Raw genomic sequence first — 56,743 nt, 5'->3', positions numbered from 1 at the left:
GGCGATCTTCACGCCGGCCTTGACCGCGCGCTGGAAACTTTCGCGCTGGATGCGGCCGACCTTGCGCTCCTTCTCGATCATGCTTTCCGGATACTTCAGGCGCGCGAATTCCGACAGGATGTAGTCGTCGTTGTAGATGTCGGCGACGAGCCAGGTGCCGTGCTTGTTCATCAGCGCGATCGCCTCGTCGTCGAGGAAGCTGCCGTGTTCGACCGAATCGACGCCGGCGCGCACGGCCATCTTGATCGCCTCGGTGCCGTGCGCGTGCGCGGCGACCTTGCGGTGCCAGCGGTGCGCCTCGTCGACGAGTGCATTCATTTCTTCCTGCGAATATTGCGGCTCGCCGACCGATTCCTCTTCGCTGAGCACTCCCGCGCTGGCCATGAACTTGATGACGTCCGCGCCATACTTCACGTCGAAGCGCACTTTCGCGCGGATCGCGTCGACACCGTCGGCGATGCCGCTGTAGCCTTCGAAACGCAGATACGGCGAGAAGCCGGTGCCGCCGTCGGCGTGTCCGCCGGTCGCGCCGAGCGCGACGCCGCTCGCGAGGATGCGCGGTCCCTGCACTTCGCCGCGGTTGATCGCATTGCGCAGCGCGACGTCGATGAATTCCGCCGAGCCGACGTTGCGCACTGTCGTGAAGCCCGCGAGCAGCGTGCGGCGCGCGTAGAGATGCGCCTTGACCGCATTGTCGATCGGGCTGCGACGGAAAGCCTCGGTGTAGAAGTCGCCGGACTGGCCGTCGATGTGCACGTGGCAGTCGATGAGGCCCGGCATCAGGGTCACGTCGCCGAGATCGATGCGGCGCGCGTCGGCCGGCACCTGTCCGTCGGTGCGCACCTCGACGATGCGTTCGCCGTCGACGACGACGACGGCCTTCTCGCGCAGCGCGCCGCTGTCGACATCGACGAGACGGTCGGCGGTGACGGCAATGCGCTCGGCGAACGCGGCCGGCGAGACGGCGAGGGCGGCGACGGCAGCCAGCAGCGACTGGCGCAGAACGGACGAACGCGACATGGCGGATTCCGGCAGGGAAAGCCCGAGACTACGCAAACACCCGGCGCGCTCACCAGTCCTGTCCGCCACGCGATCGACTGCGACTTTGGTCGCGTAGGGGGCGGCGCTATTCGGCGCGCTCGTGCAGATAGTCGCGGCCGCGCTGCATCAGCGCGACGAAGCCCGGTTCGTCGCCGTTGCGCACGGCAGCGAGCAGCGCGTGCACGGCCTCGTCGAGCGCGGTCAGCGCCGGGCCGTTGTGCTGATTCAGCGACTGGATCTCGAAATACAGATGCGGGTTCTCGCGCGCGACGCCTTCGGCGATCTGCAGCTGCGCGCCGAACGTCGTCGACGACACGGCCTTGAGCCGTTCCGGCTCGATGCCGCTGCCGGCGAGCGCCGCGGTGAACGCGATGTTGAGCGCATGCGACAGGCCGAGCACGAGCGCGATCAGCCGGTCGTGTTCATCGAGATCCATCTCGACCGTGATCGCGGTCGTCGACGCGAACAGGCCGCGCGCGGTCTCCAGCGCCTCGCGGTCGCCGGTATCGATGAGCACGACGTGGCGGCCGGCAAGCACGTTCGCCGAGGGGCCGAACATCGGATGGATCGAGGTCGCGCGCACGCCGGCCGCGGCGAGGCTCTGCAGCGCGTCGCGCAGCGGCGTCTTGATCGAGCCGAGATCGAACACGATGCCCGGCGGCTTGCGCAGCGCGAGCTCGCCGAGAATCCGCGCGGCCGCACGCAGCGGCGTCGCGACGACGATGAGGTCGTGATCGATCGCGCCGTCGTCCCAGTGCTCGCGCCGGGCGAATCCGGCCGCGTTGGGCGCCGGGTCGGCGATGTCGACGGCGTAGCCCTGCGCGTCGAGGAACCGCGCGAACCACGCGCCCATGCGGCCGCTGCCGCCGATCACGAGCGCGCGCTTGCCGTCGCCCTGCGACAGCGCGCGCACGGTGTCCTGTTCCTGCCGCGTCAGCGACGCGGCGATCAGCAGTTCCATGAGCCCGGCGGCGAGTTCCGGATCGATGCCGGCGTCGCGCGCGTGGCCGCGCACGTTGTCGAGGACTTCCTTCTCGCGGCGGAAGTCGCGCAGCGGCCGGCCCGTGCCGCGCTTGCTGCGGCCGATCTCGGCGACGATGCGCTGCCGCTCGGCCGCGAGTCGCACGAGATCGCGATCGATGCGATCAAGTTCCGCGCGCAATTCCGTAATGTCCATGTGTTCAGTCCGCAACGATCGGCGGCCAGCTTAGCGGCCGGCAGGCGAGGGTGTGCGAACCAAAGAGAATATGCGCCGGCGCGTGCTGGGTTGTCCGCTCTATCCGCTCTGGTACAGGCATGGCTTCGTCGCCACAATAGCCGCCTTGCCCGAAATCTGCCGCCTGGGAGGGCGTATGTCACAAGAAGTGAAGGTTCCCGACATCGGCAATTACGCCAACGTGCCGGTTATCGAGATCCTCGTCGCGCCCGGCGATACCGTGAAGAAAGACCAGGGCCTGCTGACGCTCGAATCCGACAAGGCGACGATGGAAGTGCCGGCGCCGTTCGCGGGCGTGGTCAAGGAAATCCGCGTGAAGGTCGGCGACGAAGTCTCGGAAGGCTCGGTCGTTGCGGTCGTCGACGCCGCCGACGGCGCTGCCGATGCCAAATCGGCAGCCGCGCCCGCCAAGGCCGACGCGCCGGCGAAGGCCGCCGCTCCGGCCAAGGCCGAACCGGCTCCGGCCAAGCCCGAAACGCCGGCCGCGGCACCCGCGGTCGCCGAAGCGGCCCGGCCCGGCATCGACGCCGAGATCGCCGGTCCGCGCACGCCGCCCGTGCCGTTCGACGCGAGCGTCGTGATGCCCGACAAGGTGCCGCATGCGAGCCCGGCCGTGCGCCTGTTCGCGCGCGAACTCGGCGTCGATCTCGCCGCGGTCAGCGGCAGCGGCCGCAAGGCGCGCATCACGCGCGAAGACGTGCAGAACTACGTGAAGCAGGCGCTCGCCGGCGGCGCAACCCGTGCCGCGGCGGCGCCGGTCGCGGCCGGCGGCGGTCTGAACCTGCTGCCGTGGCCGCAGGTCGATTTCTCGAAATTCGGCGAAACCGAGACACGCGCGCTGTCGCGCATCAAGAAGATCTCCGGCGCGAACCTCGCGCGCAACTGGGTCATGATTCCGCACGTGACGCAGCACGACGAGGCCGACATCACCGACCTCGAGGCGCTGCGCGTCGCACTGAACAAGGAAAACGAGAAGGCCGGCCTGAAGCTGACCATGCTCGCGTTCCTCATGAAGGCCGTGGTGTCGGCGCTGAAGAAATTCCCCGACTTCAACGCCTCGCTCGACGCCTCGGGCGAAAACCTGATCCTCAAGAAATATTTCCACATCGGCTTTGCCGCCGACACGCCGAACGGCCTCGTCGTTCCGGTGCTGCGCGACGCGGACAGGAAGGGCGTGTTCGAGATCGCGAAGGAAACCGGCGAACTCGCGGCGAAGGCGCGCGACGGCAAGCTCGGCCCGGCCGACATGTCCGGCGGCTGCTTCTCCATCTCCTCGCTCGGCGGCATCGGCGGCACCGCGTTCACGCCGATCGTCAACGCGCCGGAGGTCGCGATCCTCGGCGTGTCCAGGTCGGCGACGAAACCCGTCTGGGACGGCAAGGCGTTCCAGCCGCGCCTGATGCTGCCGCTGAGCCTGAGCTACGACCACCGCGTCATCGACGGTGCGTCGGCGGCGCGGTTCACGAGCTATCTCGGCCAGCTGCTCGCCGACATGCGTCGCACGCTGCTTTGATCGTTGCGCGGCGCATGGACGTCATGGACGCGGACTTCGAGGACATCCGCATCGTCGATCTGGATCTCAGCCGGACGACCTGGTCGCGCGTGCACGATTCGCTGCGCGTGATGTTCCTGCGCCTGGACCGCGTGCCTCCGGACAACGACTGGCCGCGCCTGTTCTTCGAGGAACGCGAAAGCCGCATCGTCGCGCGCCGCCGCGGGCTGTGGATCGAGGACGACTACATCAGCTTCGATTCGCTCCCCGAAGAAGTGGAAAAGATCCACCTGCCGGACATCCGGCAGTCGCTGAACTATGCGAACCGCAAGTATCGCGAACTCGCCGCGCAGCGGCAGCGCAAGCGTCTGGACACGCTCGCCGAACAGCGCAGCGAACGCGACGAGATGCTCGCGCTGCAGGCGCGTCTGCGCGGCATGTTCGATGGTGCGCAGGCTCCGGCGGAAGCGCCGGCAACGCGCGCGGAAATCGCGCCCGTCGTCGTTCCCGAGAGCGTTCCCGATGCCGTCGCCGAAGCGGCGGCGGAACCGGTCGCGCCGCCGCCGGCCGATGCGCGCGACGTGCTCGACGAATTCGAAGTGCGCCGCAATGCGCTGAAGCAGGCCTTCCGCAACGCGGCTTCCCAGGACAAGGAGCAGAAATAATGGCAACGACAGAAGTCAAAGTGCCGGATATCGGCGGCGTTTCGGTGCCGGTGATCGAAGTCCTGGTCAAGGTCGGCGACACGATCAAGAAAGAACAGGGACTCGTCACGCTCGAATCCGACAAGGCGACGATGGAAGTGCCGTCCACGGTCGCCGGCGTCGTCAAGGAGATCAAGGTCAAGCTCGGCGACGAACTCGCCGAAGGCGCGGTCGTCGCGCTGATCGAAACGGAAGGCGCGGCTGCGGCGACGTCCGCGCCGGCGGCCGCAGCGGCCGCGCCGGCAGCGAAGGAAGCCCCAGCGCCGAAGGACGCGCCGAAAGCCGCCGCGCCGGCACCTTCGGCACCGGCACCGGCCGCTGCGGCGCCGGGTCCGAACGCTGCGCCCGCAACCGGCCGCAAGGCCGATGTCGAGGCGCAGGTCGTCGTCATCGGCGCCGGTCCCGGCGGCTACACCGCGGCGTTCCGCGCGGCCGATCTCGGCCAGAAAGTCGTGCTCGTCGAGCGCTATCCCGTGCTCGGCGGCGTCTGCCTCAACGTCGGGTGCATTCCGTCGAAGGCGCTGCTGCACGCCGCGCGCGTCGTCGACGAAGCGCGCCAGTTCGGCCATCACGGCATCACGTTCGGCGAACCCGTCGTCGATCTCGACAAGCTGCGCGCGCACAAGTCGTCCGTCGTCGCGCAGCTGACCGGCGGGCTCGCCGGCATGGCCAAGCAGCGCAAGGTCACGGTCGTCACCGGCACTGCGAAATTCGTGTCGCCGAACGAACTCGAAGTGGAAGGCGAGAACGGCAAGCAGCTCGTGCGCTTCGACAACGCGATCATCGCCGCGGGTTCCCAGGCCGTGAAGCTGCCGGGCTTTCCGTGGGACGACACGCGCATGATGGATTCGACCGATGCGCTCGATCTCGCCGACGTGCCCAAGAGCCTGCTCGTCGTCGGCGGCGGCATCATCGGTCTCGAAATGGCCTGCGTGTACGAGGCGCTCGGCGCGAAGGTCACCGTCGTGGAACTCCTCGACCAGCTCATGCCCGGCGCCGATCCGGATCTCGTGCGCCCGCTGCAGCAGCGCCTGCAGAAGCGCTACGCCGGCATTCACCTGAAGACCAAGGTGACCAAGATCGAAGCGAAGCCCGACGGTCTGCTCGCGACGTTCGAAGGCGAAAAGGCGCCGGCGCCGACGCTGTACGACCGCGTGCTCGTGGCCGTCGGCCGCTCGCCGAACGGCGGCAAGCTCGACGCGCACAAGGCCGGCGTCACCGTGACCGAGCGCGGCTTCATTCCGGTCGACAAGCAGATGCGCACGAATGTGCCGCATATCTTTGCGATCGGCGATCTCGTCGGCAATCCGATGCTCGCGCACAAGGCGACGCACGAAGGCAAGGTCGCCGCCGAAGTCGCTGCCGGCCACAAGAGCGAATTCGTCGCGCGCGTGATTCCAAGCGTCGCCTACACCGATCCGGAAGTGTCCTGGGTCGGCGTCACCGAGGCCGAAGCGAAGAAGGCCGGCATCGCCTACGGCGTCGGCAAGTTCCCGCATGCGGCTTCGGGCCGCGCGATCGGCATCGGCCGCACCGAAGGCTTCACGAAGCTGATCTTCGACGAGGCGACCCACCGCGTGATCGGCGCGGGCATCATCGCGCCGAATGCGGGCGACCTCATCGCCGAAATCGCGCTCGCGATCGAGATGGGCGCCGAAGCGGCCGACATCGGCCTGACCATCCACCCGCACCCGACCCTGAGCGAATCCGTCGGCATGGCGGCAGAAGTGTACGAAGGGACGTGTACCGACATCGTCGCGCCGAAGAAGAAATAGGTCATGGCCACGATCGCGCTGCGCGTGGTGTTCGCACTGGCTGCACTGCTCGCCGCCGGGCAGGCGATGGCCTGTTCCTGCGTGCGTGCGACCCCGGCGGAGCGGCTGGCCGGCGTCGATGACATTGCGCTCGTGACCGTTCTCGGCGTGCAGCGCGTCGACGGTGACGATGTGCGAGCGCCGCAGCGCGCGACGTATGCGGTCGAGCGCACGCTCAAGGGCGACATGACCGCGCATGCCACGCTCGACGCCGGATACGGTTTCGGCGACTGCGGCGTGCCGCTGGTCGTGGACATGAGCTACGTCGTGCTGCTCGATCGCGCCTCCAATGTCGTCAACTACTGCAGCGGATTCTTTGGCCCGTTTTCGCTGCACCGCTCGCGCAGCGAGGTCTCGCGCTTTCTCGACGGACTGGCACAGCATGCGGCGAGCGGCGCGCCGCTGACGCAACCGCCGCGAACCGTCTGGGGCATCGAGGACGCGCGGTTGCTCTGGTTCGGCTTTCCCGGGCGCGACTGATCAGCCGGCAATGCCCTCGGCGCGCAGCAGCGCGACGACGCCCTGCCAGAAGTAGCTGTTCGGAAGCGCGCCTGCTGGGGCCAGTGAGAGTTCGTGTCGCAGGCGTTCGCGTTGATCCGGCGAGGCGCTCATGTAGCTGCGGTTCACGCGCGCCTCCCAGTCGTCTTCGAGCCCGCGCAGGAGCGTCGGCGTAATCATCGGTTGCCGGCGCAGTGCGAACAGCAGCGCGAGCCGCTCCCATTTGTCGGAGTGATAGCTCGCCGACACGAGCTGGCGAATGCGGCGTTCGCTGCCCGCCGATTCGATGAATCGCGCCAGCTCGCGCACCGTCGGCGACAAGGCGAGCTGGCGACACAGCTGTGCGGCGGTCTTGGCGACGGCAGGCGACGGATCGCCGAGTGCTGCAATCACGACGTCGCGCGCCTGCAGGCCGCGGATCCGGGCGTAAGCGACCAGTGCGGGGGCGTCGCAGCGACGGCAGTGCATCGAGCAGCGCAGCGGACAGCAGCGGCAGGTCCTGGGTCTGGCCGTAACTGCCGAGTGCCGCGATCGCGACGGCGCGGCGATGCGGTGATGCGTCGCTGTCGGCCGCGCGCCGGTAGATCGCAACGACGTCGGTGCCATTGTGCCGGAGCCGCTCGGCGACGATGCCGCGGACCGACGCGTGTCGGTCGAACAACAGGGTTGCGTCGACCTCCGACTCGCCGTTCTCGCGAAGCTTCAGAACGAGCGCGGCGCGGCGCAGCGGCGGGCAGGGATCGCGCAGCGCGCGTGCGATCAATTCGCGGCGCGCCTCGCCGTCGAGTCGTTCGAGCAGCGGCACGGCGCGGACGCGCACGCGCGCATCGGAGCAGGCGAGGACGGCACGAACGACGCTCGATGCATCGAGCGCGGGATTGGCCGCTGCGATCGGTACGCAGAACCAGGCGATGTCGGTTCGCGCACCGCGCAGTCCGGCCATGATGGCGTCGGCGGATGCGCGGGCCTGCAGAAAGCGCTCGATCGCGTCGATCAGGGCCGAATGATCCGCACGACGTCCCGTGCGCAAGGCCATGATCGACGGCAGCGCGTCGACGAAGGTCGTGGCGTTGCGCGGCACGAGCAGCCGCGTGATCGCGTCGGCCGCCGCCTCGCGCACCTGCGGCACCCAGTCATTGGCGCGCCCGATCAGCGCCGGCAGCGCGCGGATGTCTTCGCGGTCGGCGAGCATTCGCACGGCGCGCTCGCGCGCATGGCCGCTGTAGGACTTCATCGACTCCAGCAGGTCGTCGAGCGAATGCGGTGACGTTGTCGAAAACAGGCCCATGTCGGCTCGCTGGTCGGGCGCATGAGCATGAAGTCAGGCAATTGACGTGCGCAAGGCCCCACATTGCCCGCGCGGGCATGGAAAATGGTGCGCTCACTTGCGAAGGAACTCTCTATGAAAACCCTCGGCCTCCTCGGCGGCATGAGCTGGGAATCGACGATTCCCTACTACCGCATCATCAACGAACGCCTGCGCGAGCGGCTCGGCGGGCTGCATTCGGCGCGGCTCGTGCTCTACAGCGTCGATTTCGCCGGCATCGAGCAGTTGCAGCGGCAGGGCGACTGGGACGAAGCCGGGCGGCAGCTCGGCGCGGCGGCCGGTGCACTTGCGCGCGCCGGCGCGCAGGCGATCGTCATCTGCACGAACACCATGCACAACGTGGCTGCGGCGGTGGAGGCGGGCAGCGGGCTGCCGCTGCTGCACATCGCCGATGCGACCGCGGCGCGCATTCACGCGGCCGGCATCGGGCGCATCGGCCTGCTCGGCACACGCTTCACGATGGAGCAGGATTTCTACCGCGCGCGGCTGCAGACCCACGGGATCGCGTCGCTCGTGCCGGACGCGGCGCAGCGCGACGACGTGCACCGGATCATCTACGGGGAGCTGTGCCGCGGCGAGATCCGCGACGATTCGCGCGAGCGCTACCGCGCGATCATGGCCGATCTCGTCGCGCGCGGCGCCGAGGGCATCATTCTCGGCTGCACCGAGATCGGCCTGCTCGTCGGCGCCGCCGACACGACCGTGCCGACGTTCGACACGACCCGCATCCACGCCGAGGCCGCGGCGGACTGGGCGCTGGACTGAGCGGTCCGTCGCGGTCGTTGCGCACAGGTAAACAGTGCATTTACACCGTGAGCCGCACGATCGCTCTTGATCGAAGGGAGCACAGCCGCATCTGCCTGCCACGCGCCGGTGCTGCGGCATTCAGGGACGCCGGGCGTTTTCCTTTCCCCATCAGGAGTGACCGCATGAAACTGTATTTCTCCCCGGGCGCCTGCTCGCTGTCCCCGCACATCGTGCTGCGCGAACTCGGCCTGCCGTTCGAAGCGATCAAGGTCGATCTCGCCACGAAGCAGGCCGCCGACGGCACCGATTTCAAGACGGTCAATCCGAAGGGCTACGTGCCGGCGCTGCAGCTCGACAACGGCCAGGTGCTGACCGAAGGCCCGGCGATCGTGCAGTACCTCGCCGATCTCGTGCCGGACAAGCAGCTCGCGCCGGCCAACGGCAGCTTCGAGCGCTATCGCCTGCAGGAATGGCTGAATTTCATTTCTACCGAAATCCACAAGCAGTTCAGCCCGCTGTTCAAGCCGGACACGCCGGATGCCTACAAGGAAGTCCAGAAAGCCCGGCTCGCGCAGCGCTTCGGCGAGATTTCGCCGGTGCTGGAGAAGCAGGACTATCTGACCGGCGAGCGTTTCGGCGTGGCCGATGCGTATCTGTTCACCGTGCTGGGCTGGAGCCGCTATTTCCACATCGATCTGAATCAGTGGCCCGGCATCGCGAAGTTCGTCGAGCGCGTCGCCGCGCGGCCGGCCGTCGCCGAGGCGCTGGACGTCGAGGCGCAGGCCAAGAAGGCGGCCTGACCGCAGCGCCGCGCCCGCGCTGACATGCGCGGGCGCGGCACGCTAAGCTGCGCGCCTCGTTGCCGGGGCGCGCCGATCGATGTTCGAGTACCTGCTGTTCGCGCCCCTCGCGGCGCTCGTGTTCCTGATCCCGCTGTTCTTCGACCTGCGCCGCGCGCGCCGGCGGCATGCGCGGCAGGACGCCTTGCGCGTGCAGGCGGCCGCGGCGCTCGAAGGACTGCAGGTGGCGCGCGTGCATCTCGCGCGTCCGGAATGGTTCGACGAATCGCGCGCGGTCGCCGCGACCGGCGAGGGCTGGATCGGCTTCGACGCGCAGCGCATCCGCATCGTCGGCGTGCTCGGGGACGGTACGAGCGTCGAGCGGGACATTCCGCGCGACAAGGCCGCACAGGCCTGGGCCGGCCGGATCGGGAACAGCGGCGATCACCTCTACTGGTTCTCGCTCGGCGAACCGGCGCTGCGGCTCGCGGCGGACACCGCCCTCGGATGGCATTCGCTGCAGGCGACTTCGGCGCTGTACCGGCAGATCTTCGCGGGCTCGCGGCCGCCGTCGCGGCGCGAGAAGTTCCATCTGCAGAGCCAGCCGCTGAGCCTCGTCGCGACGCTGCTGCTGATCGCGCTGATGCTCTACGCGGGCTACGACTATCTGATAGAACGCGTCGCCCTGGTAGGCGATCATCGCTGGGTCACGTTCACGGCGCTCGCGCTGATTCCGGCCGGGCTGCTGCTCCTGCCGCTGTTCCGGCGTTCGCGCCTGCCGCCGCGCGAGGTGCTGCTGATGCCGCTGCTGCTCGGCTTCGCCGCGGGCCTCGCGACGATTCCGCTGCTCAAGCGCATCGACCGGTCGAGCGGCGACGGCCTGTTCACGGACACGCCGTATTTCCATGACGGCGCCTGCGTCTTCAAGCCGGTGCAGTCGGGGACGCCGGACCTGCGCGTCATCAACGCGGATGAGTTCTGCGCGCAGTTGCAACCCGGCGCCGAGCAGTCGTTCTATCTGCGGCGCGGCGGGCTCGGGCTGTGGCAGGTCGACTACGACGGTCTGCGCCGTCAGGTCCTGGGCTTCTACCAGGGCAAGGGCAAGTCGGTGCCGCGCATCGCGGTGCGCTGAAACACTCAGTTCTTGCCGTTGCCGGGGTCCTCGATGCGTTCGGCCACCTCGTAATGGCGGACGAGCGGTTCCATTTCGAGCAGGAATTCCTCGTCGGCGTCCCAGTAGCGCGACCGTTCGGCCTCCTTGCCGGCGAAGCGCCGCACCGCATCCATCGAATCCCAGAACGAGATGATCTGGAATTCGCAGTGCTCGCCCTGAACGCGCCGGATCACCTGTACGCCGCGATTGCCCGGCGTCTGCACGAAGTCGCGCAGGCCGGTCTCGCGCAGGTGCTCCAGATAGTCGTCGGCCCTGGCGGCCAGGGTCACACCACGCCAGACGCGGGCAATCATGCACAGTCTCCGGTCGAGGATCGTTCGGCAGCCGTCCGGGCGAAACCCGAAAGGCCGGGAAATCAGGCGTTCGCCGCGGCCGCACCGTTCACGACGACGCCGGCGTAGGGCTTTTGGTGACTCTGGTCACGAAAGCGCCGACAGACGGTACATTAGCGGGAATGGGCAACCGGCCGCCATGCTTATACTTCGGCCGGGAAAGTCGTGCGTTGTACGGATGTTAGCGTTTCGTCAACGCCTGGCGAGGCAACCCCGGCGGGCCGCATGCAGGATGTCTTGCCGCCCGTCGACCGCGACCAGGGTCGGTCGCGCGAACGGGGGGAATCGATGGGGAGGGTTTCGTGACCGTAGTGCTCGTGATTCTCGTGCTGGCTCTGGCGGCCGCCGCCGGCGCCCTGTACTGGCGGCTGCGCCGGGCAGAAGCGGCCAAGGCGCAGTTGCAGGCCGAGCACCAGCAGACCGAAGTCGAACTCAAGCAGCTCCAGTCGAGCCAGTCGCAGGTCATCCACACGACCAAGCTCGCCTCGCTCGGCCAGATGGTGGCCGGCGTCGCGCACGAACTGAACACGCCGCTCGGCTTCGTCAAGAGCAACGTCGAGGTCATCGGCGATCTGCTCGACGACTACCGCAAACTCGTCAAGGATTACGACGTCGCCGTGCAGTACTGCCAGCAGCCGGTCGACCTGATGTTCGGCGCCGACAAGGAATCGCTCGACAAGCTCGTCAAGCATGTCGAGGAATCGCGGCGCAAGCTGTTCGACGCGCGCCGCGCGGTCGAGAAGAGCCCGCTGCTCAAGGAGGCGAAGGAGCTGCTCGCCGATTCGGCCGACGGCATCACCCAGCTCGCCTCGCTCGTGCAGAACCTCAAGGGATTCGCGCGCGTCGATCGCGACGGCATGGATCTCATGGATGTGAACGAAGGGCTCGAGAGCGCGCTGATGATCGCCGCGCACCAGCTGCGCGATCGCATCAAGGTGGTGCGTCGCCTCGACAGCGTGCCGCGCGTGCGCGGAATGCCCTCGCAGCTCAACCAGGTCTTCCTGAACCTCATCACGAACGCGTCGCAGGCGATGGAAGACGAAGGCACGCTGACCGTCGCCACGCGCGCGAACGACGGCAACGTCGAAATCAGCTTCACCGACACCGGCTGCGGCATTCCCGACGACGTGCTGCCGAAGATCTTCGATCCGTTTTTCACGACCAAGGCTCCCGGCGAGGGGACCGGTCTCGGGCTGTCGATCGTTCACAAGATCATCAAATCGCACGGCGGTTCGATCAAAGTGCGAACCACGCCGAACCGCGGCTCCGAATTCACCGTCATGCTGCCCGTCGAAAATGCAGCGCGAACGACCCTGCACTGAGGCCGCCCGTTCATGCTAGGACAGGACTTCGACATGCCGCTCGGCGACCCCAACGCGGGAACGCTGCGCGTACTGTTCATCGACGACGAGGCGCGCATCCTGCGTGCGCTCAAGGCGCTGTTCCGCGACCTCGAGGTCTACACGACGACCGAGCCGCGCGAGGCGCCGGCGCTCGCGGTCAGGCACAACGTCGACGTCGTCGTCTGCGACCAGCGCATGCCCGAGGTGCTCGGCGTCGACGTGCTGCGCGAAATCCGCGAGAAGCATCCGCGCGCGATGCGCATCCTGCTGACCGGCTATTCCGATCTCAAGGCCGTGCTCGGGTCGGTCAACGAAGGCGAGGTCTATCGCTTCGTCAACAAGCCCTGGGTCAACAGCGAACTGCGTTCGCTCGTGCTCGAAGCCGGCGAGATCTCGCGCGAGTCGCCGGCCGTGGCGACCGACCAGCTGTCGCCGAACGAACAGAACATCGCGCGCTCGCAGGTCGGCGTGCTCGTGATCGAGGACGACACGACCGCGCAGCAGCGGCTGCGCGAGATCCTGCAGCCGCACTATCAGGTCCGCTTCGCGAATACCGCCGAGCGCGCGCTGCAGGTGCTCGAACAGCACGAGACCGGCGTGGTCATCTCCGAGACCGCGACGAACCACGGCGCCGACCTCACGCTGATGCTCAAGGCGCTCAAGCAGTACCACCCGCACATCGCGACCGTCGTCATCACCGAGCGCGCCAATGCGCAGACCGTGATCGAGCTCATCAACGAAGGCCAGGTCTACCGCATGCTGATCAAGCCGATCCGCATGGGCTCGTGCCGCCTCAGCGTGGACTCCGCGCTCGGCCGCTACTGGAAGCTCAAGCAGACGCCGAAATCGGTGCGCCGCTACGGCGTCTCGCCGACCGCGCAGACGCTGCAGGCGCAGAGCAAGCTGCCCAATTCGCTGCTGAGCCGCATCCGCTCGCTGCCGGCGCGGATCTTCGGCGGCATGCGCATCTGAGCGGCTCGGACGGTTCGGGCGTGGCCGCAGGCGGCGCGTACCGCGAAAACCCGGCGCAGCGGAACGCTGACGACTCTCCCCCTCAGCCAGCCCTCTCTCCCGACCGCGTCGGGGGAGAGGCGTGGGAACCTCAGCGAGCCGTATCGCGAACGTTTTCGCCGGCGCACGCCGAAATCGCATGACCTCGACGGCTTTCGTCATCGGCGGCAGCGGTGCGGTCGGGCGCTTCCTGCTGCCGCGACTCGCCGCGACGGGCACGGCAATCGTCGCCCTCAGCCGAAAAGAATGCGCGCCGCGCGACGGCGTGACCTGGCTGCGTGGCGGCCTCGACACGTCAGTCGTCGCGCCGCCCGTCGATGCGATCGTCTGCGTCGGCCCGCTCGACCACTGCGTGGCCTGGCTCGAAGCCTCCCCAACGCCGGCGCCGCGCCGCGTCGTCGCCCTGAGTTCGATGAGCGCCGACAGCAAGCGCGAGTCGCTCGATGCGGCCGAGCGCGCGCTGGCCGCGCGCCTCGCCGATGCCGAGCAGCGCCTCATGGCTTATGCGTCGCGGCATACCATCCCGGCGACCGTGCTGCGTCCGACGTTGATCTACGGTGCCGGCGTCGACCGCAGCCTCACGCCGATCGCGCAGTTCGCGCGCCGCGCGCGCGTCTTCCCGTTGATCCGCGGCGCCCATGGCCTGCGCCAGCCGGTCCACGCCGACGATGTCGCCGCCGCCTGCGTCGCCGCGCTGTCCGACGCGGCCGCCGGCCAGGTACTGCCGCTCGGCGGCGGCGAGCGCCTGAGCTTCGCGCAGATGCTCGCGCGCGTGCGCGAAGGGCTGGGTCGGCGCACGATTCCGCTGCCGCTCGACATTAATCTTTTGCGACTTGCGAGCCGCGTCACAGGCCGCGGCAGCGGGATGCTGCAGCGCCTCACGCACGATCTCGTCGCGGACAACGCACCGCTAGTCGAACGGCTCGGCATTTCGCCGCGCGCATTTCGGCCCGGCCCCGATTGCTGGCAGCCGTCCGCGTCGTGACGGCGGCGCCTGCATGGCCGTGCACGGACATGAAGTAGCAAAGTGGACTTTGCCGCTAATTGTGCTTATTTTGCTGCGGCGCAACAGTAGAAACTGTCCCGGCGAGTTCGTTAAATCCACGTTGCCAACGAGCGTTTGAACTCCCTAAGATACGAAAGCGTCGCTTCTCCACCTTGTTCAAGGAAATCTCCCTATGCAGGCCCGAAAGAGTTTGGCACTGGCGTTGTCGTCTGCGCTGTTGGCCGCTTGTGGCGGCGGCAGCAACAGTCCGCGCGCTACCCCAACGCCGCCGGCGAACAACGGCAACGGCACGCCCGTTACCGGCGTCATCGCGGCCCGCTTCGATCCGTCCAACGCCGATCCGGCGCAGCGCGTGATCCCGCTGCCGAACAACCTGCTGCTGTCGGGCACGACCGACCTCACGCTCAACATTCCGGTCGCCAATCCGAACAACTTCGCCGATCCGCAGGTCGCCGTGAACGCGCTCGACGGCTGGAGCACGATCGGTCCGGGCCAGGTGCAGTTCTCCGCGGCACCGAAGGCCAGCACCATCGTGCCGGGCGACACGATCCGCGTCTTCGAAGTCACCCTGACCGGTCCGGGCGGCGGCGTCACCGGCATCGTGCGCGAACTCGCGCCGGCCACCGATTTCGTCACGGCCGTCGCGCCGTCGGACACCTCCAGCCGCACCGTCGCGATCGTGCCGACCAAGCCGCTGAAGCAGCTGACCAGCTACATGGCCGTCGTCACGACGGGCGTCACCGACAACAACGGCAACGACGCGACGCCGGACCAGACCTATTTCCTCGCCAAGCGCACGAGCCCGCTCTGCGTCAACGGCGCCTCGACCGAACCGCTGCTGCCGGCCGCGACGGCCTGTGCGCTCGAACCGCTGCGCCTGCTGACGAATTCCCACCTCGCCGCTGCGGCGAGCAAGGGCATTACGCCGGACAAGGTCGTCGTGAGCTGGGTGTTCACGACCCAGAGCGTCACGCCGGTACTGCAGGCAGCCGTCGGCAAGGTGCAGCAGTCGCCCGCGCCGCTGACGCGCGTCGCGCCGACCGGCAGGACCATCGGCGATCTCGGCCTCGGTCTCGCGCCGATCGCCGACATCTATATCGGTACGCTTGATGCGCCGTACTACCTGAAGGCGCCCGCTGCGGCGACGCCGCCGGCGCAGGCCGCTGCCGTGCTGCAGGGCTTCTGGCAGGCCGCACCGGGCGCCTACGTGCCGCCGTTCAATGCGGCCGGCCTGTCGCCGACCTCGACCAACGTGACGTTCGCGAATCCGTTCCCGGTCGCGACCAAGACCGAGACGATTCCGCTGGTGCTGACCGTGCCGAACGCCGCGTCCGGCAAGACGCGTCCGGCTGCCGGCTGGCCGATCGTGATCTACCAGCACGGCATCACGCGCAACCGCACCGACGCGTTCGCGATCTCGCAGACGCTGGCCTCGCAGGGCTTCGCGGTCATCGCGATCGACATTCCGCTGCACGGCCTGCCGCCGGGCCATCCGTTCAACATCGAGTCGACGCCGCTCGCGGCGACCGGCGCGCGTGAGCGCACGTTCAACGTCGACCTGATCAAGAACGACGGCACGGCGTGCCCGACCGGCCAGGCGATCTGCCCCGATGGTCAGCCCGATCCGTCCGGCGCGCACATGATCAACCTCGGCAGCCTGCTGACCTCGCGCGACAACCTGCGCCAGGGCATCGTCGACCTGTTCTCGCTGGCCAAGGCCGTACCGACGATCAACTACGACGGCGCCGCTGGCGCCGACTTCGACGGCTCGCGCATCAGCTTCGTCGGTCAGTCGCTCGGCAGCATCATCGGCGTCAGCTTCACGGCGTTCGAACCCAGCATCAACACGGCCGTGTTCAGCGTGCCGGGCGGCGGCATCGCGCGCCTGCTCGACGGTTCGGCCACGTTCGGCCCGCGCATTCGCGCCGGTCTCGCGGCGGCCGGCGTCAATGCCGGCACGCCGGACTTCGACCGCTTCATGGGCGCGGCGCAGCAGGCGGTCGACTCGGCCGATCCGCTGAACACCGCGTTCGCGCTGGCCGGCAAGCGCGTGCTGCTGCACGAGGTCGTCGGCGGCGGTACGGTGCTGCCCGACCAGGTCATTCCGAACACGGTGCCGGGTGCGCCGCTCGCGGGTACCGAGGCGCTGATCCGCACGCTCGGCCTGAGCGCGATCACGGCCTCGGTGCAGTCGGCGACCGGCGTGCGGGGCGCGACGCGCTTCACGCAGGGCAACCACGGTTCGCTGCTCGATCCGACCGCTTCGGCGGCGGCCACGGTCGAAATGCAGACCGAAATGGCGAGCATGATCGTCAGCGGCGGCGCGGCGGTGCAGGTCACCAACACGTCCGTCATCAGAACGCAGTAAGCGACCGACCAGGAACTTGGGGAATCCGAACATGAAGAACAACACCAGCTTCCGCGGCTCGCTGCGCCCGCTGGCGACGGCCGTCGCCGTCGCCCTCGGCGCCGCCGTCGTCCTGCCCGCCCAGGCTTTCGAATTCGGCGAGCAGGACGGTTTCCACGGCACCGTCAATTCCACCTTCACCTATGGCGCCGCGTGGCGCGTCGCGTCGCAGGACGACGATCTGATCGGCAAGGCGCAGTTCAATCCGGCGATCAGTCTCGCGCCGTTCTCGCTCGGCAGTCCGGAACAGCGCGCCGCGCGCGGCCGCTTTTCGGTCAACAGCGACGACGGTGACATGAAGTGGGACGACGGCGACGTGTTCACGAACGCCGTGAAGGCAACCGTCGAACTGAGCCTGATGTACGGCGCGAACACCGGCGCGTTCGTGCGCGCCTACAGCTTCTACGACTGGGAAAACGCGAGCCGCTACGACCTGTCCGAAGAAGCCAAGGAAAAGGTCGGCAAGGACACCAAGATCCTCGACGCGTTCGTGTTCCACAACTTCAACATCGGCGGCACGTCGGCGTCGGTGCGTCTTGGCCAGCAGGTCGTCAGCTGGGGCGAAAGCACCTTCATCCAGGGTGGCGTCAACGTCATCAATCCGATCGACGTGTCGAAGCTGCGCGTGGCCGGTGCCGAACTGAAGGAAGCGTTCCTGCCGGTCAACATGCTCTGGGGCTCGGTCAACCTGACCGACAACCTGTCGGCCGAAGCGCTGTACATGTTCGAGTTCGAGCAGACCGAAGCCGATCCGGCCGGTACGTATTTCTCGACGAACGACTTCGCGACGCTCGGCGGCAGCTACGTCATGCTGAACTTCGGCACGATCCCGCAGCCCGTCATCAATCCGGATTTCTACTACGGCTACTGCTTCGGCGGCAGCGGCACGGACAATCCGAACCTGCCCGCGCAGCTCAAGCCCGCCGCCTGCGGCGCCGCCGTGCCGCGCTCGCCGGACCGCTTCGCCAAGGACTCGGGCCAGTACGGCCTGCGCCTCAACTATCTGGCCGACTGGCTCAACAACGCCGAAATCGGCTTCTATGCGCTGAACTACCACAGCCGCCTGCCGCTGCTGTCGGGCCGCGCGGTCACGAGCACGGCCGTCAACACGGGCCGCTACTTCGCCGAATATCCCGAAGACATCCGCATGTATGCGGTCAGCTTCAACATGCCGCTCGAAGGTCCGGGCGTCGCGCTGCAGGGCGAACTGTCGTACCGCCCGAACTCGCCGCTGCAGATCGACGACGTCGAACTGCTGTTCGCTGCGCTGAGCCCTCTCAACGCCGTGATCCCGGCGCCGGGCCTGCGCTTCGGCAGCCAGCTCGGCCAGTACGCGCCGGGCGAGGAAATCCGCGGCTGGGACCGTCACAAGGTCTCGCAGCTGCAGGTCACCGCGACCAAGGTGTTCGGCCCGGGCAACTTCGTCGGCGCCGACCAGATCTCGCTCGTCGGCGAAGTCGGCTTCACCAACGTCTGGGATCTGCCGGATCCGTCCGTGCTGCGCTACCAGGGCGACGGTACCGATACCGGCGGCGGCTTCGACGTGACCTCGGGTGCGCTGCGCAATCCGCAGACGCAGCTCGACGGTTTCCCGACCGCGTTCTCGTGGGGCTATCGCATCGCCGCGCGCGCCGACTACAACAACGCCTTCGGCGGTGCGTTCACGCTGTCGCCGCGCATCGCGTTCAATCATGACGTCAACGGCATCAGCCCGGGCCCGGGCGGCAACTTCATCGAAGACCGCAAGTCCGTCACGCTCGGCACCGAGGCCAACTACCTCAACAAGCTCGCGTTCGATCTGAGCTACACGAATTTCTTCGGCGCCGGCAAGTTGAACCTGATCAACGACCGCGACTTCGTCGCGTTCTCGGTCAAGTATTCGTTCTAAGCATTCTCTGCGGGAGGGAAATACATGACGATGCTCAAGAAGACCCGGACAGCGGCGTTGGTGGCTTTCGCGCTGATATCCACCGCGGCACTGGCCAAGGTCAGCCCGCAGGAAGCGGCGAAACTCGGCATGACCGGGACGCCGCTGACGCCGATGGGCGCCGAGCGCGCCGGCAACAAGGACGGCACGATCCCCGAATGGAACGGCGGCGTCACGACGCCGCCGTCGGGCTACAAGGTCGGCGATCACCACCCCGATCCGTTCGCCGCCGACAAGCCGCTGTTCACGATCACGGCGCAGAACTACAAGGACTACGGCGACAAGGTCAGTGCCGGCCAGATCGGCATGTTTGAAAAATACAAGAACTGGAAAATGGTCGTTTATCCGACGCGCCGCAGCGCGTCGTATCCGGCGCGCACGTATGAAATGACGATCAAGAACGCCACGACCGGCGAACTCGTCGACGACGGCGAAGGCGTGGCGAACGTGGCCGAGGGCGTACCGTTCCCGATTCTCGACAAGGATCCGGTCAAGGCCGGCTACGAGGCGGTCTGGAACCACAAGCTCAAGTTCAAGGGCGTCGCCGGCCTGCGCTGGGCCAACCAGGCCGCACCGACCGCGACCGGCGCCTACACGCTGACGCGCATCAAGGAAGAACTGCTCGGCCTTTATTACAAGCCCGGCAACACGCTCAAGGACATCAACAACGTCCTGATCTATTTCTACCAGGAAGTCGTCGCGCCGCCGCGCCTCGCGGGCCAGGTGCTGCTCGTGCACGAAACCCTGGATTCGAAGAAGGAGCCGCGCCAGGCGTGGGTGTACAACCCGGGCCAGCGCCGCGTGCGCCGCGCGCCGAACGTCGCCTACGACAATCCGGGCACCGCGTCCGACGGCCTGCGCACGAACGACCAGACCGACATGTACAACGGCGCGATGGACCGTTACGACTGGAAGTTCGTCGGCAAGAAAGAAATGTACGTGCCGTACAACTCGTACAAGGCGCACAGCGACAAGGTCAAGCTCGACGACCTCGTGAAGCCGGGCTTCATCAATCCCGACCTGCTGCGCTATGAGCTGCACCGCGTCTACGTCGTCGAAGCGACCCTGAAGGCCGGCCAGCGCCACATCAATCCGCGCCGCACGTTCTACATCGACGAGGACAGCTGGCAGATCCTCACGATGGATCACTACGACTCGGCCGGCAAGCTGTGGCGCTATTCCGAAGCGCCGAGCGTGACCTACTACGAAGTGCCGCTGCTGTGGTCGACGCTGGAAACGCATCACGACCTGAAGTCGGGCCGCTACATCGTGTCGGGCCTCGACAACCAGGAAGCGATGTACGACTTCTCGTACCAGACCACGCCGGACATGTTCACGCCGCAGTCTCTGCGTCAGCGCGGCTTCCAGTAATTCCTGCAACGCGGGTACGCATTCGTCAGCCGCCGCCGTTCCGGGGCGGCTGATTGCGTTTTGGGGAACGTCGCGGAGCCGCGCCTGCGGCGGTGCTGCCGCATGTCGCCGCATCGCGCAATCCGTTCGCGGGCATTCCGCGACGGCGTGCGATTGCGCTAAGGTGAAGCGGCGAGGGAAGAGGCGAAAAACGCCGGGCGCAAGCGCCGGCAACGACCGCGACGCCGATGCGGCCGCCGCGACGACTACGAACAACGGCGCCGCAGGCCGGCGCCGCTCGGGATGGGCCGCAACGGTCCGTCCCACAGACTGCGAGGGGCTGGCTGATGGGACGTGGTTTGCAGGAATCGTTGAACGCGGCGCCGCGCCTGTGGCGTTCCGTGCTGTGGTCGTCGCTGCTCGTCAGCGGACTCGCGCTCGCGCAGCAGAGCGCCGCGCCCGAGGCGGCGAACGCGCCGGCGGCTGAGCCCGCGTCCGGAGCACCGGCCGCGGCGGCCGCCGACGCCGCGCCGATGGCGAAGGCCGCACCGGGCGTCGCCTGGCCCGAACCGGCCCGCAGCGCGGCGGAACTCATGCCGCTCGCGACGCAGTCGCTGCTGCTCGATCTCGTCGAATCCGGCAACCGCGCGATCGCCGTCGGCGAGCGCGGCGCCGTCGTCGTGTCCGACGACCGCAGCACCTGGCGCCAGATCGCCGACGTGCCGACGCGCGCGACGCTGACGGCGGCCGCGAGCGTCGGCAGCAAGGTCTGGGCGGTCGGCCGCGACGGCGTGATCCTCGCGAGCGAGGATGCCGGCGAACACTGGAAGGTCCAGCGCAGCGATCCCTGGAAGCCGGCGACCGATGCGTCGGCCGGCGACAACGCGCGCCATGGCGCGCCGCTGCTCGATGTCGTGTTTCTCGACGAGAGCCGCGGTTTCGCGGTCGGCGCCTACAGCCTGTTCCTCGAGACCGCCGACGGCGGCCTGACCTGGAACGAGCGCCAGATCCTCACCGCCGCCGCACCCGCGGCGACCGCCGCCGCGGCCGGCAGTGGGGAGAAGTGGACGTTTTCAAAAGAGGAACTCAAGATCGAGGACGAGTCCGAGCCGCACTTCAACGCGATCGCACGCACGAGCGACGGCTCGCTGCTGATCGCCGGCGAGCGCGGCAGCCTGCTGCGTTCGCGCGACAACGGCGCGAACTGGCAGCGCATGAAGCTGCCGTACGACGGCTCGATGTTCGGCGCGATCGGCTTCGAAGGACAGCGCGCGATCGTGTTCGGCCTGCGCGGCCATGCGTTCGAGACCGAAAACCTCGGCGACACCTGGCGCGAAGTCGCGACCGATACGGAACTGAGCCTGCTCGGCGGCGTGAAGCTCGCCGGCGGCGGCGTCGCGCTGGTCGGCGCGAACGGCATCGTGCTCGTGCGCCGCTCGGCGACCGAGCCGCTGCGCGCCGGTGCGATCGATCCGGCCGGCGCGCTTGCCGCGGTACTGCCGATCGAGGGCGGCGCCGCCTTCCTCGTGGCCGGCGAGAACGGCGTCGCGCGCTTCCGGCCGCGCTGACGCGTCGGGGAAAAATCCAGCATTCCAGAAATTCCGGCCTGCGCGCGACGCGTCGCGACGGGCCGCCGCAGCACGAGGGGAAGACATGGCGGGTTCGATCAAGGCGGTAGACAATCCCAGCGCGTTCCACCGCTTCGCCGAACGGCTCATTTTCGGCAACCGGATGATCGTGCTCGTGCTGTTCGCGCTCGTCACGGTCGCGATGGGCTGGTTCGCCTCGCAGCTGCGCGTCGACGCGGGCTTCAAGAAGCAGATTCCGCTCGCCCACGAATACATGCAGACCTTTCTCGACTACGAGAAGGAGTTCGGCGGCGCCAACCGCATCCTGATCGCGGTCATGGCCAGGAACGGCGACATGTTCAACCAGCCGTTCATGCAGACTATGGAGAAGATCACGCAGGACGTGAAGTCGATCGACAACGTCGACGAGGCGCGCATCCGCTCGATCTTCACGCCGAACGTGCGCTTCGTCGAAGTCGTCGAGGACGGCTTCGCCGGCGGCAACGTGATCCCGCAGGAGTTCACGCCGAACGTCGAGGGCTTCGAATCCACGAGCGAGCAGTTCGCCACGATCAAGGCCAACATCGAGAAGGCCAACATCGTCGGCCGCCTCGTCGCCAAGGACTTCAGCGGCGCGATGGTGTGGGCCGAACTCGTGCCCGAGGGCGGCGAGGGCCAGGTCAAGCTCGACTACCAGAAAGTCGCGAAACAGCTCGAAGACATCCGCGCGAAATACGAGAACGACGCGACCAGCGTCCACATCATCGGCTTCGCGAAGATGGTCGGCGACATCAGCGACGGCGCGCGATCGGTCATCATCTTCTTCTTCCTGACGATCGCGTTCACCTGGATCCTGCTGTTCCTGTATTCGTCGTCGGCCAAGCTCGCGACGCTGACCGTGTTCTGCGCGCTCGTCGCCGTGCTCTGGATGCTGGGCGCGCTGCGGCTGCTCGGCTTCGGCATCGATCCGATGAACATGCTGACGCCGTTCCTGATCTTCGCGATCGCGGTCAGCCACGGCGAGCAGATGATCAACCGCTTCCGCGGCGAGATCTTCTTCGGCGGCCTCGAGGAAGGCACGGTCGAGGAACTGCGCCAGCGCCGCGGGGTCGACGCGCAGACCGCCGCGCGCCTCGCATTCCGCATGCTGCTCGTGCCGGGCTCGGTCGCGCTGATCGCCGGCTGCATCGGCTTCGCGACGATCCTGATCATTCCGATCCAGATCATCTACGAGCTTGCGATCACCGCGACCGTCGGCGTCGCGATCACGATCCTGACCGACCTGGTCCTGTTGCCGGTCATGCTGTCGTACTGCCAGCTGCGCCATCTGGAAAAGAAGCGCGAATACCGTCTGCGCCAGCTCACGCAGTTCGACAAGATCTGGTCGCTGCTCGCGAAATTCAGCCGCCCCGTGCCGGCCGCGCTGATCATTCTCGTCGGCGTCGCGATCTGGTTCTTCGCCAAGCAGTACGGCCATCAGGTCATGATCGGCGACGCCGAGAAGGGCGTGGCCGAACTGCGTCCCGAAGCGCGCTACAACAAGGACGCCGTGCTGATCAGCGAGAAGTTCTCGCTTGGCGTCGACATGCTCAACGTGATCGCCGAAGCGCAGCCGTCGGCCTGCACGACGAGCTATCCGGTCATGGAAACCATCGACCGCTTCGCCTGGCACATGCGCAACGTCGAAGGCGTCGAGCAGGTCATGACGCTGCCGATGGCCGCGAAGATCGTGAATGCAGGCTGGAACGAGGGCAACCTGCGCTGGCGTGCGCTGCCTCGCGATCCCGATACCTTGCGCATGGCCACGCAGGGCTTCGAGACCGACTCGGGCCTCCTCAACAACGACTGCAGCGCGATGCCGATCATGATGTTCCTCGGCGACCATCGCGCGACGACGATCGACCGCGTCGTCGCGGCGGTCAAGGACTTCCGCGAAAGCAACGGCACGTGGTCCGGCGGCAACGTGAATCTCATGAAGCAGCTGACCGACCAGGCCAATGCCGCGACCGAGAAAGGCGAGACCTTCCACAGCGACCAGGTCAATCTGCGTCTGGCGACCGGCAACGTCGGCGTGCTCGCCGCGATCAACGACAAGGTGCGCGAAGTCGACGCGGTGATGCTGTACCTGCTCTACGGCGCGGTCTTCGTCATGTGCCTGCTGAGCTTCCGCAATCCGCTCGCCGCGCTCTGCATCGTGCTGCCGCTGGTGCTCGTCACGGAACTCGGCCATGCGCTCATGGTGAAGCTCGGCATCGGCCTCAAGGTCAACACGCTGACCGTCGTCGCGCTCGGTGTCGGTATCGGTGTGGACTATGCGATCTACATCTTTGCGCGCATGCGCGAATCGATGCAGGCCGGTGCGCCGCTGACCGAGGCCTATTTCGGCGCGCTCAAGACCACCGGCATCGCGATCTTCTACACCGCGCTGACGCTCGCGGTCGGCGTGGCGATGTGGATCTTCTCCGATCTGAAGTTCCAGGCCGACATGGGTCTGATGCTGACCTTCATGTTCGTCGTGAACATGTTTGCGGCGCTGATCTTCCTGCCGGCGCTGTGCCGGTGGTTGTTGAGACCGTTCGAGAAGACGTGATCGGCCGCGCGTGCGGCAAAGCCGCGCGCGCCGACAACCGAGGCAGCAAGGCAGAACGGATACGGCGCAATGCCTTCGGTCATTGCGCCTTGCGTCACCCGGCTACGACCGTGTCATAGCCTTCGGCGCTGAACTGGATCAGGCAGAGGCCGTGGCCGAACGGATCGGCGAGGCGCACGATGCGGCCCCACGACGCGTCGTCGATGTTGCCTTCGACGGTTGCGCCGGCGGCGACGGCGCGCGCGAGCGCCGCGTCGAGATCGTCGACGGCGACGTCCAGATGCACCGGCGTCCAGTGCCGCGCATAGTCGCGCCGGTGCGCCGCCGCGGCGATCGTTCCGGCGGCTTCCTCGAGCAGATAGATCGTCGCGTTCGCGCCGACGAGTTCGGCGACGCTGCGGTCGAACAGATAACGCGCGACCTGCAGATCGAGCGCCGCGCAGTAGAACGCGCAGCCGCTCGCGAGGTCGGGTACGTCGATGTCGACGATAATGCGAGCCATGGCGCGCTCCCTGCGAAGTCGGGGCAACACTAGCCGCGACGACGTAAAGACCGGGTGCTTGCGCGTTCGCGCGCGCGTTGCGACGCTCGTGTCTCGCACCACACCGACGAGGCCGTCGACGTGAAATTCGCCGTGTTCCTGCGCAACGTGAATCTCGGCCGGCCGCGCTGTCCGACCAAGATGCAGTTCGAGCAGGCCTTCGAGGCCGCCGGAGCCACCGAGGCCGCCTCGTTCCTCGTCAACGGCACGCTCGTGTTCGCCGCGCCGGCGCCGCGCGCGAATGCCGTGCTGAAACAGGCGCTGGCCTCATTGCACGAGACCTGCGGCCTCGTCGAGCCCGCCTTCCTGCGCCGCGTCGACGCGCTCGCGCGGCTCGTCGACGCCGACCCGTTCGTCGCCGTCGACCGCAACGCGGTCTACGAATGTGCGGTGACCTTCCTGTCCCCGCGCGTGACGCTGCCGGCGCTGCCGTTCGGATCGAGCCGCGGCGACGTCGAGGTGCTGTCCACCAACGGCAGCGAGGCGTTCAGCACCTGCCTGAAGCTCGGCAGCAGCCCCGGCAGTCCGAATGCGCTGCTCGAAAAAGCCGGCGGCGCACCGGCGACGACGCGCGCCTGGAATACCATAGTGCGCCTCGTCGCCCGCTTCGCCTGAGCGACATTCCCGACCGGAGCAACCCATGAACTACAGCGGAAGTTGTCATTGCGGCAATGTGAAATTCGAGGCCGAAGGCGCGATCGACGGCGCGATGGCCTGCAACTGCTCGATGTGCCGGCGGCGCGGCTCGCTGCTCTGGTTTCTGCCGCGCGACGCGGTCACGCTGCAGACGGACGAATCGGACCTCGCGACCTATACCTTCAATCACCACGTGATCAAGCATCGCTTCTGCCCGAACTGCGGCATCCATGTCTTCGGCGAAGGCACCGATCCGAAGGGCAATCGCATGGCCGCGGTCAACATCAGGTGCCTCGACGGCGTGGATCTCGATGCCGTTCCGGTGCAGCACTACGACGGCCGCTCGCTCTGAGCCAAACCGGAAAGCCGGCCTTCAGCCGGGCGCCCTTAGTCTGCGCCGGCAGTCCGTTCCAGCGCCGCGGGTCGACTACCCGTATCTCCCGGGGAGAATTCCGATGCGTTGCCTGATCCTCGCTGCCGGCCTGCTCGCGGCCGGCGCGTCCCTCGCCGCCGATACTTACCGCAGCGGCACCCGTGTCATCAGCGTCGGCGACAGCGCGACGAAGCTGAACCAGATCATCGGCGCGCCGTCGTTCAAGGAACCGATCGAGAGCAGGCAGGGCGGCTATGTCGGCGAGCGCTGGCAGTATGCGCTGGACGGCAAGACCGTCACGTTCGAGATCCGCAACGGCAACATCTCGGCGATCGACGAACAGCGCGACTGACACGTCGGTCGGGCTGACCCGCAGGCGAAGCGTTACATCGAGATTTTTTCGCCGCGCCGATCGCGGGTCGAACGGATGCCGTTGCGTCGTCGCATGCGCGAGTTCGCCCGCCGAAAACCCCGCCATTCCTTTGTCACGCGGTCTCGCTGCGGCGGCACCTCGGTGTTGGGCTTCGCTGCGCTCAGCGCCAACCTGCGGTCTGGTCACCGCTCCACGAGCGCTAGCGCGAAGCGGCTCGCGCAGGCCGCGTGTTGCCGCACGTCGAGCGCGATGCCGTCGAGTTCGAGCCGTCGCAGTTTCGGCAGCCGGGCCAGCAGCGGCAGCAGGGCGTCCGGATCGAATTCGCGAGTTCGGCCAGCGCCGCCGGATCGGGCATCCCTTCGAATGCGATGCCGTTCGCTTCCATGCGCGACAGGATCAGTAGGAAATGCCGGCCCTGCGCAGCAGCTTCGCGACGATCCAGGCCGGTCCTATCAGCAGGTAGGCCAGATCTGTCAGGAACGACGGCCGCTTGCCTTCGATGTGATGGCCGATGAACTGGGCGATCCAGGCGGCGACGAACACGCCGATCGCGAGGTAGAGCAGGTTGGCTGGACCGAGCTGCCGGTACAGAAGTTCGGTGATCGCGCCGAGCACGACGAACACGGCGAACATCGCGAGCCCGAGCGTGCGCGACAGGCGCAGATAGAACGCGAGCGCGAAGAACATCGCAACGCCGGCCCAGAGCCCGGCGCGGCCGAGCAGCGAGGGCACCGGCACGACCCAGAGCGCCGCGATCACGGTCCACAGGATGGCCGGCACGCAGATCCAGTGGATCAGCACGTTGGTCGGATTGCGGTGATCTTCGGCGTAGTTGCCGAGCCAGCGATCGACCTCGCGGCGCGGGTCGGAATCGGTGTGGACCGTGGCGTTCATCGAGCACTCCCGCAGGCTGGCGAGGGGACTGCGCAAGCTTAGCGCGATCCCGTGCGCGCACGCACGCCGCTCAGGCGAACACGGCTTCGTGCTCGTCGATGAGGTCGATGCCGCAGGCGAGGTTTTCGACCCAGTCGAGGAAGCGGCCTATCGTGACCGGGTCGGCGAACGGCAGGCCGTGCTGCGGCACGATCATGCTCGGCGCGAGCGCGCGGATGCGCCGCGCCCAGAGCCGGCAGACCTTGTTCGACGCCATGTAGCGCCGGTGGAACGCCGCCATGGTCGGCACGTGCGCGTCGAAGTCGGTGACCGGGCGGTATTCGGCGTCGACCATCGACGCGCCCATGTCGCCGGAAAACAGGATGCGGCTGACCGGGTCGAAAAAGTGGAAATTGCCGACGCTGTGCAGAAAGTGCGCGGGCAGCGCGCGGATGTGCGAGCTGCCGAACGGAATGTCGGCGCCGTGGTCGGGCAGCAGCAGATAGCGGTCCGCGCCCGAGTCCTTCTGGTAGTGCGGCACGGCATGCGGGATGAAGCGGCCCCAGAGCCGCGAGCAGACCACGGTCGCGGGCGTGTACAGCAGCCAGCGGTCGACCGAGCCGATGATGTCCGGGTCCTGATGCGAGGCCAGCACGTAGGTCAGCTCGCGCAGTGGCACGTAGCGCGACACCGCGAGACTCAGCGGCGTGTAGACCAGCGCGCCGCCCGGATCGATCAGCGCCGAGTTCGTGCCGCGGAGGATGAGGAACTGATTGGCCTGCACGCCGTCGTCGCCGCGGACCAGGTCGTGGAACGCGATGACGGCGTGATTGTCTTTGCGGAACAGCTCGGTGGGCATGGAAGGCGGCCGGAGGGGCGATGCCTTGCAGCGTAGGCGCCGGCGGGGCCGCGCTTTTTGACCTGGGTCAATCGGGGTGCATCGCTCCGTCCCCCCAAGCGAGCCTGGAGGCGCGGGCTGAAGCGTCGCACTTCCGATTCCCGACTCCCCATTTCCCCCGCGATCGACTAGTCGATCGCGATATCCGCCAGCCGCTTCAACGCCTCCGCATACTTCGCCGCCGTCGCGGCGATCACGGGCGCGGGCACGTGCGGGCCGGGCGCGGTCTTGTTCCAGTCCAGCGTTTCCAGATAGTCGCGGACGAACTGCTTGTCGTAGCTCGGCGGGCTGATACCGACCCGGTATTCGTCGGCGGGCCAGAAGCGCGAGGAATCCGGCGTCAGCATCTCGTCCATGATGTAGAGCCGGCCGTCCTCGTCGGTACCGAACTCGAACTTGGTGTCGGCGATCAGGATGCCGCGTTCGGCGGCATAGGCGGCGGCCCAGCGGTAGATGCGCAGCGTCGCGTCGCGGACCTGTTCGGCAAGATCGGCACCGACGCGCGACACGAGTGCGTCGAAGCTGATGTTCTCGTCGTGGTCGCCGACGGCGGCCTTGGTCGACGGCGTGAAGATCGGTTCGGGCAGTTGCTCGGCCTGACGCAGTCCGGCCGGCAGCGCGATGCCGCAGAGCGATCCGGTCGCCTGGTAATCCTTCCAGCCCGAACCGATCAGATAGCCGCGTGCGATGGCCTCGACCGGTACGGGCTTGAGCCGCTTCGTGATCACGCTGCGGCGCGCATAGGTGGCAAGGTCGGTGCCGGCCGGCAGCACGGTCGCGATGTCCTTGCCGGTCAGATGATTGGGACACAGGTGCGCGGTCTTGCCGAACCAGAAGTTGGAGATCTGGCAGAGCATTTCGCCCTTGCCCGGAATCGGGTCGGGGAGCACGACGTCGAAGGCGCTGAGCCGGTCGCTCGCGACGATGAGCAATTCCTGCGCCGACAGCGCGTAGACATCGCGCACCTTGCCGCGGTGGATCAGGTTCAGGCCGGGCAGGTGGGATTCGCTCAGGGTCGTAGGCACAGCCGGGCTCCGCGGAAAACGCGCATTGTAGCGGGCGGCCCGGCTAGAATCGCGCCGTTTCCGCCGCGGTATCGCCATGTCCCGTCCCGTTTCGGCCGCCGCCGCGGCCCTGAGCCCGCTTGTCCTCGTCGCCGTCCTTGCGTCCGCCGCGACCGCGCAGCCGCCGGCGAAACCGGCCCGGCTCGGGCTCTGCGCGTCGTGCCACGGCGAGAGCGGACGCGCGCTCATGAAGGGCACGCCGCACCTGGCCGGGCAGGATCTCGAGTATCTGAAAACCGCGCTGGCCGCGTATCGCAGCGGCGCGCGCGACGTCGCGGTGATGCGCGCCGCGGTCGGCGCGCTGACGCCGGCCGAACTCGACGAACTCGCGGCCTGGTACGCCGCGCAGCCGCCCGCGCCGCCATGAGGCAATGGCTGGGCAAGATCGTCGGCGGACTGATCGGCCTGCTGCTGCTGCGCCATCCGCTCGGCGCCGTGCTCGGCATGCTCGCGGGGCACCTGTTCGACAACGGCACGTTCGCGCTGCGTTCCTCGCCGCGCCGCCGCGTCGCGCAGAGCTTCTTCGATCACCTGTTCGCCTTCGTCGGCGCGCTGGCCAAGGCCGACGGCCGCGTGTCCGAGCGCGAGATCGCGGCGACCGAACAGCTGATGCAGCGCCTCGGTCTCGACGCCGCGCAGCGCCGCGACGCCATCCACCGGTTCAACGCGGGCAAGACGCCGGGCTTCGATGTCGAGCGCAACATCAACGACCTGCGCGTCTGGTGCCTCGGCCGCCGCGACCACGCCTACGTGCTCATCGACGTCGTGCTCGACGTGGTCTTCGCCGACGGCGCGGGCGCGGCGCGCATGCAGCTGCTGCGACGTCTCTGCGCCGCGCTCGGCGTGCAGGAACACGAACTCGCCGTGCTCGCCGCGATGAAGGGGCACGCGTGGACGGCACAGTCGTGGACCTGGTCGCAGGGACCGGGGCCGGGCCACGCGCCGCCGCCGCCGCGCACGCGCAGCGGTCCCGATCCCTATGCCGTGCTCGGCGTCGCGCGCGATGCCGACGAGCGCAGCGTCAAGCGCGCCTGGCGCAAGCTCATGAGCGAGCACCACCCCGACAAGCTCGGCGACGTGCCGGCCGCACTGCGCGAACGCGCCGAGCAGCGCGCGCGCGACATCAACACCGCCTACGAACGCATCAAGAGCGAGCGCGGCTTCCGCTGAGCGCCGCCCATCCGTCCACTACCCTTCGAGACCCGCCATGTCCCGCCAGCCCGCCGTGATCGCTCCGTCCATCCTGTCCGCCGACTTCGCGCGCCTCGGCGACGAAGTGACTGCGGTCATCAACGCCGGCGCCGACTGGGTGCACTTCGACGTGATGGACAACCACTACGTGCCGAACCTGACCATCGGTCCGCTGGTCTGCGAGGCGCTGCGCAAGCACGGCGTCACCGCGCCGATCGACGTGCACCTCATGGTCAAGCCGGTCGACCGCATCGTGCCCGACTTCGCGAAGGCCGGCGCCACCTGCATCACGTTCCATCCCGAAGCCTCCGATCATGTCGACCGCACGATCCAGCTGATCCGCTCGCACGGCTGCAGGCCCGGCCTCGTGTTCAATCCGGCGACGCCGCTGTCCTATCTCGACTACACGCTCGACCAGCTCGACCTCGTGCTGATCATGTCGGTCAATCCCGGCTTCGGCGGCCAGAGCTTCATTCCCTCGGCGCTCGACAAGCTGCGCCGCGTGCGCGAGATGATCGACCGCAGCGGCCGCGAGATCCGGCTGGAGATCGACGGCGGCGTGAAGCCCGACAACATCCGCGAGATCGCCGCGGCCGGCGCCGATACCTTCGTTGCGGGCTCGGCGATCTTCGGCAAGCCGGACTATGCCGAGGTCGTGCGCGCGATGCGCGCCGAGATCGCGCGCGCCGCCTGAGGCCTGCAGGCGCACGGCCTCGACGACGTAGCGCAGCGGTCCGCCCGCAGTCCAGTCGTCGAACGGAAAGCAGGTCACGAGCAGCAGGCGTTCGCCGCCGGCGGCGTCGACCGCGATGCGCGTCGTGTGCGCATCGACGACGCGGCGCGCGGTCACGCGATAGCTGTGCTGCGCGCCGCCGCGTTCGATCGTGATCGTCTCGCGATCCTTCACAAGGCGCAAAAAGGAAAAATGCGTATCGCGGTGCCCGCTGATCACGCTGGTGCCGACGGCGCCGGGCAGGGCGCTCGCCTCGTTCCAGGCCGGACCGAAGGCGAGCGTGCGGCCCGAGTCGCCGGCGAGCACGATCTGGTCGACGCCGAGCGCGGCCACGCGCAACCGCGCGACCGGGCGCGTGTCGGCCCAGGGCCAGGGCTTCGCGGCGGTTTCGCCGGCTTCGCTGCGCTGCCAGGCGCGTTCGAGCAGTACCTGCGCGAGCGCGGCCTTGGCCTGCAAATAGCCGGCGTTGCCGATCAGCAGCACGGCGCAGGCCAGCAGCAGGCCGCGCAGGCGGCGGCGCGGGACGGCGCTCACCGCAGCGCACCGTTGCGTTCGCGCAGCGCGAAGCCCAGCAGCAGCGCGAGCAGGCCGAGCGCGAGCCACCGCTTCGACGAAGTCGCCGTCTGCGCGAACGCGACACTGCCGTCGGGCAGCGCGTTGTCGACGGCGACCTGCTCCAGCGCTTCGTCGGCGGGCCGCTGCGGCGTCCGGTCGACGGCGACGAGGCTCGTGTAGCGGCTCACGAGATGGTAGCGCAGCGCGACCGCGACCAGGTCGCCGCGCAGCGCGCTCTCGTCGCCGCCGCGGCGCATCGCGTCTTCGATCGCTTCGATCTTGCGCTGCGCCCAGAGGCGGCCCAGCCCCTGCGCGTTGCCGCGCAGGTCGAGCGACAGCGGCTGCGACCAGGCTGCGCCGGCGAGCTGGCCTTCGACCTGCGCGCGGCCGGACGCCGCATTCGCCGACAGTTTCGCGATCGCGAGCAGCGGCTCGCCGTGATAGAGATCGGGCAGGCGTTGCGGATAGATCTCGGCTTGGGCCGGCAGATTCAATTGCAGATCGCGCACGGCCGGCCGGTCGAGCTTCGCGAACAGCTTTTCCATGGTCTCGTCGACCGCGTCGAGGTCGCGGATCACGAGCGAACTGCCGCGGCCGAGTTCGCCGGCCTTGCGCAGGAACTGCGCGTTCGGCGCGCTGCCGATGCCGACCGGGAACAGGCGCGAATCGCGCAGCTGCGTTTCCATGGTCTGGTACAGCGCGTCGGCCTGTTCGACGGCGCCGTCGGTCGCGAACACGATCTGGCGCAGATAGCCGGACGGCGCGTCGTCGCGCAGCGCCAGTTCCAGCGCCGGCAGCATCTCGGTGCCGCCCGTCGCGCGCAGTTGCGCGACCCAGTCGCGCGCGAGCGCGACGTCCTTGGGTGCCGCCTCGACCGCGCGATCGAACAGCGGCGTCGTGACCGAGTTGAACTGGATCACGTTGAAGCGGTCGCGCGGCGTCAGGCGTTGCAGCGCGAGATCGAGCGCCGCGCGCGCCTGCACGATGGACTTGCCTTCCATCGAGCCCGAGGTGTCGATGACCAGGATGAGTTCGCGCGGCAGCGGCGCCGCCGGCTGGGTCGGCGGCAGCAGCATCAGCAGCGCGAACTGCTCGTCGCCGGCGTGCTCGCGCAAGAGCGCGGCAGTCGGCGTCGCCGACGGCTTCGGCGTCCAGCGCAGCACGAAGTCGCGATCCGCAGCGACGACGTCGTCGGCGAGGCGGATCGCGTAGCGCCGGCCGTTTTCGCGGATCGCGAGCGCGTGCGTGCCCGATTCGACGCGCGCCAGCGGCACGCCGGCATCGAGCGTTGCGGTGATCACGACGGTCGGCGGACCGACGTGCGCCGCGGTCGCCGCGCGGGCCGCGGCATCGGCGTCCTCGACCGCGGCCGGATCGCCGGCCGCGCCGTAGCGCGGCGTGTAGGTCAGCGGAAACACGATCGAGAACGCGCCGTCGCGAAAATCGACCTGCTGCCAGTAGCCGACCTCGACCTCGACGGTTTCGCCGGGCGCGACGTTCGCGATCGCGGTGCGGAACAGGTTCGCGCTCTGCGCCTCGACGAGACTCGCCTTGCGTCCGGTCGCGACGGCCTGCGCGAACTCGCTGCGCGCGATGTCCTTTTCGCGGATCTCGCCGACGATGAGGCGGTTGCCGACGCGCAGGGTCATCGCATGCACCGCGGCGCCTGCGGGCAGCGGCAGCACGTATTCGCCCTGCTGCCAGCGCGCGCCGTCGTTGCGGAAGCGCTGCTTCACGCGCACTTGGGCGACGAGACCGTGGATCTCAAGCTCGGCCGTCGTGTCGAGGCTCGCGACCTCGAGGCGGCTGCCGCCGGCGTCGGTGGCATGCAGCGCGCCGCTGTCGGCGCGGGCCACGTGGAAGAGTGCGGCCGCGGCCAGCACGGCCGCGGCGAAGACGAAGCGTAGCGTCGTATACATGATGCGCCCGGTAAAAAAGACGGCGGTTGCCGTGGGCGCAGATTCGTGGCGTCAGATGGAGCCGGCGTTGCGCAGCGCGGGCGGTTTGCCGCGCAGATGTGGCGGTTTGCGGACTGGCGTTCGCGACTTGCGGTTCGCGGAAACGATCCACGTGAAGAACTGGAGGGTAGTGTTCAGGAACAGGACGATGCCGGCATCGCCCTCAAGTTCCTGAACACTACCCCTGGTTACTGTCTTTTCGGCATCGGGTCCGCCCTGCGGCAGCCCCGATCGCCGTCACACCACCGCCCAGGTCGGATCGTCCTGGCGCGCCGTGCGCGGGGCGCGGGGCTTGCGCTGCGGGGCGACCGGCGCAATCCAGGCTTCGGCACCGAGCCAGTCGGCGGCCGACGGCGTGTCGTGGTCATCGTGGGCGCCGGAGAGGCGCAGCAGTTCTTCGGGCAGGCAGACGTCCATGGGGCGACCTTCAAGGCGGGAATGGGTCCGGCCCGGTCAGCCGCCCTGCAGCGCCGCAAGGAAGCCGAGCAGCAATGCGCCGACGGCGAAGATCACGCGCAGCGGTTCGAAGCTGCTCTTGAGTTCGGCGTTGGGCGGTTCGGCGTTGCGGTTCTGCATGACGGTGTCCCGGGTCGGTGTGGCCATTGAAGCGCCGGCTGCGGCCGGTCTGCTGAGCGTGACGGACATTCCAGCAACGATTTCTGGCAATTCGCGGGCAATCGTCGCGGCGGCGTTGCGGCCGGTCGCGCCGGGCCGATACAGTCGGCCCAGCCAATACGAGTCCGCCTCATGCCCCGCAGCATCGCCATCGTCGAAGACGAACCGCTGATCCGCGCCAACTACGTCGAGGCGCTGACGCGCTTCGGCTATGAAGTCCGCGGCTACGCCTCGCGCACCGAGGCCGAGGCGGCGTTCGCGCTGCGGCTGCCGGAACTCGTGATCATCGACGTCGGCCTCGGCGACGAACCCGAAGGCGGCTTCGACCTCTGCCGCGCGCTGCGCACGCGGGCGGCGACTCTGCCGATCCTGTTCCTGACCGCGCGCGATTCGGATCTCGACGTGATCTCGGGCCTGCGCCTGGGCGCCGACGACTACCTGACCAAGGATGTGTCGCTGCACCAGCTCGCCGCGCGCATCAGCGCGCTGCTGCGGCGCATCGACGCGCTGCGCAAGCCGGCCGAATCCGAAAGCGTCATCGCGCACGGTCCGCTGAAGCTCGAACAGGAACGCATGCGCGTGACCTGGAACGGCGAGGAAGTGCCGCTGACCGTGACCGAGTTCTGGATGGTCCACACGATGGTGCGCTTCCCCGGCCACGTGAAGAACCGCGACCAGCTCATGCGCGAGGCGCAGGTCGTCGTCGACGACGCGACGATCACGTCGCACATCAAGCGGATCCGCAAGAAGTTTCTCGCGATCGACGCAGAGTTCGATGCGATCGATACCGTGCATGGGGTGGGGTATCGCTGGAAGCCTTGAAAGCAGAAAGTCGAGGTGAGCGGCCAGTGAATAGAGGTGCTGTGCCGATCGCTTTGGTACTTCGGTACTCGTGGACAAAGCTTTTTTGTTCGCAACGCCGGCGTCTGCGGAGAAGCGGTGCCACGCCTTCCCTCTAGCCACCAACTCCTGACCTCTATTTCCTCCCATGTCCCTGCGCCGCAAACTCCTGCTCGTCGCGCTCGCGATGCTGGCCCTGCCCTGGGCCGGCTGGCAGTTCGTGCGGCAGATGGAAGTGCTGCTGCGGCAGGGGCAGGAACAGACGCTGATCGCCTCGGGCAAGGCGCTCGCGCGCAGTCTCGCGGCGATCAACGCCGAGCTGCCGCCGCCCGGCGGTGCGCTCTACGTGCATGCGCTGGAGACGCCGCTGCAGATCGACGGCTATGCGGACGATTGGCTCGACCTGCGCGGCTATTCGCAGAACCTCGGCCCGCCGCAGGATGCGCAGAAGCTCAAGCTCACGCTGGCCGAAGACGCGGGCTGGCTCTATCTGCTGATCGAAGTGCGCGACACGACGCGGCGCCGCGCGGATGCGCGTGACGTACAGGTGCGGCTGGCCGATCGCGTCGAACTCGGCCTCGTGCGTGCGACAGCCGAACGCAGCTATCTGATCGCGAGCGCCGCGCCGGGGTCGTTCGACGCGGTCGCGCAGGGCGCCGACGGCGCCGGCCTGCCGCTGACGCTCAACGGCGAGTGGCAGGAAGACGCGGCCGGCTATCGCGTCGAGCTGCGCCTGCCGCGTGCGCAGCGGCCCGAGCGGATCTCGCTGCGTCTCGTCGATGCCGGCGGCAGCAGCGACAGCGTCGTCGCGCTCGAACGCCTGCCGCTGCTGGCCTATTCCGAAGCGCTCGCGGACGAACTCGCGCAGTTCGCGCCGGAGGCGACGCGCGCGCGGCTCGTCAGCGGCGAAGGCTGGCTGCTCGCCGAGAGCGGCGGACTCGACGTCGTCGCGGCCGCGCCGGCCCAGGAACCCTCCGCACTCGCGCGCTGGTCGTACCGCTGGCTGATCGCACCCGCGCTGCAGGGCACGCGCGCACTCGCCGAACGCAGGCCGCGGCTCGACGCGGCCGAACTCTGGCAGGCGCTGTCGGGCGTGCCGTCGACGAGCTGGCGCGCCGGCGCAAGCCAGGGCGATGTCGTGCTGGTTGCCGCGCTGCCGCTGCAGGTGCGCGGCGAGACGCGCGGCGCGATCGTGCTGGAGCAGGTCAACACCGCGCTGCCGCTGCTGACCGACGCCGCGCTGCAGCGCCTCGCCGTGATCAGCGTCGCCGCGTTGCTGCTGGCCGGCGGCGTGCTGTTCGTGTTCGCGACCTGGCTGTCGGTGCGCATCCGGCGCCTGCGCGACGGTGCCGAGCGCGCACTCGCCGCCGACGGCCGCATCCAGGGCCGCGTGCCGCTGACCGACACGCGCGACGAACTCGGCGATCTCGCGCGCAGCTTCCAGCAGCTGCTCGACGCGGTCGGCGCGTATACGGACTACCTGCGAACGCTCGCGTCCAAGCTGTCGCACGAACTGCACACGCCGCTCGCGATCGTGAAGTCCTCGCTCGACAACCTCGAGCACCATCCGATCTCCTCCGACGCGCGCGCCTACGTCGTACGTGCGCGCGACGGCGTCGACCGCCTCACGCACATCGTCCGTGCGATGAGCGAATCGAGCCGCATGGAGCGTGCGATCGCCTCGGCCGATGCCGAGGACTTCGATCTTGCCGAGGTCGTGCGCGGCTGCGCCGACGCCTACCGCCCGCTCGCCGCACCGCGCCGCGTCGACTGCGACGTGCCGGCGCAGCCGGTACCGATGCACGGCGCGCCGGAACTCATCGCGCAGGCGCTCGACAAGCTGTTCGACAACGCGCGCTCGTTCACGCCGGAAACCGGCTGGATCCGCATCGCGCTCGACGTCACGCCCGACGGCGTCCTGCTGCGCGTCGCCAACCAGGGCCCGGAACTGCCGCTCGCGATGCAGGGCCGCCTGTTCGACTCGCTCGTGAGCCTGCGCGAAGGCCCCTCGCGCGGCGAGGCGCCGCACCTCGGGTTCGGCCTGTACGTCGTGCGCCTCGTCACCGAACGTCACGGCGGCAGCGCCGCCGCGCACAACCTCGCGAGCGGCGAAGGCGTGGAGTTCAGCCTGCGTCTGCGCGGCATGGCGGGCGAGCTGCCGCCGTCGCGCCGTCGGACGAGGCATTAGGCGTTGCGGCATCCCGGCGTTTGCGCAGGCCGGCGCAAGGGGGCCCGTCGCCGCCGATGCGGATGTCTTCGATAGCGAAGCGTGGAGAGGAGGGAAACGAGTTCCCAGCCGGTGCGTTCCGTTTTTACTCGTTTCTCACTTCTCTACACTGATCACTTCTTCACTGGCCTGCACCCGGCCGCGGTCTGGCCGCCCCCGAAGGCGCTCCGTTGGCGCTTACGATTCCCGATTCGCGGCCTTATTCCACCCCACGATTTCGCCCCCCGCCGTCTCTTGTTATCTTGAACGGCCCTGCCCGCAGAGATGTGCCGTGATTTCCCAGGACGAATTCCAGGCGTTGGCCGCGGACGGCTACAACCGCATACCGCTCGTGCGCGAAGTGCTGTCCGACCTCGACACGCCGCTGTCGGTCTATCTGAAGCTGGCCGACGGCCCGTACACCTATCTGCTCGAATCGGTCGAGGGCGGCGAGTCCTGGGGGCGTCACTCGATCATCGGCCTGCCGTGCCGGCGCGTGTACTCGCTGCGCGGCAACACGCTGACCGTGTCGGAACTCGGTGACGTCGTGGAAACGCGCGAGCTCGCCGATCCGCTGCACGACATCGAAACCCTGCGCCGGCAGTTCCGCGTGCCGCGCCTGCCGCAGCTGCCGGCGTTCAGCGGCGGCCTCGTCGGCTTCTTCGGCTTCGAGACGATCGGCTACATCGAGCCGCGGCTGGCCGGCTGGGACAAGCCCGACCAGCTCGGCACGCCCGATGCGCTGCTGATGCTGTCCGAGGAAGTCGCCGTGTTCGACAACCTCAAGGGACGCCTGTACCTGATCGTGCATGCGGATCCGTCCGAGCCGCGGGCCTACGCGCGCGCGGTGCGGCGTCTGGACGAACTGAGCTTCCGCCTGCGCCGTTCGGGGTCGAGCTACCCGGACGTGCTCGATCCGAAGCTGCTCGATGAAAGCGACTTCGTTTCCGGCTTCACGCGCGAGGGCTTCATCGGCGCGGTCGAAAAAAGCAAGGAATACATTCGTTCCGGCGACGTGTTCCAGGTCGTGCTGTCGCAGCGCATGAGCGTGCCGTTCCGCGCGCGTCCGGTCGACGTCTACCGTGCGCTGCGTTCGCTGAATCCGTCGCCGTACATGTACTTCCTCGATCTCGGCGGCTACCAGATCGTCGGCTCGTCGCCGGAAATCCTCGTGCGCCTGAAGCAGGGCCGCGTCGTGCTGCGCCCGATCGCGGGCACGCGGCCGCGCGGCGCGACGCCGGAACAGGACCAGGCGCTCGAAGCCGAACTGCTCGCCGATCCGAAGGAGCGCGCCGAACACCTGATGCTGATCGACCTCGGCCGCAACGACGTCGGCCGCATCTCGCGCACGGGCACGGTCGAGGTGACCGAGCGCTTCGCGATCGAGCGCTATTCGCACGTGATGCACATCGTCTCGCAGGTCGAAGGCGATCTCGCCGACGGGCTCAGCTACATGGACGTGCTGCGCGCGAGCTTTCCGGCCGGCACGGTCAGCGGCGCGCCGAAGATCCGCGCGCTCGAGGTCATCCAGGAACTCGAACCCGTGCGCCGCAACATCTATTCGGGCGCGGTCGGCTACATTGGCTGGTGGGGCGACGGCGACACCGCCATCGCGATCCGTACCGCCGTGATCCAGGACGGCCGCCTGCATGTGCAGGCCGGTGCCGGCATCGTCTACGACTCGGACCCGGAAGCCGAATGGGCCGAGACGATGAACAAGGGGCGTGCGCTGTTTCGCGCAGTCGCTCAGGCGGTCGGTGGGCTCTGATCGGTTCGCTTCACAACGCTGCTCTGCTTCGCCGGGCGGTTCGTCGGTGTTCGCGCCCGCGTTCAAGCGGCCCGGCGAACCTCGAACGCGCATGCCACCCCCGGACGTTTTCCGCCGCCGCGTTCGCCAAAAAGCCGTTCGCCGGCAAAGCGGATCAATGCAATCGTGTCGCTTTGTAAACCTGTACCGCTTGCAACGATTGTTGACTCGCGTGTGACGGCGCGTACACGGACCATGTCATGCAACCGACATGGGCAGGGGCGTCACGTGAAAACTTCGACGGCAGCGGTAAATACGGGTTCGAATTTGCGGACGCGGCTGTACTGGGTCTGGCAGGCATGGCGCCTGCGCAAGGTCGCTGCGGCCGAGACCGCCAACGCCGCCGGCGTGTTCATGAACTTCGCGGCGATGGAGCAGCGCGGTCATGCGGACTCGCTTTGCGAACTCGCCGAAGCGCTCAGCATGTCCACGCCCGGGCTCGTCGGCACGACGGCCGATGACGTGCGCAAGCGGCTGCGCCGCGAACTCGGTCCGCGCGCCTGCGCCGTCGTGCTCGGCGCCGGCAGGCACGTCACCGGCGGCTATGCCTGGGGTCGGGTCGAGGCCGGCACCGAAGCGCTGGCTTCGCTGCGCCTGCTGCCGAGCCTCGCCGCCGTCGCCGAGCGCGACTGGGGCGCCGTTGCGGCCGCGCTCGGCGAACGCGACACGCTCGTGCTGTCGGAGATCGGTCTCGATCCGAGCTATCGCTACGGATTCTCGCCGCTCAAGCAACTGCTGAAGCCGCTGTTCGACCTCGGCGTCGCGCAATCGGCGCGGCGTGCGCTCTGGTGGGCGCCGCGGTCGAGCCCGATCTGCGGACTCTCGCTCGCCTTCGGCGCACGCGCGGTCGGCACCGACGACGGCGTCGCGTTCTTCGTCCAGCACGACGTCGCCGCGATCGCGCGGATTCTCAATGCGCTGTCCGCCGGCGAAATCTCGGCGCTGCTGGCGCGCGTCGGACCGCCGCGTCAGGCACGCACGCGCATCGACGCCCTGCCGGCCCACGTCACGGCGCGGCTCGCCGCCGCACACCGCGCGGCGGCCGACAGGTACGCCGAAGAGCCTGAGCCGACGTTTGCGAACTACACCGCGGCCATTGCCGCCGCCGACTATCCCGGCGTCGCCGCGCGCTCCGCGGCGAACGACGAGGACGGCGAGCCCGCCGACTCGGACAGATCGCCGTCGCGGCGGGCCGCCGCGCATCCGCCGCTGCAGGCGCTGCCGCAGCGACTGTCGGCGCTGTTTCCGCGGCGCGCGGGGTGAGGCCATCGCCGGGGTTCCGCGGTTTCGCGGGGACCCGCGCCGTCGCGTAGTTTGTTTGTGGAAATCGGGAAATCGACTCCTGCGGAGTGCCGGCTCGTCGCGGCGGCCTCCGCGGGAAATCGTCGTCAGTAGTCCTCTCGCACTCACTCTGCCCCGACGGTGAACCGGCCGATCTCGATTTCGCCGTTGACGTCGTCGAGACGGCGCGTCGCCGCCTCGCGCCGGCTGTCGCCGCTCGCGAAGCGCGTCAGGAATTCGAGCTGCAGCGTGACCGCGCCCGTGAGCTTCTGCGCCCGGCTCGAAAAGTAGTGCGTCTTCACGACGTAAGTGCCCGGAATCGGCCGCCGGATCGTGAACACCTCGGGGCCGTAGCCGCCGGTGAAGTCGCGGCTCAGGTGGCCGCCGGTCTTCGTGCGCGGATTGCGGAAGATCGCGACGTCGCCGAGCGGATCGACGACCCAGAGATCGATGTCGACGTTGTCGGCGTCCCAGCCGAGCACGACGCGCAGGTCGACCGGCAGCGGTTCCAGCAGCGCCGGCGGAATGCCGAGCCGCTTCGTCAGTGCGTCCAGCGCGGGCCGCTGCGCGGTCGGTGCGCGCGCGAGCACGTCGCCGAGTTCGTGCAGCGCGATGATTTCGACTTCGGGGAAGCGGGCGTCCCACTGGCGGTCCGCGACTTCCCAGAGCAGCGTGACGGCGCGCACGAAGTCGGGCCGCTCGCGGTGCGACAGCGCGAGTGCGAGATCGCGGCGGCTCTGCGGCTCCTCGCCGCGCAAGGTCAGCACCTGCTCGAACAGCGGCACGGCGAGGTCGAAGCGGTTCCACTGCTGCAGGCGTGCGGCGAGCACGCGCAGCAGCGGCGCGCTCTCGAAGTCGATCTCGGCCAGGTTGGACAGTACGCGCAGCGCGAGGCGAGCGTCCTTTGCCTCGTTGTGGAAATAGTTCGCGCAGTCGAGGAAGAAGGCCGGCGTCGATGCCTGCTCGCGGCGCTCCTGCAAGTAGGCCGCATATGGGTCCTTCGCGTCACGCAGCCGCGCAAGGTACGGCGTCTGCGGATCCCATTCGCGCAGCACGATGCCGAGTTCGGCGCTGCCGGGTGTGCCGCCATCGGCGTCCCGCGCGCTTTCCTGTGCCGCAATGTGCACGTCGTCGGCGCGCGCGGGCGCGGCGGCTTCCGTGGCAGCGGGCGCGGGCGCCATGGCCGGCGGCGCCATCTGCACGGTCATCTTGGCGCGCGCACCGCCTCCGCCGATGCGCGCCGGACGTTCCTCGCGGACCGGCGGTTGCGTGATCGCATCGGAAGTCGGCGCACGTTCGAGGCGACGCTGGCGCAGCGTGTCGAGACGCAGCATCAGCGCGGCGGCATCACGCTTCCAGATTGCCGGCGCGGTCTGGCCGGCACTGCCGCCGGCCCGGCGCTTTCTCAGCGTGGCTGCCTCGTGTGCGATCTCGCGCGCGAGTTTCTGGCCGGCCTTGTCGTCGCTCAGTTGCGGTGCGGTTTCCCAGCGCACGACTTCGAGTTCGGCGGCCGGCTCGAGCAGCGTGTCGAGCCAGGCGTGCGGACGTTCGTGCCAGGTGCGGAAACTCTGCCAGTCGACGAGCACGCGGCCGCGATGCTGGTCGCGCGCGCCGGCTTCGGTCTGGATCTGGCTCGAACTCGCCATCAACGCGTGATACTGCGCGGCGAGATCGGGTTCGCGCGGCTGCACGCGGTAGCGCACATAGTCCGTGATGCGGTCGAGCACGAGCAGCGAGGTATCGCGCGTGACGACGCCATGGGTCTTGGAAAGGGCGACGATCGCGTCGCGGTCGCGCTGCGGCGCGTCGTCGAGATCGGCGATGCGCGCGGTCGCCCAGAGGCGCTCGACGAACGCGCCGCGGACGGCGTCGAGCGCCTCTCCGGCTGCGGGCGCGATCGTGCGCACGAGCGACGCACCGCCGCCGTCGCCGAAGCGCAGTTCGAGTTCCGCGTCGGGACTGCAGCGGCCGTACAGCGAGAACGTCGCGCCGGCCGGCTGCGGTGCCGCGGGCGCGAGATCCGCGCACTCGCCGCGCACGACACGCGTCGCGCGCAGCGCCCAGCGCGGACGGTCGAGGTTCGCGATCACCGCGGCGTCGTCGAGCGCGAGCAGGTTCAGCACCTGGCCGCCGGCGCGCCTGGCCCAGCGCGTCAGCCGTGCGTGGTCGACGGTCTGTGCCGCGTGCGCGAACACGAGTCGCGGCGTGAATCCGTCGGTCTGCCAGACCGGTTCGCCGCTGCCGAAATTGCTGAGCCCATCGCCGATCACGAGCACGAGATCGGGTTTCACCGATGTGTCGACGCGCAGCGCGCCGTAGGCGCTCGCGCCGTCGAGCGGCAGCGCCTCGATCGCCGCGCAACTCGCGGCTGTCGCCGTCGCGCACGACGAAGCGGCGCGGTGCGTCGGGCTCGTTGCGGAACGCGACGAGGTCGACCTCGACGTTGCGCAGCCGCGCGAGCCAGGTGTCGAGGACGCGAGTTCGCGTTCGCGCTCGCGCGTCGCGGCGCTGCCCGACGCGTCGTAGTACAGCGCGATGCGGCGCGGCGCCGCGGCCGGCGCGAGATTCGCCGGCGGCGCGGACTGCACCTGGGCGGCGAAGCGGCGCCACTGCGGCTGCCCGCGGTCGGGCAGGTTGAACACGGTGACGGGTGTCGCAGGCTTCGGCAGGTCGAACGCGAGTTCGCGTTCGGGCAGGAAATCGGTGCGATCCAGATCGGCAACGAAGCGATTCTGCCAGCGCTCGAAGCTCAGCGCGCCGCGGCCGCTCGCGGCCGGCGGCGCATCGCCGCGCACGGCTTCGGCATGGACCTTGAAGCGCGCAAGCGGCGCAGTGAACGCGAGCGGCAACAGATAGCGATAGCTCTTGCCCGCATCGACGAGCGGCTGATCGAACGCGACGCGTACGCGCTTCGTACCGTGCGCCGGCAGCGGATAGAGCCTCGTGCGAAATACGTTGCCCTGGGTCAGTTCGGCGAAACCCGGATCGATGCCGCGGCGCACCGTGGTCTCGTAGGCGACGCGCGCGGTTTCCTTCTCGACGACGACGCCTTCGCGCAGGCGGCCTTCGACTTCGAGCGCATAGCCGGTGATGCTCTGGCCTTCGGCGAGCGGCAGCACGAACTCGCCTTCGAGCACGCGCGCATTCGGATTGAAGAACGTCAGGTCGATCTGCGTGCTGGCGACGAAACCCTGGATGCGGATGTCGATCGCGACATCCTGCAGGCGCACCGGTTCGGCGGCGTGCGACGGGTCGAGCCAGACCTGCGGCGGGCGTTGCGGTGGGAGCGGCTGCAGCGCGAAAGCGGCGCCAGCGTGCAGTGTGGCAGCGGCAAGCAGGCCTTTCCACAGGAGCTTCATGGCGCGGGATCCTTGGCGGGTGGTGAAGCCGGAACGCGGATCGCGCGGGGTCGGGGTCAGGCGTGCCCGAGGCACGCCGTCGCTGCTCGCTTCCCCCGGAACGACCATCACGACCGTGGCCGAGACTGCCGCGGCGAAGCTGTACGGGAGCTGGCGGTGCGGCGGCGCGACAAATCGACGTGCCGCCGCCGCACCGCGCGTCAGAACGCGCGCGAGAAGCCGATGAACACCGAGGCCGTGCCGTCGGTGTCCGGCTCGACGAACGGGCTTTCGGTGATCTCGTCGGGCAGACTGCTGTACTTCAGGTGCGACATCAACGTCCACTTTTCGCCGAGCGGGCGAAAATACGAAACGCCGATATGCGGAATAACGACAGACCCGGGTTTGTAGTCGACGACACCGCGCGCGACTTCCTCGTCGAGCGTGCCGTAGTAGTAGTTCGCCATGTCCTTGGAAAGCCAGTTGACGCCGACGGTCGGCGTCAGCGTGCCTTCGCCGAGGTCGAAGGGGTAGCCGTACTGCAGCGAGATCTCCTGGCCGCCGCTCTTGTCGGTCGCATCGGCCAGCAGTTCCAGCTCGACCTCGCCGGCCGCACCGCGCCACTTCAGGCCGAGGCCGACGTCGACGGCTTTGTCGCGGTCTTCGAGCAGCCGGTAGTCGAGGCCGTTGGCGGCGAGTTCCTCGCGGCCGAGATCGTCGACGGAAAACCCGTCGAAGCGCAGCTTCGCGAGTGCCGCGACTTCGAAGGATTCCATGCCGAACAGGCTCCAGCCCGCCGAGATGCCGCGAAAGTAAAAACGCTCGCCCTGATAGGCGATCAGCGGAATCGGAATCACGCGCGATCCTTCGCCGGCATAGACGCTGTCGGAGACGACGGTCGCCACGCCGAGCTGCCAGCCGCGCGGCGGGCCGTCCGGCGAATCGTCGTCGCTCCCGGCCGCTTGCGCGGCGGCGCCGCACGACAGATAGGTCAGCAACGCGGGCCACAGAAATTTCATCATGGGAAGCCGGACCTCATTCAGTGTGGAAAATTTCATGCGGGCCTTTGCGTGCGTCGCGACGGCAGGCCTCTGCGCCAGAATGAAGCGGCGATGTCGCCGAAATGTCGTGTCCGGCGGCGTTTCCGTGAATGCGCGCTTTACAGCGCGAGTACGCTCGCGCCGACGTCGAGCGTCGCGCGCGTGCCGCCCATGACGACGGGTTCGATCGCGAGCTTCCAGCCGAAGCGGTCGCAGATGCGGCCGATCAGGAACAGGCCGAGTCCCTGTCCGCGGACCGGCGCCGAGTGGCGCAGGCTTTCGCGATAGCGCCGCGCGGCTTCTACCGGATTGAAGCCGCTGCCCGAATCGGCGACCGCGATGACGCCTGCGGACAGCGCGATCTCGACGTGCCCGGCGTCGGTGTTCTCGATCGCGTTGCGCAGCAGATTGCTGACCGCGATGCGGACCATGGCTTCGGGCGCCCCGATGAAGGTCGGTTCCAGGTCGCCGATGCGCAGCTGCGCGGGTTTGCCGCGCAGCAGATGCTCGTGGTCGCGAATCAGCCGGGGCAGCAGTTCGTGCAGCGCGGTGACGTCGGCCGCGGCGTCGGCGGCGCTGGCCTCGCGTGCGAGGTAGAGCAGGGCGACCATGGTTTCCGACAGATCCTCGACCGCGCCTTCGATGCGCTGGAGCGCGGGCTTCGCGGAATCCGGCAACGCCTGCTGCGCGAGCACGTCGACCGCGCCCGAAATCACGGCGATCGGCGTGCGGAATTCGTGGCTGGCCTGGTCGAGCAGGCTTCGTTCGCGCTCGATGAAGCGCTCGACACGTTCGAGGTGCGCGTTGCTCGCGCGGGCGATGACCTGGATTTCCTCGCGGCGATACGTCGTCGGCAGCCGCGCGCCGGCCGTCCCCGGGTCGATCGTCTGCATGCGTTCGGCGAGGTCCCGGACCGGCCGCACGAGATTCGCATGCAGCCATGCGATCACGCCGACGATGTAGAACAGCAATGCAAATACCCAGAGCCCGCTGAGCAGCGAATTGAGATTCTGCTGATCCTCGAGTTCGGTGATGTCGATGACGGTGACGAGGCGTCCCGGCGGCACGTCGGCGATCAGCGCATGAAAACTCTCGCCCGGCGAGAACGCGTCGGAGAAGCCTTCGACGGTCAGGAACACGTCGGTGAATCCTTCCGACGAGTAGTAGCCCGGGGGCAGCGCGGCGAGATGGCCCGCGGCCGGCCACGCGCCGTTTGCCGGTTCGACGTACCACGCGCGGATGACGCCCGTGCCCGGCAGCGACGCGCGATCGCCGTTGCGTACGCGCGTCGAGAAATCCGCGCTCAGCGATTCCAGCAGATCGCGCCAGACCTTGTGCTCGACGAGCCGCTGGCTGCTGAAGGCCTGCACGCTGAGCGCGGCGACCATTGCGATGCCGAATACGATCAGCGCCATGCTGATCCACCAGTGCAGGCTGCGCGGCGAACCGACCAGGGAGCCGAACCTACTCAAGGTCGCAGAGCCTGTAGCCGGAACCTGCGACGGTGTGCAGCAGCGGCTTTTCCGCGTCGGTTTCGATCGCGCGGCGCAGCACGTACATGTGCGAGCGCAGCAGGTCGGTGCCGGGCGTGCCGTCGCCCCAGGCGGCGCGCTCCAGGCGCGCGCGCGTGACGACCTGCGGACTCTCGCGCATCAGCAGTTCGAGCAGCCGGCGACCCGTGCGGCTGAGTGCGATGCGCCGGCCGCCGCGGTGGATCTCCAGCGTCCCGACATGAAAGCGCAGATCGCCGACGACGAGCACGTTCGTCGGGCGCCGCGGATTGCCTGAGCCGCGACACCAGCGAGCGCAGCCGGACTTCGATCTCGGCCAGCGCAACCGGCTTGACGAGGTAGTCGTCGAGGCCCGATTCGAAGCCGTCGATCTTGTCGGCAAGCTGGTCGCGCGCGGTCAGCATGATGACCGGCACCTTCTTCTTCGCTTCGCCGCGCAGCCGGCGCAGCACGGTCAGGCCGTCGAGCCGCGGCAGGTTCCAGTCGAGCACGATCGCGTCGTAGTCGCGCGACGATGCGAGATGCAGGCCGGACAGGCCGTCGGGCGCCGCGTCGAGGCTGTGTCCGCAGCCCTCCAGATAGTCGTAGAGATTGGCCGCTAGCTGCGCGTTGTCTTCGATGATCAGGATGGAGAGAGGTTCTTTGCTCACGGCGCTGGCTCGCGGGTGACCGTTCGGAACGGAAGTCGGAAAACGCGCAGCAGCGCGGAACGTCGCGGACGCGTGCCGCCTGCGCGAACGATAGCAGCCGCGTGCAGGTCTGCCACCGGAGGTGGTCCGCAACGCGCGTCGATCCGCGCGTCGACACGCGGGTCGAGATCGCAGACGAGGATCAGCAGCGGGCCGTCGGTCGCGTTCGCCGCGTGGTGCGCGCGCGTCTCGTCGATGATGAAGTCTTCGCCGTCGCGCCACGTGCGGCGCGTGCCGTCGACGGTGATGAAACAGCGCTCCGAGTTCGGCGTTTCGAGGCCCAGGTGATAGCGCAGCGAGCCGGCCGCCGGATCGAAAGGCAGCCGCAGATCCGCGCCGGGAGGCAGTATCGAGAACATCGCGCCGCGGATTGCCGGTACGCGTTCCACGATCGCAACGGTAGCCGGACACAGCCGCCGCGCGAAGCGTCCGGGCTGACCCTGCCAGACATGGAACTGCTTCCAGCCTGCGGCCGAGAGGCCGCGGAGCCGCGGCTCGCCGCGCCGCATCGGAATCAGGTTCGTCGCCGCGTCGATGGTTCCGGCGCGATACAGCGCGACCGCTTCGTCGCGAATCTGCATCCAGCATTCGCGGATCGCGGCAATGCCGCCCGAACGCGTCGGGCCCGGTGCCGCGTTCCACCCTGCAGCGTTCATCGACGCCTCCGGATAAAGGCGACCGCATCGTCGATGCCGCTGTAGACGACCGGGATCACGAGCAGGCACAGGATCGTCGACGTCACGAGTCCGCCGATCACGACGATCGCCATCGGCGCGCGGAAGCTTGGATCGGCGCCGAAGCCGAGCGCGATCGGCAGCATGCCGGCGCCCATCGCGATCGTCGTCATGACGATCGGCCGCGCGCGCTTGCGGCACGCGTCGGCGATCGCCGACCGCCGGTCCAGGCCGTGGTCGCGGCGCGCGATGACGATGTAGTCGACGAGCAGGATCGCGTTCTTCGTCGTCACGCCCATGAGCATGATCAGCCCGATCAGCGACGGCATCGACAGGCTCGATCCCGTCGCGAACAGCGCGAGGAACGCGCCCGGTATCGACAGCAGCAGCGCGACGAGCACGGTCGCCGGCTGCGCGAAATCCTTGAGCAGCAGCACGAGCACCGCGTAGATGCAGAACACGCCGGCGAGCATGGCGACGGCGAAGCCGGTCGCGAGTTCGTCCATCGCCTCGGCGCCGCCGGCGGCAGAGTGTGCGATGCCGCGCGGCGGGTGGCGCAGGCTCGGCAGCGCGGCGGCGGCCGCTTCGACCGTGCCGAGCGGCTGGCCGTTGAGTTCGACCGTCAGGTTGACGTTGCGTATGCGGTCGCGGCGCGTGATTTCCGCCGGGCCGCTGCGGATATCGAGATCGGCGACGCTTTCGAGCGGCACCGGCACGCGCGCGCCGGGCACCGGCAGGCGCCGCAGCAGGTCGGGGTCATTGCGGCCGCTGCGCGCGAGCCGCACGACGACCGGAATCTGCCGCTCGCTCAGATTGAGTTTCGCGAGCGACTGGCTGTAGTCGCCCGAGGTCGCGATGCGCAGCGTCTCGGCGATCGCCGCCGAAGTCACGCCGAGTTCCGCAGCGCGCGCGAAATCGGGGCGCACGACGAGTTCGGGCCGAACCAGGCTCGCCGACGACCTGACCGCGCCGACGCCCGGAATCGTGCGCAGCTCGCGCTCGACGAGGCTTGCATGGTGCGCGAGCAGCTCGCCGTCTTCCGCAGCGAGCACGAGTTCATAGCCGTCGCTGCCGACATCGCTGCCGACGCTGATGCGCACGCCGGGCAGCGGCGCGAGCGCGCTGCGCAGCCGGCGCTCGATCGCCTGGCGCGTGACGCCGCCGCGTTCGCTGCGCGGCGTCAGGTTCGCCGTGAGAACGGCGTTCGTCACGCTCGCCGCCTGCATGCCGTCTTCGTCGGGATCGGTCGCCCCCGCGCGGCTGCCGCTGCCGATCGCGGTGTAGACCGACGCGACATGCGGAACGGTGCCGATGATGTGTCGCGCGCGCTCCGCGGCGGCCTGCGTGTCGCGCAGCGTGCTGCCGGGCGGCAGGTCTATCGTCACGCGCGTCTGATGGCCGTCGTCGGCCGGAATGAATTCGCCGGGGAGGTGCGCGGCGACGAGCAGCCCGCCGCCGATCAGCAGCACCGCGCCGCCGAGCGTCGCGGCGCGATGCCGCAGACAGGCCTGCGCGCAGCGCGCGTAGAACGCGATCCAGCGCGGCTCCGCGCGATGCGTCGCCGGTGTCTGCAGCAAATAGGCGGCCATCGTCGGCGTCAGCATGCGCGCGACGACGAGCGAGAAGAACACGGCGACGGCCGCGGTCCAGCCGAACTGCACGAAGTAGCGGCCGACCGTTCCGCCCATCAGCGACGTCGGCACGAATACCGCGATCAAGGTGAACGTCGTGGCGATCACGGCGAGCCCGATTTCGCCGGCGGCCTCCGCCGCGGCCTGCCGCGGCGTCTTGCCCAGGCGCAGATGGCGTTCGATGTTTTCGATCTCGACGATCGCATCGTCGACGAGCACGCCGACCACGAGCGACAGCGCGAGCAGCGACACCGTGTTCAGCGTGAATCCGAGCAGATGGATGACGGCGAACGTCGGAATCGCCGACAGCGGCAGCGCGACTGCCGCGATCAGCGTCGCGCGGCCGTTGCGCAGGAACAGGAACACGACGATCACCGCGAGCGCCGCGCCTTCGTAGAGCAGCAGCATCGAACCGTCGTAGTTCTCCGCGATCGGATCGACGTGATTCACCGCTTCGGTGAAGACGACGTCCGGATGGGCGCGCTGCAGTGCCCGCAGGGCCTTTCGCGCGGCATCGGCGATCTCGATCTCGCCGGCTCCGCGCGCGCGCAGCACGTCGAACGCGACGACCGGCGTGCCGTCGACCAGCGCGAGCGAGCGCGGCTCGGCGGTGCCGTCGGATACCTCGGCGATGCGGTCGAGACGGATGCGGCGCCCGTCCTCGAGCGACAGGTCGAGGCCAGCCAGCTCCTGCGCCGACGTCACGGTCGCGATCGTGCGCACCGACTGCTCGGCGCCGCCGAGATCGACGCGCCCGCCCGACGCCTCCTGCTGCAGCGCGCGGATGCGGCGTGAAATGTAGGCCGCCGTCGTGTCGAGCGCGAGCAGCCGCTCGGGATCGAGGTCGACGCGCAGTTCGCGATCGACGCCGCCGACGCGCGCCACCGCGCCGACGCCGGGAATCGCGAGCAGACGCCGCGCGACCCGGTCGTCGACGAACCACGACAGCGCCTCGTCGTCGCGGTGCGCCGAGGACACGGCGAACGTCACGACCGGCGCGGCCGCGAGCTCGCGCTTGCGGACGACCGGATCCTGCAGGTCGGCCGGCAGGTTCGCGCGCGTTCCCGCGACCGCGTCGCGCACGTCGTCCAGCGCTTCCTGCACCGGCTTGCCGACATGGAATTCGGCCGTGATCGTCGCGACGCCGTCGGTCAGCGCGCTCGTCACGTGCTTGATGCCGCGAACGCTGAAAAGCGCATTCTCGATCTTTCGCGCCACGTCGTTCTCGAGCTGCGGCGGCGAGGCGCCCGGCAGCGCCGCGGTCACGGTGACGATCGGGAAATCGATGTCCGGAAAGTTCTGCACCTTCATCGCGAGAAATCCGCCGACGCCTGCGAGCGTCAGCAGCACGAACAGCAGGGTCGTGGCGACCGGATTGCGGATCGACCAGGCCGAGACGTCGAGACTCATGATTCGCCGACCACGCTGACCGTGTCGCCTTCGCTCAGAAAGCCGAGGCCCGACGCGATGACCGCGTCGGCCGCGGTGATGCCCGCGGCGATCTCGATGCGATCGCCGGCGCGCCGCCCGAGCGCGACTTTCGTCAGCACGACGTTCGACGCGGGTCCGACGCGCATGACGTAGGCGAAGCCGTCGCGCAGCAGCACGGCACTTTGCGGCAGCGTGAGCGCCGTCGCCTCGCCGGCGTCGACGTGGCCGCGCACGAACGCGCCGACGCGGAGTGCGCTGTCAGGCGGCAGGTCGACGTAGAGCAGGCCGCTGAGCGTCGCCGCGTCGATGACCGGTGCGATGGTTCGCAGCGTGCCGCGGATCGCTGCGCGGCCCTGCAATTCGATGGTCGCTGTCTGCCCGGGCGCGAGCTTTTCGAGGTCGGCACTGCCGACGGCCGCACGCCATTCGAGCCGGCCGTCGCGGATCAGGCGAAACAGTTCCGTCCCTGCGGGAACGACCGCGCCGACCGTCGCCGTCCGCGACGTGACGATGCCGTCGCTCGGCGCGAGCACGCGCGTCTGCGCGAGTCGCAACCGATGCCGCGCCTCGACGGCCCGCGCCGCATCGAGCCGCGCACGCGCGGTGTTCGCGGCCGCGACGTACTGATCGACCTGCTGCGTCGACAGCGCGCCGCGCACGTCGAGACGCTTCGCGCGCGTTGCGTTGGTGTCGGCCTGCACCCGCTCGGCCTGCGCCTGCGCAACCGACGCGCGCGCCTCGGCGAGTTCCGCTTCGACGACGGCCGCGTCGAAACGCGCGAGCACCTGTCCGCGCCGCACGATGTCGCCGACATCGGCTTCGATACCGACGAGCCGCAGACCGTCGCTCTCGGCGCCGACGCTCGCTTCCTGCCAGGCCGCGACGGTGCCGCTCGCCGGAATGCGAACCGGCATCGTCGAGACCGCTGCGCGCGTCAGTGTGACCGCCAGCACCGGCGGCGCCGAGGGCTTCGGCGCGACGGCGCCGTCGGTGCCGGCACGAGCGAACAGAACGAACGCGACGACCAGTAGAGCCGCGCCTGCCGGCACGAGAAGAGCACGCTTCATTCGGGGGAGAGTCCTTGAACCTCGCTGTCGGCGATCGCGCCGGCAACGCGGCGATCCGCCGGCCGGATCCGGCATCGGGTCGCGGACGATGATGCGAGGCGGATGTCGGGGGAATGTCGTTGCGGGACTGTCGCGTGCGGACGGATGCGACGCCGGGTCCCTGGCCTCTATCATGCGGTTTCGTGACTTAGGCGGTGCCCCGGGCTCGGGTAAGCTGATGCGCGTCGCGATGCGCCCGTGCCATGCGGATTCTCAGTCCGGCAGACGGCGCCACGGCGGCGGCCCCACAAACGAAAGAAGGTCTACGCGTCCCATGCTGCTGATGATCGACAACTACGACAGCTTCACCTGGAATCTCGTGCAGTACTTCGGCGAGCTCGGCTGCGAGGTCAAGGTCGTACGCAACGATGAATGGACGGTCGGGCAGATTGCCGCGGCGCAGCCGAGCCACATCGTGATCTCGCCGGGGCCGTGTACGCCGAACGAGGCCGGCGTGTCGCTGCAGCTGCTGCAGGACCTGAGCGGGCGCATTCCGATCTTCGGGGTCTGCCTCGGCCATCAGGCCATCGGCCAGGCGTTCGGCGGCAACGTCGTGCGCGCGGCGCAGATCATGCACGGCAAGACCTCGCCGATCCGGCACACCGGGCAGGGCGTGTTCCGCGAGCTGCCGGATCCGTTCGAGGCGACGCGGTATCACTCTCTGGTTGTGGAAAAGAATTCTTTGCCCGATTGTCTCGAGACGACGGCCTGGACCGAGCATGCCGACGGCCGCGTCGACGAGATCATGGGTTTCCGGCATCGCGAGCTGCGCGTGGAGGGCGTGCAGTTCCATCCGGAGTCGATCCTGACGCAGCACGGCCACAAGATGCTGGCGAACTTCCTCGCCGCATGAGGCGCCGGCGCGCGTCGACGGCCTGTATCTGCGGCGCTGCACTGCTGGCGGCGGCGTGTGCAGCCGGGCAGGCCGCCGCCGCGGATGCGGATGCGCGCGACGCACTCGTCGCGCAGTGCCGCGATCTGCAGCAGCCGCAGCCCAAGGAGGCGATCGCGGTCTGCGAGCGCGCCTACGCCGCGCTCGACCCGCTGCGCGACGGCGAGCTGGCCGAAGAAATGCTGTTCCGGCGCAGCGACGCGCAGATCGCCACCGGTGCGTTCGCCGAGGCTGCGGCCACGCTCGACCGCGTCGCGGCGATGCCGGTCGAGGCCGGCCGCTGGATGCACGATTTCCGGCTCGCACGGCGGCGCGGCATCCTGGCCTATCGCCAGGAGCGCTATGCCGAGGCGCTGCCGCAGTTCCGCGTCGCGCGCGAACTCGCGCTCGCGCATGCCGACGACACGTCGGTCGCGCAGAGCTGGAACGATCTCGGCAACACCCTGCGGCGCATCGGCGACTATCACGGCGCGCTCGATGCGTATCTCGCGAGCCTCGAACTCAAGCGCCGCGGCAACGACCGGCAGCTGGGCGCGCTGTACAACAATCTCGGCGATCTCTACCGCGATCTCGGCGACCTCGCCGAATCGAAGAAGCGCTATGTCGAGGCGCTGGCCGAGCACGACCGCGACGCCCGTCCGCGCGATGCCGCGCATACGCGCGAGAGTCTCGCCGCGGTGCTCGTGAAGACCGGCGAGACTGCCGAAGCGATCGCGGTCTATCGCCAAGTCATCGAAACCTTTCGCGGCCTCGGCGCGCGTGCCGACGAACTGCGCGCACAGGTCGGCCTTGCCGCGATCGAACTCGATCGCGACGGCGTCGAGGCCGCGCGCGCGGCGCTGACGCGCGCGCAGGCGCTCGCCGGTGAACTGTCGCTGCCGCTGCCGCCGAATCTCGCGGTGCAGCTCGCGCGGCTGCATCGCGCCGACGGCGATCCGGTCGCCGCGCGCCACGTGCTCGGCAGCGTGCTCGACCGCGTCGCCGACGATTCGGCCGACCGCGTGCCGCTGCTGCGTGCGAACGCCGAAGCGGCGCGGGCTGCCGGCGATGCGGGGCAGGCCTATGCGCTGCTCGATGCCTACCACGACGCGGACACGCGCCTGCGCGATGCGGCGCACGACCGGCGCCTGGCGCAGCTGCGCGTGCAATTCGACGTGGCCGAGCGCGAGCGCGCGATCGAGAAGCTCGAAACGCAGAACCGCCTCGCCGCGCTCGCGCTGCAGCAGCGCACGACCCAGTTGCAGCTCGGGCTCGCCTGCGCGCTCGTCGTGCTGCTGCTCGTCGCCGGCCTGTTTCTGCGCGCGCGCCAGCGCAGCCAGCTCGCCGCCGCAGTGCGCGAGTCGCAGCTCGCGGCGGAAACCGACCACTACCGTCGCGCCGCGGCGGCGCTGCGCGCCGACAGCGAGCGCGTGCAGGCGCTGCTCGACCGCGGCGACGCCGCGCTGTTCGCGATCGATGCGGGCGGCACGCTCGTCGCGTTGACCGCGCGCGCCGCGGAACTGCTGGGACGCTCGCGCGATGCCGCGCTCGGTACGCCGTTCGCCGACCTGCTCGATGCGACGTCGCGCGAGACGCTGGAGCGCGCGCTGTCGGAGCTGGAAGACCACGACGCCGACGTGCCGCTGCAGTTGCGGCTGCCGGCTGCGACCGTCGCCGCGCGCCTCGGCGTGCTGCCGACCGACGGCGACATCGCCGTGCTGCAGGTCGTGCCGATCGCGACCGACGCGGCGCGCGACGGCGAGACCGAGGCGGGCGAACCCGCTCCGGCGGCGGAACTCGTGCCGTTCGAGGAGACGCCGCTCGACGACGCGCCGGCCGAAGTCGACAACGAGCGCTTCCGGCGCCAGCTCGTCGAACTGATGGTCTATGCGGTCGAGATCTGGGAGCGCGTCAGCGGCCGCACGCGCATCGACCTTGCCGAGAAGAGCCGCGTCTGGCGCGTGACGATCGACGAGGGGCGGCTGCGCGTGCGTGCGATGGAGCGGTATCTGAGCCTGGCCAAGCTGCCGCGGCAGCCGCGCTGGCGCGAAGTGCTGCGCACGGCGTTCTACGTGCTGTCGGAGTGCCGCCTCGACATGGACGAACGCGAATTGCTGCGCACGCGCGCCGAGACCGTGCAGGCCAGCCTGCGGCGGCGCGCGTTGCTGTGAGGCCGGCGGCCGGCCGGCGCGATCGCGCGCCGGCCGTGCGCGGCCGCGATCAGCGCACGGAATTGCTCACGCAGATCATGCAGGCACCGAACACGCCGTCGTCGACCTCGTAGGTGGAATGGTGGGCCGACATGTCGGTCAGTTCGTCCGGGCCGGTGAAGATCGGCACCGTCTGCATGCCGTAGTAGGGTGAGTCCGGATCGGTCACGGCCGGGAGTTCGTCGCAGTAGTTCTGGGCGAGATGGCGTGCCGCGCGGTAGTCGTCGTCGAACTCGCCGCAGGTCTGCGCGGGGCACGGCTTGGTCGAGACCACGGAGGTCGACAGGCGGCAGAACGGCTGCGGCTGCGCGGCGCTGCGGATCAGACACTGCTTGTAGCTCTTGGTGTCGGTGCCGCCGAACGCGATGTCGCCGATTTCGATCGCCTTGCCGCCGACGCACCAGTCGACGCCGGGCAGGATGTTATGGGCCGCGGCCGGCAGGCTCGCGGCGAACAGGAAGAGGGCCAGAGCGGCGTGGTGCTTCATTGCGATGTCCTCGAGAGTTCGAAACACGCCGCGCCCCCCGGCGCCGGCGATGCGATGGCGGCGGTCGCGAGTGCGTCCGCCGTCAGGCCATCGTTCGACGGCGCCGGCCCGGCGCGCAAGCGCCGGACCGGGCCAATGCGGGAAGGAATCGTGTTAACCGTCTGATTTGACGGACTTCGGCGACATCAGCGGCCGACGGTGTTGCTCGCGGCCACGCAGCGCTGACAGACGCCGTAGAGACCGGACAGCGCCTGATACGCCGAATGATGCGACGGGTCCAGGTAGGTCTGCGGCGACTGGACGTGTGCCCGCGTGCTGCCGATGCCGCCGGGCGACGTCGAGGTCTCGAAGGTCGCGCAGTAGTTGTAGGCCAGCCGGTTCGCCTTGCCGTAGTCGTCGTCGAACTCGCCGCAGGTCGCGAGCGTGCAGCCCGCTTCGGGCGGCATCGCGGAGGTGCAGTTGACTCCGGTTTCCAGGCAGCTGTGGTAGTCGTAGATGTCGGTCTGCGAATAGCCGAACGATGCGACGTTCATGGGCACGCCGACCGAGCACCAGCGCTCGGCAGGGGCTGGTCCGTGCGCGCAGGCGCCGGCACACGCGGCGAGCAGGCAGGCCGAAAGCAGCAGGCGAAGCGTCATGGCAAATCCCCCGTGGAACCGATCCGATGCCCGTTCGCGCATCAGACGGCGAACGGCCGTCCGTGCGCAAGCGCCTACCAGGGATCAAAGCGGGCAGGAATCGGCGTAAGTCGCTGATCCGGTACGGCTGAACGGCGACGGCCGCGGCCGGATCGGGGCTCCGGGTCGCTGGGCCGCGCTTCCGGTGCGTGGAAAAACATCAACCGCAGCAAGCACATTCGCCGACGTTTCGGCCCGCACCGTCCCGGCTCGTCCGCACTTGGTCCCCGGATTTGCTCGCGCCGAATCGGCGGGATTCCTAGGGTTGCCGACGCCCCCGGCCGCCTCTCGGCCGAGGACTTCCCACCCCTCACGGAGTTCTCCATGTCGACTCGTCGTATCCGTCTGATCGCCGCAGCAACCCTTGCCGTGTTCGGCGCCGCCTCGGTCCAGGCCGAACAGGCCCAGCCGAGCAGCGCCTATGTCGCGACTATCTACTTCCAGCACATCACGCCGGCGGTCCTGAATCCGGGGCAGTGGGTCAACACGCCGGGCACGTACGTGATCTCCGCCAATACGCTCGCTGACTGCCAGGATCAGGTCGACGGCAAGCTCGACTGGCTGGGGGCGCCGGCGCAGAACGACAGCGACGGCCACTACGCCGTGATGTCGGTGCATCCGTGCCGGTACCGCCCGGCCTGGGCCGTCGGCGAGGCGAACTCCGGTATCAGCGTCGACTTCGTGCACGACTTCGTCGAAGGCGAGAACGTGCTGCGCGAGCGCTATCAGATCAACCGCTACGAAGCCGAGCTCGACGCGCTGCACAAGCGTTTCGTTCCGGCGCAGTAATCCGTCCGGGCGGAGCCGG

The 56,743-nt window shown here is 68.7% G+C and carries 48 protein-coding genes and 2 pseudogenes (1 of these 50 cut by a window edge); 29 read left to right on the top strand and 21 right to left on the bottom strand.

The window, feature by feature from the left end; genetic code table 11:
- Both VLF18_RS17550 and VLF18_RS17545 read right to left on the bottom strand, forming a co-directional pair.
- Nucleotides 1–1,020: the 5' portion of an amidohydrolase family protein gene (locus VLF18_RS17550; protein ID WP_325280925.1), read on the bottom strand. It extends 276 nt beyond the left edge of the window; 1,020 of the gene's 1,296 nt are visible here — the first part of the coding sequence; the start codon lies at nucleotides 1,018–1,020; its stop codon lies beyond the left edge, outside the window.
- A gap of 106 nt (nucleotides 1,021–1,126) precedes the next feature.
- Nucleotides 1,127–2,218 carry a bifunctional chorismate mutase/prephenate dehydrogenase gene (locus VLF18_RS17545; RefSeq protein ID WP_325280924.1) on the bottom strand — a complete coding sequence of 364 codons (1,092 nt, stop codon included), beginning with the start codon at nucleotides 2,216–2,218 and terminating at the stop codon, nucleotides 1,127–1,129.
- Between the two features lie 175 nt (nucleotides 2,219–2,393).
- On the opposite strand from VLF18_RS17545, the gene aceF reads away from it, so the two are divergent.
- From aceF to VLF18_RS17525, 4 genes are read left to right on the top strand one after another with little or no spacing between them, the layout of a single operon-like run.
- Nucleotides 2,394–3,770, top strand: coding sequence for a dihydrolipoyllysine-residue acetyltransferase (gene aceF / locus VLF18_RS17540; RefSeq protein ID WP_325280923.1), 1,377 nt, complete (start codon nucleotides 2,394–2,396; stop codon nucleotides 3,768–3,770).
- Between the two features lie 23 nt (nucleotides 3,771–3,793).
- Entirely contained in the window at nucleotides 3,794–4,414 is a 621-nt protein-coding gene (locus VLF18_RS17535; RefSeq protein ID WP_325280922.1) for a hypothetical protein, read from the top strand.
- Nucleotides 4,414–6,228 carry a dihydrolipoyl dehydrogenase gene (gene lpdA / locus VLF18_RS17530; RefSeq protein ID WP_325280921.1) on the top strand — a complete coding sequence of 605 codons (1,815 nt, stop codon included), beginning with the start codon at nucleotides 4,414–4,416 and terminating at the stop codon, nucleotides 6,226–6,228. Before VLF18_RS17535 ends, lpdA begins: the two co-directional genes overlap by 1 nt.
- Nucleotides 6,229–6,231: 3 nt before the next feature.
- Nucleotides 6,232–6,747, top strand: coding sequence for a hypothetical protein (locus tag VLF18_RS17525; protein ID WP_325280920.1), 516 nt, complete (start codon nucleotides 6,232–6,234; stop codon nucleotides 6,745–6,747).
- Here the strand turns inward: VLF18_RS17525 and VLF18_RS17520 are convergent, their stop codons facing one another.
- Nucleotides 6,748–7,158, bottom strand: coding sequence for a hypothetical protein (locus tag VLF18_RS17520; protein WP_325280919.1), 411 nt, complete (start codon nucleotides 7,156–7,158; stop codon nucleotides 6,748–6,750).
- Between the two features lie 253 nt (nucleotides 7,159–7,411).
- Between VLF18_RS17520 and VLF18_RS17515 the strand changes: the two genes are divergently transcribed.
- The 4 genes from VLF18_RS17515 (at nucleotide 7,412) to VLF18_RS17500 (ending at nucleotide 10,750) form a co-directional block, all read left to right on the top strand.
- Entirely contained in the window at nucleotides 7,412–8,032 is a 621-nt protein-coding gene (locus tag VLF18_RS17515) for a hypothetical protein (protein WP_325280918.1), read from the top strand.
- A 135-nt stretch (nucleotides 8,033–8,167) separates the two neighbouring features.
- Nucleotides 8,168–8,857: an aspartate/glutamate racemase family protein gene (locus VLF18_RS17510; protein ID WP_325280917.1), complete on the top strand. Its 690-nt coding sequence runs from the start codon at nucleotides 8,168–8,170 to the stop codon at nucleotides 8,855–8,857.
- Between the two features lie 164 nt (nucleotides 8,858–9,021).
- On the top strand, nucleotides 9,022–9,639 hold the full coding sequence (gene gstA, locus VLF18_RS17505) for a glutathione transferase GstA (protein ID WP_325280916.1): 618 nt from the start codon (nucleotides 9,022–9,024) through the stop codon (nucleotides 9,637–9,639).
- A gap of 79 nt (nucleotides 9,640–9,718) precedes the next feature.
- Nucleotides 9,719–10,750: a hypothetical protein gene (locus VLF18_RS17500; RefSeq protein ID WP_325280915.1), complete on the top strand. Its 1,032-nt coding sequence runs from the start codon at nucleotides 9,719–9,721 to the stop codon at nucleotides 10,748–10,750.
- Between the two features lie 5 nt (nucleotides 10,751–10,755).
- Here VLF18_RS17500 and VLF18_RS17495 read toward each other — a convergent pair whose 3' ends face one another.
- A complete protein-coding gene (locus VLF18_RS17495) occupies nucleotides 10,756–11,085 on the bottom strand; it encodes a hypothetical protein (RefSeq protein ID WP_325280914.1) in 330 nt (109 codons plus the stop codon).
- Nucleotides 11,086–11,426: 341 nt separating this feature from the next.
- On the opposite strand from VLF18_RS17495, the gene VLF18_RS17490 reads away from it, so the two are divergent.
- From VLF18_RS17490 to VLF18_RS17455, 8 genes are all read left to right on the top strand, one after another.
- Nucleotides 11,427–12,446: a sensor histidine kinase gene (locus tag VLF18_RS17490; RefSeq protein WP_325280913.1), complete on the top strand. Its 1,020-nt coding sequence runs from the start codon at nucleotides 11,427–11,429 to the stop codon at nucleotides 12,444–12,446.
- 33 nt (nucleotides 12,447–12,479) lie between these two features.
- The gene (locus tag VLF18_RS17485; RefSeq protein WP_325280912.1) at nucleotides 12,480–13,439 is read left to right on the top strand and encodes a response regulator; all 960 of its coding nucleotides are present in this window, start codon (nucleotides 12,480–12,482) and stop codon (nucleotides 13,437–13,439) included.
- Between the two features lie 178 nt (nucleotides 13,440–13,617).
- On the top strand, nucleotides 13,618–14,463 hold the full coding sequence (locus VLF18_RS17480; protein WP_325280911.1) for an SDR family oxidoreductase: 846 nt from the start codon (nucleotides 13,618–13,620) through the stop codon (nucleotides 14,461–14,463).
- Between the two features lie 193 nt (nucleotides 14,464–14,656).
- Nucleotides 14,657–16,852, top strand: a complete 2,196-nt coding sequence (locus VLF18_RS17475) for an Ig-like domain-containing protein (protein WP_325280910.1) — start codon at nucleotides 14,657–14,659, stop codon at nucleotides 16,850–16,852.
- 31 nt (nucleotides 16,853–16,883) lie between these two features.
- Nucleotides 16,884–18,779 (top strand): DUF1302 domain-containing protein, encoded by a 1,896-nt coding sequence (locus tag VLF18_RS17470; protein WP_325280909.1) that lies wholly within the window; start codon nucleotides 16,884–16,886, stop codon nucleotides 18,777–18,779.
- Between the two features lie 24 nt (nucleotides 18,780–18,803).
- Complete coding sequence (locus VLF18_RS17465) at nucleotides 18,804–20,189, top strand: DUF1329 domain-containing protein (protein WP_325280908.1); 1,386 nt, start codon at nucleotides 18,804–18,806, stop codon at nucleotides 20,187–20,189.
- Nucleotides 20,190–20,515: 326 nt separating this feature from the next.
- Entirely contained in the window at nucleotides 20,516–21,736 is a 1,221-nt protein-coding gene (locus VLF18_RS17460) for a WD40/YVTN/BNR-like repeat-containing protein (protein ID WP_325280907.1), read from the top strand.
- Between the two features lie 85 nt (nucleotides 21,737–21,821).
- Nucleotides 21,822–24,326 (top strand): efflux RND transporter permease subunit, encoded by a 2,505-nt coding sequence (locus tag VLF18_RS17455; protein ID WP_325280906.1) that lies wholly within the window; start codon nucleotides 21,822–21,824, stop codon nucleotides 24,324–24,326.
- A 94-nt stretch (nucleotides 24,327–24,420) separates the two neighbouring features.
- Here the strand turns inward: VLF18_RS17455 and VLF18_RS17450 are convergent, their stop codons facing one another.
- A complete protein-coding gene (locus tag VLF18_RS17450) occupies nucleotides 24,421–24,828 on the bottom strand; it encodes a VOC family protein (protein ID WP_325280905.1) in 408 nt (135 codons plus the stop codon).
- Nucleotides 24,829–24,948: 120 nt separating this feature from the next.
- Between VLF18_RS17450 and VLF18_RS17445 the strand changes: the two genes are divergently transcribed.
- From VLF18_RS17445 to VLF18_RS17435, 3 genes are all read left to right on the top strand, one after another.
- Nucleotides 24,949–25,482 (top strand): DUF1697 domain-containing protein, encoded by a 534-nt coding sequence (locus VLF18_RS17445; RefSeq protein WP_325280904.1) that lies wholly within the window; start codon nucleotides 24,949–24,951, stop codon nucleotides 25,480–25,482.
- 25 nt (nucleotides 25,483–25,507) lie between these two features.
- Entirely contained in the window at nucleotides 25,508–25,855 is a 348-nt protein-coding gene (locus VLF18_RS17440; RefSeq protein WP_325280903.1) for a GFA family protein, read from the top strand.
- A 103-nt stretch (nucleotides 25,856–25,958) separates the two neighbouring features.
- Nucleotides 25,959–26,228, top strand: a complete 270-nt coding sequence (locus VLF18_RS17435) for a DUF2845 domain-containing protein (protein WP_325280902.1) — start codon at nucleotides 25,959–25,961, stop codon at nucleotides 26,226–26,228.
- A 417-nt stretch (nucleotides 26,229–26,645) separates the two neighbouring features.
- On the opposite strand, the gene VLF18_RS17430 is transcribed toward VLF18_RS17435, so the two are convergent.
- The 3 genes from VLF18_RS17430 to VLF18_RS17420 all read right to left on the bottom strand — a co-directional run bounded on the left by VLF18_RS17430 (nucleotide 26,646) and on the right by VLF18_RS17420 (nucleotide 29,045).
- The gene (locus VLF18_RS17430; RefSeq protein WP_325280901.1) at nucleotides 26,646–27,143 is read right to left on the bottom strand and encodes a DUF962 domain-containing protein; all 498 of its coding nucleotides are present in this window, start codon (nucleotides 27,141–27,143) and stop codon (nucleotides 26,646–26,648) included.
- Between the two features lie 70 nt (nucleotides 27,144–27,213).
- Nucleotides 27,214–27,981, bottom strand: a complete 768-nt coding sequence (locus VLF18_RS17425) for an MBL fold metallo-hydrolase (RefSeq protein ID WP_325280900.1) — start codon at nucleotides 27,979–27,981, stop codon at nucleotides 27,214–27,216.
- Between the two features lie 167 nt (nucleotides 27,982–28,148).
- Nucleotides 28,149–29,045, bottom strand: a complete 897-nt coding sequence (locus VLF18_RS17420) for a phosphoribosylaminoimidazolesuccinocarboxamide synthase (protein WP_325280899.1) — start codon at nucleotides 29,043–29,045, stop codon at nucleotides 28,149–28,151.
- Between the two features lie 76 nt (nucleotides 29,046–29,121).
- On the opposite strand from VLF18_RS17420, the gene VLF18_RS17415 reads away from it, so the two are divergent.
- Genes VLF18_RS17415 through rpe form a run of 3 tightly spaced genes read left to right on the top strand, consistent with a single transcriptional unit; the run spans nucleotide 29,122 to nucleotide 30,969 of the window.
- Nucleotides 29,122–29,451 carry a c-type cytochrome gene (locus tag VLF18_RS17415; RefSeq protein WP_325280898.1) on the top strand — a complete coding sequence of 110 codons (330 nt, stop codon included), beginning with the start codon at nucleotides 29,122–29,124 and terminating at the stop codon, nucleotides 29,449–29,451.
- The gene (gene djlA / locus VLF18_RS17410) at nucleotides 29,448–30,254 is read left to right on the top strand and encodes a co-chaperone DjlA (protein ID WP_325280897.1); all 807 of its coding nucleotides are present in this window, start codon (nucleotides 29,448–29,450) and stop codon (nucleotides 30,252–30,254) included. Before VLF18_RS17415 ends, djlA begins: the two co-directional genes overlap by 4 nt.
- A 37-nt stretch (nucleotides 30,255–30,291) precedes the next feature.
- Nucleotides 30,292–30,969, top strand: coding sequence for a ribulose-phosphate 3-epimerase (rpe, locus tag VLF18_RS17405; RefSeq protein ID WP_325280896.1), 678 nt, complete (start codon nucleotides 30,292–30,294; stop codon nucleotides 30,967–30,969).
- Nucleotides 30,970–31,038: 69 nt separating this feature from the next.
- Here rpe and VLF18_RS23180 read toward each other — a convergent pair.
- From VLF18_RS23180 to VLF18_RS17385, 4 genes and pseudogenes are all read right to left on the bottom strand, one after another.
- A pseudogene (locus VLF18_RS23180) lies at nucleotides 31,039–31,491 on the bottom strand (class GN sortase); the annotation flags it as partial.
- A 47-nt stretch (nucleotides 31,492–31,538) separates the two neighbouring features.
- Nucleotides 31,539–33,482, bottom strand: coding sequence for a marine proteobacterial sortase target protein (locus VLF18_RS17395; protein ID WP_325280894.1), 1,944 nt, complete (start codon nucleotides 33,480–33,482; stop codon nucleotides 31,539–31,541).
- A gap of 276 nt (nucleotides 33,483–33,758) precedes the next feature.
- A complete protein-coding gene (locus VLF18_RS17390) occupies nucleotides 33,759–33,938 on the bottom strand; it encodes a hypothetical protein (RefSeq protein WP_325280893.1) in 180 nt (59 codons plus the stop codon).
- Between the two features lie 36 nt (nucleotides 33,939–33,974).
- A complete protein-coding gene (locus tag VLF18_RS17385) occupies nucleotides 33,975–34,124 on the bottom strand; it encodes a hypothetical protein (protein ID WP_325280892.1) in 150 nt (49 codons plus the stop codon).
- A gap of 144 nt (nucleotides 34,125–34,268) precedes the next feature.
- Here VLF18_RS17385 and pdsR point away from each other — a divergent pair, with 144 nt between their 5' ends.
- From pdsR to VLF18_RS17365, 4 genes are all read left to right on the top strand, one after another.
- Nucleotides 34,269–34,958, top strand: a complete 690-nt coding sequence (gene pdsR, locus VLF18_RS17380; protein ID WP_325280891.1) for a proteobacterial dedicated sortase system response regulator — start codon at nucleotides 34,269–34,271, stop codon at nucleotides 34,956–34,958.
- A 166-nt stretch (nucleotides 34,959–35,124) separates the two neighbouring features.
- Nucleotides 35,125–37,164 (top strand): ATP-binding protein, encoded by a 2,040-nt coding sequence (locus VLF18_RS17375; protein WP_325280890.1) that lies wholly within the window; start codon nucleotides 35,125–35,127, stop codon nucleotides 37,162–37,164.
- 310 nt (nucleotides 37,165–37,474) lie between these two features.
- Entirely contained in the window at nucleotides 37,475–38,950 is a 1,476-nt protein-coding gene (gene trpE / locus VLF18_RS17370; RefSeq protein ID WP_325280889.1) for an anthranilate synthase component I, read from the top strand.
- A gap of 267 nt (nucleotides 38,951–39,217) precedes the next feature.
- Nucleotides 39,218–40,252, top strand: a complete 1,035-nt coding sequence (locus tag VLF18_RS17365; RefSeq protein WP_325280888.1) for a hypothetical protein — start codon at nucleotides 39,218–39,220, stop codon at nucleotides 40,250–40,252.
- A 143-nt stretch (nucleotides 40,253–40,395) separates the two neighbouring features.
- Here VLF18_RS17365 and VLF18_RS17360 read toward each other — a convergent pair whose 3' ends face one another.
- From VLF18_RS17360 to VLF18_RS17330, 7 genes and pseudogenes are all read right to left on the bottom strand, one after another.
- Complete coding sequence (locus tag VLF18_RS17360; protein ID WP_325280887.1) at nucleotides 40,396–43,629, bottom strand: VIT domain-containing protein; 3,234 nt, start codon at nucleotides 43,627–43,629, stop codon at nucleotides 40,396–40,398.
- A 200-nt stretch (nucleotides 43,630–43,829) separates the two neighbouring features.
- Nucleotides 43,830–44,627 (bottom strand): MipA/OmpV family protein, encoded by a 798-nt coding sequence (locus VLF18_RS17355; protein WP_325280886.1) that lies wholly within the window; start codon nucleotides 44,625–44,627, stop codon nucleotides 43,830–43,832.
- 140 nt (nucleotides 44,628–44,767) lie between these two features.
- The gene (locus tag VLF18_RS17350; protein ID WP_325280885.1) at nucleotides 44,768–46,120 is read right to left on the bottom strand and encodes a HAMP domain-containing sensor histidine kinase; all 1,353 of its coding nucleotides are present in this window, start codon (nucleotides 46,118–46,120) and stop codon (nucleotides 44,768–44,770) included.
- Nucleotides 46,113–46,809 (bottom strand): annotated as a pseudogene (locus tag VLF18_RS17345) (response regulator transcription factor). The gene VLF18_RS17350 and the pseudogene VLF18_RS17345 overlap by 8 nt, the downstream one beginning before the upstream one ends.
- Nucleotides 46,806–47,504: an aspartyl/asparaginyl beta-hydroxylase domain-containing protein gene (locus VLF18_RS17340; protein WP_325280884.1), complete on the bottom strand. Its 699-nt coding sequence runs from the start codon at nucleotides 47,502–47,504 to the stop codon at nucleotides 46,806–46,808. Before VLF18_RS17340 ends, VLF18_RS17345 begins: the two are co-directional and overlap by 4 nt.
- Nucleotides 47,501–50,563 (bottom strand): efflux RND transporter permease subunit, encoded by a 3,063-nt coding sequence (locus VLF18_RS17335; RefSeq protein ID WP_325280883.1) that lies wholly within the window; start codon nucleotides 50,561–50,563, stop codon nucleotides 47,501–47,503. The genes VLF18_RS17340 and VLF18_RS17335 overlap by 4 nt, the downstream gene beginning before the upstream one ends.
- Nucleotides 50,560–51,651: an efflux RND transporter periplasmic adaptor subunit gene (locus tag VLF18_RS17330; RefSeq protein WP_325280882.1), complete on the bottom strand. Its 1,092-nt coding sequence runs from the start codon at nucleotides 51,649–51,651 to the stop codon at nucleotides 50,560–50,562. Before VLF18_RS17330 ends, VLF18_RS17335 begins: the two co-directional genes overlap by 4 nt.
- 313 nt (nucleotides 51,652–51,964) lie before the next feature.
- Here VLF18_RS17330 and VLF18_RS17325 point away from each other — a divergent pair, with 313 nt between their 5' ends.
- Both VLF18_RS17325 and VLF18_RS17320 read left to right on the top strand, forming a co-directional pair.
- Entirely contained in the window at nucleotides 51,965–52,543 is a 579-nt protein-coding gene (locus VLF18_RS17325) for an aminodeoxychorismate/anthranilate synthase component II (RefSeq protein WP_325280881.1), read from the top strand.
- Entirely contained in the window at nucleotides 52,540–54,732 is a 2,193-nt protein-coding gene (locus VLF18_RS17320) for a tetratricopeptide repeat protein (RefSeq protein WP_325280880.1), read from the top strand. The genes VLF18_RS17325 and VLF18_RS17320 overlap by 4 nt, the downstream gene beginning before the upstream one ends.
- Before the next feature lie 49 nt (nucleotides 54,733–54,781).
- Here VLF18_RS17320 and VLF18_RS17315 read toward each other — a convergent pair whose 3' ends face one another.
- Together VLF18_RS17315 and VLF18_RS17310 are read right to left on the bottom strand one after the other, a co-directional pair.
- A complete protein-coding gene (locus tag VLF18_RS17315; protein WP_325280879.1) occupies nucleotides 54,782–55,258 on the bottom strand; it encodes a hypothetical protein in 477 nt (158 codons plus the stop codon).
- A 185-nt stretch (nucleotides 55,259–55,443) separates the two neighbouring features.
- Nucleotides 55,444–55,896, bottom strand: a complete 453-nt coding sequence (locus tag VLF18_RS17310; protein ID WP_325280878.1) for a hypothetical protein — start codon at nucleotides 55,894–55,896, stop codon at nucleotides 55,444–55,446.
- Between the two features lie 363 nt (nucleotides 55,897–56,259).
- Here VLF18_RS17310 and VLF18_RS17305 point away from each other — a divergent pair, with 363 nt between their 5' ends.
- Complete coding sequence (locus VLF18_RS17305; protein ID WP_325280877.1) at nucleotides 56,260–56,724, top strand: hypothetical protein; 465 nt, start codon at nucleotides 56,260–56,262, stop codon at nucleotides 56,722–56,724.
- Nucleotides 56,725–56,743: the final 19 nt, after the last annotated feature.

Origin of the sequence: Tahibacter sp. (assembly GCF_035481375.1) — a bacterium.
In the GTDB taxonomy this organism is placed as follows: Bacteria; Pseudomonadota; Gammaproteobacteria; order Xanthomonadales; family Rhodanobacteraceae; genus Tahibacter.
Note: the sequence above shows the minus strand (reverse complement) of the source record. Positions and strands in the feature narration are given on the sequence as shown.

Bases quoted from the DNA above. Each gene is read 5' to 3' on its own strand.
- VLF18_RS17415 (WP_325280898.1), top strand. From the start codon at position 29,122: ATGTCCCGTCCCGTTTCGGCCGCCGCCGCGGCCCTGAGCCCGCTTGTC.
- VLF18_RS17395 (WP_325280894.1), bottom strand. From the start codon at position 33,482: ATGTATACGACGCTACGCTTCGTCTTCGCCGCGGCCGTGCTGGCCGCG.
- VLF18_RS17315 (WP_325280879.1), bottom strand. From the start codon at position 55,258: ATGAAGCACCACGCCGCTCTGGCCCTCTTCCTGTTCGCCGCGAGCCTG.
- VLF18_RS17340 (WP_325280884.1), bottom strand. From the start codon at position 47,504: ATGAACGCTGCAGGGTGGAACGCGGCACCGGGCCCGACGCGTTCGGGC.
- gstA (WP_325280916.1), top strand. From the start codon at position 9,022: ATGAAACTGTATTTCTCCCCGGGCGCCTGCTCGCTGTCCCCGCACATC.
- VLF18_RS17355 (WP_325280886.1), bottom strand. From the start codon at position 44,627: ATGAAATTTCTGTGGCCCGCGTTGCTGACCTATCTGTCGTGCGGCGCC.
- VLF18_RS17495 (WP_325280914.1), bottom strand. From the start codon at position 11,085: ATGATTGCCCGCGTCTGGCGTGGTGTGACCCTGGCCGCCAGGGCCGAC.
- VLF18_RS17525 (WP_325280920.1), top strand. From the start codon at position 6,232: ATGGCCACGATCGCGCTGCGCGTGGTGTTCGCACTGGCTGCACTGCTC.
- VLF18_RS17335 (WP_325280883.1), bottom strand. From the start codon at position 50,563: ATGAGTCTCGACGTCTCGGCCTGGTCGATCCGCAATCCGGTCGCCACG.
- VLF18_RS17425 (WP_325280900.1), bottom strand. From the start codon at position 27,981: ATGCCCACCGAGCTGTTCCGCAAAGACAATCACGCCGTCATCGCGTTC.
- VLF18_RS17535 (WP_325280922.1), top strand. From the start codon at position 3,794: ATGGACGCGGACTTCGAGGACATCCGCATCGTCGATCTGGATCTCAGC.
- VLF18_RS17325 (WP_325280881.1), top strand. From the start codon at position 51,965: ATGCTGCTGATGATCGACAACTACGACAGCTTCACCTGGAATCTCGTG.
- VLF18_RS17390 (WP_325280893.1), bottom strand. From the start codon at position 33,938: ATGGACGTCTGCCTGCCCGAAGAACTGCTGCGCCTCTCCGGCGCCCAC.
- VLF18_RS17435 (WP_325280902.1), top strand. From the start codon at position 25,959: ATGCGTTGCCTGATCCTCGCTGCCGGCCTGCTCGCGGCCGGCGCGTCC.
- VLF18_RS17545 (WP_325280924.1), bottom strand. From the start codon at position 2,218: ATGGACATTACGGAATTGCGCGCGGAACTTGATCGCATCGATCGCGAT.
- VLF18_RS17440 (WP_325280903.1), top strand. From the start codon at position 25,508: ATGAACTACAGCGGAAGTTGTCATTGCGGCAATGTGAAATTCGAGGCC.
- VLF18_RS17455 (WP_325280906.1), top strand. From the start codon at position 21,822: ATGGCGGGTTCGATCAAGGCGGTAGACAATCCCAGCGCGTTCCACCGC.
- VLF18_RS17470 (WP_325280909.1), top strand. From the start codon at position 16,884: ATGAAGAACAACACCAGCTTCCGCGGCTCGCTGCGCCCGCTGGCGACG.
- VLF18_RS17310 (WP_325280878.1), bottom strand. From the start codon at position 55,896: ATGACGCTTCGCCTGCTGCTTTCGGCCTGCCTGCTCGCCGCGTGTGCC.
- VLF18_RS17360 (WP_325280887.1), bottom strand. From the start codon at position 43,629: ATGAAGCTCCTGTGGAAAGGCCTGCTTGCCGCTGCCACACTGCACGCT.
- pdsR (WP_325280891.1), top strand. From the start codon at position 34,269: ATGCCCCGCAGCATCGCCATCGTCGAAGACGAACCGCTGATCCGCGCC.
- rpe (WP_325280896.1), top strand. From the start codon at position 30,292: ATGTCCCGCCAGCCCGCCGTGATCGCTCCGTCCATCCTGTCCGCCGAC.
- lpdA (WP_325280921.1), top strand. From the start codon at position 4,414: ATGGCAACGACAGAAGTCAAAGTGCCGGATATCGGCGGCGTTTCGGTG.
- VLF18_RS17475 (WP_325280910.1), top strand. From the start codon at position 14,657: ATGCAGGCCCGAAAGAGTTTGGCACTGGCGTTGTCGTCTGCGCTGTTG.
- djlA (WP_325280897.1), top strand. From the start codon at position 29,448: ATGAGGCAATGGCTGGGCAAGATCGTCGGCGGACTGATCGGCCTGCTG.
- VLF18_RS17305 (WP_325280877.1), top strand. From the start codon at position 56,260: ATGTCGACTCGTCGTATCCGTCTGATCGCCGCAGCAACCCTTGCCGTG.
- VLF18_RS17385 (WP_325280892.1), bottom strand. From the start codon at position 34,124: ATGGCCACACCGACCCGGGACACCGTCATGCAGAACCGCAACGCCGAA.
- VLF18_RS17465 (WP_325280908.1), top strand. From the start codon at position 18,804: ATGACGATGCTCAAGAAGACCCGGACAGCGGCGTTGGTGGCTTTCGCG.
- VLF18_RS17320 (WP_325280880.1), top strand. From the start codon at position 52,540: ATGAGGCGCCGGCGCGCGTCGACGGCCTGTATCTGCGGCGCTGCACTG.
- VLF18_RS17450 (WP_325280905.1), bottom strand. From the start codon at position 24,828: ATGGCTCGCATTATCGTCGACATCGACGTACCCGACCTCGCGAGCGGC.
- VLF18_RS17480 (WP_325280911.1), top strand. From the start codon at position 13,618: ATGACCTCGACGGCTTTCGTCATCGGCGGCAGCGGTGCGGTCGGGCGC.
- VLF18_RS17460 (WP_325280907.1), top strand. From the start codon at position 20,516: ATGGGACGTGGTTTGCAGGAATCGTTGAACGCGGCGCCGCGCCTGTGG.
- VLF18_RS17375 (WP_325280890.1), top strand. From the start codon at position 35,125: ATGTCCCTGCGCCGCAAACTCCTGCTCGTCGCGCTCGCGATGCTGGCC.
- VLF18_RS17510 (WP_325280917.1), top strand. From the start codon at position 8,168: ATGAAAACCCTCGGCCTCCTCGGCGGCATGAGCTGGGAATCGACGATT.
- VLF18_RS17430 (WP_325280901.1), bottom strand. From the start codon at position 27,143: ATGAACGCCACGGTCCACACCGATTCCGACCCGCGCCGCGAGGTCGAT.
- VLF18_RS17485 (WP_325280912.1), top strand. From the start codon at position 12,480: ATGCCGCTCGGCGACCCCAACGCGGGAACGCTGCGCGTACTGTTCATC.
- VLF18_RS17330 (WP_325280882.1), bottom strand. From the start codon at position 51,651: ATGAAGCGTGCTCTTCTCGTGCCGGCAGGCGCGGCTCTACTGGTCGTC.
- VLF18_RS17500 (WP_325280915.1), top strand. From the start codon at position 9,719: ATGTTCGAGTACCTGCTGTTCGCGCCCCTCGCGGCGCTCGTGTTCCTG.
- aceF (WP_325280923.1), top strand. From the start codon at position 2,394: ATGTCACAAGAAGTGAAGGTTCCCGACATCGGCAATTACGCCAACGTG.